38 protein-coding genes, 2 pseudogenes and 2 riboswitches are annotated in these 42,543 nt (G+C 43.2%); of the genes and pseudogenes, 1 reads left to right on the forward strand and 39 read right to left on the reverse strand.

Features of this window, described 5'->3' with window-relative positions:
* Window positions 1-342: 342 nt before the first annotated feature.
* The 23 genes and pseudogenes from OCV70_RS17095 to OCV70_RS17205 all read right to left on the reverse strand — a co-directional run bounded on the left by OCV70_RS17095 (window position 343) and on the right by OCV70_RS17205 (window position 29,974).
* Window positions 343-1,158 (reverse strand): HAD-IIB family hydrolase, encoded by an 816-nt coding sequence (locus OCV70_RS17095; protein WP_021925419.1) that lies wholly within the window; start codon window positions 1,156-1,158, stop codon window positions 343-345.
* The gene (locus OCV70_RS17100) at window positions 1,151-2,413 is read right to left on the reverse strand and encodes a M18 family aminopeptidase (RefSeq protein WP_021925418.1); all 1,263 of its coding nucleotides are present in this window, start codon (window positions 2,411-2,413) and stop codon (window positions 1,151-1,153) included. Before OCV70_RS17100 ends, OCV70_RS17095 begins: the two co-directional genes overlap by 8 nt.
* Window positions 2,414-2,447: 34 nt before the next feature.
* On the reverse strand, window positions 2,448-2,777 hold the full coding sequence (locus OCV70_RS17105; protein ID WP_021925417.1) for a cupin domain-containing protein: 330 nt from the start codon (window positions 2,775-2,777) through the stop codon (window positions 2,448-2,450).
* A gap of 265 nt (window positions 2,778-3,042) precedes the next feature.
* Window positions 3,043-4,257: an LL-diaminopimelate aminotransferase gene (locus tag OCV70_RS17110; RefSeq protein WP_021925416.1), complete on the reverse strand. Its 1,215-nt coding sequence runs from the start codon at window positions 4,255-4,257 to the stop codon at window positions 3,043-3,045.
* A gap of 140 nt (window positions 4,258-4,397) precedes the next feature.
* Window positions 4,398-5,837: an Asp-tRNA(Asn)/Glu-tRNA(Gln) amidotransferase subunit GatB gene (gene gatB / locus OCV70_RS17115; protein WP_021925415.1), complete on the reverse strand. Its 1,440-nt coding sequence runs from the start codon at window positions 5,835-5,837 to the stop codon at window positions 4,398-4,400.
* On the reverse strand, window positions 5,834-7,306 hold the full coding sequence (gene gatA, locus OCV70_RS17120; protein ID WP_021925414.1) for an Asp-tRNA(Asn)/Glu-tRNA(Gln) amidotransferase subunit GatA: 1,473 nt from the start codon (window positions 7,304-7,306) through the stop codon (window positions 5,834-5,836). Before gatA ends, gatB begins: the two co-directional genes overlap by 4 nt.
* A gap of 11 nt (window positions 7,307-7,317) precedes the next feature.
* Window positions 7,318-7,611 carry an Asp-tRNA(Asn)/Glu-tRNA(Gln) amidotransferase subunit GatC gene (gene gatC / locus OCV70_RS17125; RefSeq protein ID WP_021925413.1) on the reverse strand — a complete coding sequence of 98 codons (294 nt, stop codon included), beginning with the start codon at window positions 7,609-7,611 and terminating at the stop codon, window positions 7,318-7,320.
* 24 nt (window positions 7,612-7,635) lie between these two features.
* Window positions 7,636-8,967 carry an aspartate--tRNA(Asn) ligase gene (aspS, locus tag OCV70_RS17130; RefSeq protein ID WP_021925412.1) on the reverse strand — a complete coding sequence of 444 codons (1,332 nt, stop codon included), beginning with the start codon at window positions 8,965-8,967 and terminating at the stop codon, window positions 7,636-7,638.
* Between the two features lie 28 nt (window positions 8,968-8,995).
* Window positions 8,996-9,550 (reverse strand): ANTAR domain-containing response regulator, encoded by a 555-nt coding sequence (locus OCV70_RS17135; RefSeq protein WP_021925411.1) that lies wholly within the window; start codon window positions 9,548-9,550, stop codon window positions 8,996-8,998.
* Between the two features lie 21 nt (window positions 9,551-9,571).
* Complete coding sequence (gene glnA, locus OCV70_RS17140) at window positions 9,572-10,894, reverse strand: type I glutamate--ammonia ligase (RefSeq protein ID WP_021925410.1); 1,323 nt, start codon at window positions 10,892-10,894, stop codon at window positions 9,572-9,574.
* 444 nt (window positions 10,895-11,338) lie between these two features.
* Window positions 11,339-11,812: pseudogene (locus tag OCV70_RS19965) on the reverse strand (AAA family ATPase); the annotation flags it as partial.
* Between the two features lie 462 nt (window positions 11,813-12,274).
* Window positions 12,275-12,505: a hypothetical protein gene (locus tag OCV70_RS17150; protein ID WP_021925408.1), complete on the reverse strand. Its 231-nt coding sequence runs from the start codon at window positions 12,503-12,505 to the stop codon at window positions 12,275-12,277.
* Between the two features lie 4 nt (window positions 12,506-12,509).
* Entirely contained in the window at window positions 12,510-12,830 is a 321-nt protein-coding gene (locus tag OCV70_RS17155; protein WP_021925407.1) for a DUF6508 domain-containing protein, read from the reverse strand.
* Window positions 12,831-13,005: 175 nt separating this feature from the next.
* The gene (locus tag OCV70_RS17160) at window positions 13,006-16,029 is read right to left on the reverse strand and encodes a response regulator (protein WP_262579922.1); all 3,024 of its coding nucleotides are present in this window, start codon (window positions 16,027-16,029) and stop codon (window positions 13,006-13,008) included.
* A 148-nt stretch (window positions 16,030-16,177) separates the two neighbouring features.
* Window positions 16,178-19,003, reverse strand: a complete 2,826-nt coding sequence (locus OCV70_RS17165) for a transporter substrate-binding domain-containing protein (protein WP_195588259.1) — start codon at window positions 19,001-19,003, stop codon at window positions 16,178-16,180.
* Window positions 19,004-19,096: 93 nt separating this feature from the next.
* Window positions 19,097-21,259, reverse strand: coding sequence for an ATP-binding protein (locus OCV70_RS17170; protein WP_195588258.1), 2,163 nt, complete (start codon window positions 21,257-21,259; stop codon window positions 19,097-19,099).
* A 146-nt stretch (window positions 21,260-21,405) separates the two neighbouring features.
* Window positions 21,406-23,250, reverse strand: a complete 1,845-nt coding sequence (locus OCV70_RS17175; protein WP_117855149.1) for an ABC transporter substrate-binding protein — start codon at window positions 23,248-23,250, stop codon at window positions 21,406-21,408.
* 99 nt (window positions 23,251-23,349) lie between these two features.
* Window positions 23,350-23,425: riboswitch (cyclic di-GMP riboswitch) on the reverse strand.
* Between the two features lie 142 nt (window positions 23,426-23,567).
* Complete coding sequence (locus OCV70_RS17180) at window positions 23,568-23,885, reverse strand: helix-turn-helix domain-containing protein (protein WP_117855110.1); 318 nt, start codon at window positions 23,883-23,885, stop codon at window positions 23,568-23,570.
* Between the two features lie 279 nt (window positions 23,886-24,164).
* Window positions 24,165-25,448 (reverse strand): glucosaminidase domain-containing protein, encoded by a 1,284-nt coding sequence (locus OCV70_RS17185; protein ID WP_178105398.1) that lies wholly within the window; start codon window positions 25,446-25,448, stop codon window positions 24,165-24,167.
* The gene (locus OCV70_RS17190; RefSeq protein ID WP_195588257.1) at window positions 25,445-25,783 is read right to left on the reverse strand and encodes a phage holin family protein; all 339 of its coding nucleotides are present in this window, start codon (window positions 25,781-25,783) and stop codon (window positions 25,445-25,447) included. The genes OCV70_RS17185 and OCV70_RS17190 overlap by 4 nt, the downstream gene beginning before the upstream one ends.
* A gap of 92 nt (window positions 25,784-25,875) precedes the next feature.
* On the reverse strand, window positions 25,876-27,276 hold the full coding sequence (locus OCV70_RS17195) for a hypothetical protein (protein ID WP_195588256.1): 1,401 nt from the start codon (window positions 27,274-27,276) through the stop codon (window positions 25,876-25,878).
* Window positions 27,276-29,273, reverse strand: coding sequence for a hypothetical protein (locus OCV70_RS17200; RefSeq protein ID WP_195588255.1), 1,998 nt, complete (start codon window positions 29,271-29,273; stop codon window positions 27,276-27,278). Before OCV70_RS17200 ends, OCV70_RS17195 begins: the two co-directional genes overlap by 1 nt.
* Window positions 29,274-29,371: 98 nt before the next feature.
* Entirely contained in the window at window positions 29,372-29,974 is a 603-nt protein-coding gene (locus OCV70_RS17205; RefSeq protein WP_177283873.1) for a Type 1 glutamine amidotransferase-like domain-containing protein, read from the reverse strand.
* Window positions 29,975-30,286: 312 nt separating this feature from the next.
* Between OCV70_RS17205 and OCV70_RS17210 the strand changes: the two genes are divergently transcribed.
* Complete coding sequence (locus OCV70_RS17210; RefSeq protein ID WP_055057071.1) at window positions 30,287-30,523, forward strand: DUF6061 family protein; 237 nt, start codon at window positions 30,287-30,289, stop codon at window positions 30,521-30,523.
* 203 nt (window positions 30,524-30,726) lie between these two features.
* On the opposite strand, the gene OCV70_RS17215 is transcribed toward OCV70_RS17210, so the two are convergent.
* From OCV70_RS17215 to OCV70_RS17295, 16 genes and pseudogenes are all read right to left on the reverse strand, one after another.
* On the reverse strand, window positions 30,727-31,503 hold the full coding sequence (locus OCV70_RS17215; protein ID WP_195588254.1) for a protein-ADP-ribose hydrolase: 777 nt from the start codon (window positions 31,501-31,503) through the stop codon (window positions 30,727-30,729).
* A complete protein-coding gene (locus OCV70_RS17220; protein WP_195588253.1) occupies window positions 31,500-32,444 on the reverse strand; it encodes an SIR2 family NAD-dependent protein deacylase in 945 nt (314 codons plus the stop codon). The genes OCV70_RS17215 and OCV70_RS17220 overlap by 4 nt, the downstream gene beginning before the upstream one ends.
* Window positions 32,441-33,055 (reverse strand): 4Fe-4S binding protein, encoded by a 615-nt coding sequence (locus tag OCV70_RS17225; RefSeq protein ID WP_195588252.1) that lies wholly within the window; start codon window positions 33,053-33,055, stop codon window positions 32,441-32,443. Before OCV70_RS17225 ends, OCV70_RS17220 begins: the two co-directional genes overlap by 4 nt.
* On the reverse strand, window positions 33,052-33,342 hold the full coding sequence (locus tag OCV70_RS17230) for a hypothetical protein (protein ID WP_195588251.1): 291 nt from the start codon (window positions 33,340-33,342) through the stop codon (window positions 33,052-33,054). The genes OCV70_RS17225 and OCV70_RS17230 overlap by 4 nt, the downstream gene beginning before the upstream one ends.
* A 74-nt stretch (window positions 33,343-33,416) precedes the next feature.
* A riboswitch (FMN riboswitch) is annotated at window positions 33,417-33,528 on the reverse strand.
* Window positions 33,529-33,548: 20 nt separating this feature from the next.
* A complete protein-coding gene (locus OCV70_RS17235) occupies window positions 33,549-33,944 on the reverse strand; it encodes a pyridoxamine 5'-phosphate oxidase family protein (RefSeq protein WP_004844992.1) in 396 nt (131 codons plus the stop codon).
* 211 nt (window positions 33,945-34,155) lie between these two features.
* Entirely contained in the window at window positions 34,156-34,590 is a 435-nt protein-coding gene (locus OCV70_RS17240) for an Rrf2 family transcriptional regulator (protein ID WP_009243644.1), read from the reverse strand.
* Between the two features lie 154 nt (window positions 34,591-34,744).
* Complete coding sequence (locus OCV70_RS17245) at window positions 34,745-35,713, reverse strand: DUF6040 family protein (protein ID WP_243280850.1); 969 nt, start codon at window positions 35,711-35,713, stop codon at window positions 34,745-34,747.
* A gap of 166 nt (window positions 35,714-35,879) precedes the next feature.
* Window positions 35,880-36,247, reverse strand: a pseudogene (locus OCV70_RS17255) (ACT domain-containing protein).
* Between the two features lie 4 nt (window positions 36,248-36,251).
* Window positions 36,252-36,614, reverse strand: a complete 363-nt coding sequence (locus tag OCV70_RS17260) for a winged helix-turn-helix transcriptional regulator (protein ID WP_021924325.1) — start codon at window positions 36,612-36,614, stop codon at window positions 36,252-36,254.
* An 11-nt stretch (window positions 36,615-36,625) separates the two neighbouring features.
* On the reverse strand, window positions 36,626-37,027 hold the full coding sequence (locus tag OCV70_RS17265; protein ID WP_021924324.1) for a pyridoxamine 5'-phosphate oxidase family protein: 402 nt from the start codon (window positions 37,025-37,027) through the stop codon (window positions 36,626-36,628).
* Window positions 37,028-37,180: 153 nt separating this feature from the next.
* Window positions 37,181-37,711 (reverse strand): flavodoxin family protein, encoded by a 531-nt coding sequence (locus OCV70_RS17270; protein ID WP_021924323.1) that lies wholly within the window; start codon window positions 37,709-37,711, stop codon window positions 37,181-37,183.
* 31 nt (window positions 37,712-37,742) lie between these two features.
* The gene (locus OCV70_RS17275) at window positions 37,743-39,236 is read right to left on the reverse strand and encodes a flavodoxin (RefSeq protein ID WP_195588250.1); all 1,494 of its coding nucleotides are present in this window, start codon (window positions 39,234-39,236) and stop codon (window positions 37,743-37,745) included.
* 32 nt (window positions 39,237-39,268) lie between these two features.
* Window positions 39,269-39,844: a flavodoxin family protein gene (locus OCV70_RS17280; protein ID WP_021924321.1), complete on the reverse strand. Its 576-nt coding sequence runs from the start codon at window positions 39,842-39,844 to the stop codon at window positions 39,269-39,271.
* On the reverse strand, window positions 39,825-40,412 hold the full coding sequence (locus OCV70_RS17285) for an acyltransferase (protein WP_021924320.1): 588 nt from the start codon (window positions 40,410-40,412) through the stop codon (window positions 39,825-39,827). The genes OCV70_RS17280 and OCV70_RS17285 overlap by 20 nt, the downstream gene beginning before the upstream one ends.
* 20 nt (window positions 40,413-40,432) lie before the next feature.
* Window positions 40,433-42,202 (reverse strand): 1-deoxy-D-xylulose-5-phosphate synthase, encoded by a 1,770-nt coding sequence (locus OCV70_RS17290; protein ID WP_005426036.1) that lies wholly within the window; start codon window positions 42,200-42,202, stop codon window positions 40,433-40,435.
* A gap of 11 nt (window positions 42,203-42,213) precedes the next feature.
* Window positions 42,214-42,543, reverse strand: a 330-nt coding sequence (locus OCV70_RS17295; RefSeq protein ID WP_262579924.1) for a hypothetical protein, incomplete at its 5' end; no start/stop codon positions are given.

Here is a 42,543-nt window from a genome sequence, read left to right on the forward strand (position 1 = left end):
TGATGAGCCTGGACGATAGAGGCATCAATTGATAGTTCCGTTAATTCAGCTTCTAAGCTCAAGACACGAAAAATATTATCAAGGGAGCAACACGATTCCATTCATCATCGGTTAATTCGTATCGGCGCAACATAATCAACACCCCTTTTTCTTTATTTTAATATGAAAAAGGGTAAACGAATATATGTTTTGTGCAACTTTTATTTTTCAAACACGCTCTAGCTTCACAATACACCCAAAATCATGCAAATCATAATTTCACGTCAAGCTTCTTGGGTTTTCTGTGAACTTTGTCCACTTAAAAACACCTCGCAAAATCTCATCATTAAACCTAATATTTTCTCAAATTAATTCCAAATGCTCTAACCCATTTCGGATTCCGTAGTGGAAAATATCGCTGGTCACATAATCTGCCAGTTCCTTGATCCCTGGCGCTGCATTTCCCATGGCAATCTTGGTCTGGGCAAATTCGAACATGGAAAGATCGTTGTTGCTGTCCCCGAACACGATGGTGTCCTCATGGGCAATGTCAAAAATCCGGCATACAGCAGCAATTCCCACTGCCTTGGAAAATCCCTTTGGAATCATCTCAATGGTATCTCCCGCCAGTCCTTCTCCCACATGTCCGATAAACTCATAGTAATCTGCCAGTTCTTCACATGCCTTCTCCGGGCTGCTTCCCGGAAGGATCTTGGAGCTGACCTTGTTGATATGAAGATCCTGCTCAAAGCCTTTGATAGGGCGCCATTTATTTCCAAGTGCTTTCGTGATCAGATCCGCATACCAGTTAACTCCTGTGTGATACTCGTCCTTATCATAGTACATAAAATCCGCGCCTTCCATCACCGGAACCATGCCGTATCTGCGCAGCACCTCCACAGAATGCCATGCCTGCTGCGGAGTCATCTCCTTGTTGAAAAGGCGCTCCCCGTTTTTCTCGATGGTGCAGCCGCATGCCGTGATCATCCCGGTAAAGGGGATTTTCTCCAGGTAATCCGGCACAAAGGAACGGCTTCTTCCTGTGCACAGCCATGCCTCATGTCCGTTGTTTACCAGCTTTGTAATGGCTTCCACCGCACTTGCGGGAGTCCCTTTCTCAATGTCGCAGATGGTTCCGTCTGCATCGAAGAAAACTGCTTTTTTATGAAAATCAGGCATAAAACACCTCCGCAAGCTTCACGAAATCACAGGTATCCTTCACACCTGCAGTCTCATAAGGAGAGTGCATAGCCAGCTGGGGAAGCCCGATATCCACGGTATTTAAGGCAACCTGCGTATTGGAAATATTTCCGAGGGTAGAGCCTCCTGCCACATCGGAACGGTTCACATAAACCTGGCACGCAACTCCCGCTTCCTTACAAAGATCCTTAAACATTGCTGCAGAAATTCCATCTGTACAGTACTTCTGATTTGCATTGTACTTCACCGCAATTCCTCCATTGATATGAGGACGGTTCACAGGATCTGCCTTCTCCGGATAATTAGGATGGATGGCATGTGCATTGTCCGCAGAGATCATAAAGCTCTTTGCCAGGGAAATCAGATAATCCTCATAGCTTCTGCCAAGTCCCAGATTAATGCGAAGCAGCGTATCCCGAAGGAAAGTAGAGGCAGCTCCCTGCTTGGTACCGCTTCCCACTTCCTCATTGTCCATTACCATATGTACGCAGATGCTCTTCTCATTTTTTCCTGCGATCAGGCCTTCCATAGAGGAAAAAGCACACTGCAGGTCATCCAGTCTGGGAGCAGAAACAAATTCCTCCTCGCCGCCCCAGATGGTACCAGGCATACGGTTGTAAAGGAACAGATCATGTCCCAGAATCTCCTCTTCTGCAACGCCAGCAGCTTCTGCCACAGTTTTAAAGAAGGTTCCCTTTGCGCTCTCCAGTCCGTAAAGAGGCAGCAGATCCTTCTGCACATTGTACTTGTATCCGCTGTTCGCCTCACGGTTCATATGAATGGCCAGATTGGGGATCATCAGCATATCCTTGTCCACTGTCACCAGCTTCTCGCAGATCTGTCCGTTCTCCTTCACGATCACACGTCCAGCCACAGAAAGGGGTCTGTCAAACCAGGGTGCCAGAAGGGCACCTCCATAAAGCTCCACATTCAGCTTCACATACCCGTTCTCCACCATCTCCGGATTCTCCTTGATCTTAAGGGACGGAGAATCGCTGTGGCTTGCAATAATGTGAAATACATCGCTGGAAGCCTCCGGCACCGTAAACGCAATGACAGCAGAATGATTCCGGGTCACAAAATACTTCCCGCCATTTACCAGCTCCCAGTGCTCATCCTCCTTCAGCTCTGTAAATCCATTTTCCCCAAATCTTTTCTTCATCATCTCCACTGCCTGAAACGCAGTAGGACTCTCTTTAATAAATGTAAGTAGTTTCTCAGCTGTACTGTTCATTTCCAAACTCCAATTCCTTCATTTCTATCTTATTTCAGTCTTTGATAATCAGTGCCATAAACACCAGATCGGTGTTTCCAGTATTTGCAAGGCCGTGGCCTCTTCCGTCTGGGGTAAAGGTAATGTCTCCAGCCTTCACATGTCTCCAGGAAGTGCCGTTGTCATTATACTCGCCCTCTCCGGTAAGAATATAGTAAGTCTCGCTCTCCCCATAATGCATATGGAATCCCAGAGAACATCCCGGCTCCAGAGTCACCTCCGCATAAAGCCCGCACTTTCCATTCAGCTGCTTCTCATCCAGCAGTTCCTTAATAATCACATGTCCGTTACCCTCACACATATGCTCAATCCGACTGATCTTCATAACCAAAATCCTCCTTTATCTTTCGCAAAGCCCCCGACAAGAAAGAATCCTGCTTTGCAGGATTCTCCGCCTGCGGCGGGTCGCCTCAAGCGACATCTACCTTTCCGCTGCAGTGCGATCCTGCCCGGTAGGGCTTTTATGTAATAGGAGATTCCAACGGAATTTCCTATTACATAAAAAGCGTACCCCCAGCCCCGGAACAGCGATCACATCCAATCCACTGTCCCAGCCAGAGATACGCCCTGTCAGCTTTCTTCAATTATAATTACAAACTCTTGATCCTGTCAATGGCTTTCCGTGTATTCTCATAAGTGCCAAAGGCAGTCAGACGGAAAAAGCCCTCTCCGTGAGCGCCAAAGCCGGAGCCTGGAGTGCCAACCACATTTGCCTCCTTCAGAAGATAGTCAAAAAACTGCCAGGAGGTCATTTTGTCCGGAGTTTCCAGCCAGATATACGGCGCATTCACACCCCCTGAAACAGAAAATCCTGCCTTTTCCAGTTCATCGTGGATCAGCTTTGCATTTCGCATATAATAGCCAACCTGCTCCTTCAGCTGTGCCTTTCCAGCCTCAGAATAAACGGCTTCCCCTGCCTTTTGCACAATGTAAGGAGCTCCGTTAAATTTGGTGCCGTGACGTCTTGCCCAGAGACTGTGAAGGGAAACACCATCTCTTACAAGCTCATCCGGAATCACGGTAAAGCCAAGACGAACTCCTGTAAAGCCTGCATTCTTGGAAAAGCTGCGAAGCTCAATGGCACAGGTTCTTGCACCCTCACACTCATAAATGCTGTGCGGCACATTGTCCTGGGAAATATACGCCTCGTAAGCAGCATCATAGATGATCACGCAGCCGTTTTTGTTTGCATAATCCACCCATTTCTGCAGCTCATCCCTTGTGATGGCAGAGCCTGTAGGATTGTTCGGGAAGCAAAGATAGATCAGATCCGGCACTTCCTTTGGAAGCTCCGGTAAAAATCCGTTTTCCTTGCTGCAGGGCATGTAAATCACGCCGTCAAAATTCTCACGGGCAGTATTATACTCTCCTGTGCGCCCAGCCATTACATTTGTATCCACATACACCGGGTAAACAGGATCACACACAGCCACTTTATTGTCTGTTCCGAAAATTTCCTGAATGTTCCCGGAATCACTTTTGGCACCATCAGAAACAAAAATCTCATCAGCCTTAATGTCACAGCCTCTGTCCTGATAATCGTTTTTTGCAATGGCATTTCTCAGAAATTCATAGCCAAGATCCGGAGCGTAGCCGTGGAAAGTCTCCGCATGGGCCATCTCCTCCACCGCATTGTGAAGCGCCTCGATAATCGCCGGAACCAGCGGCTGGGTTACATCTCCAATTCCAAGGCTGATCACTTCTTTATCCGGATTTAATTCTTTATATGCACGCACCTTTTTTCCAATGGTAGAAAAAAGATAGCTTCCCGGTAATCTCAGGTAATTATGATTTACGGTAACCATTTCATTATCCTCCTCGTATAGTTCGTCTTAACTAATTATTGTATATACTTTTTTCTTAATGTCAATCCCAAAACGCTTATAAGCCCCGGCGCGAAACCATGCCATTGCATGATTTCATTGCATCCGAAGCATAAGCATCTTTATTTTCTCTTTTCAACCTCTGCCAGCAGCGCCTCTCTCACGCTTGCCGGGTTGGCCTTGCCCTTCATTTCCTTCATGATCTGGCCTACGAAGAAGCCCATAACCTTCTCCTTGCCGCCAAGAAGTTCAGACAGCGGTCCCGGGTTCTCATCCAGGATCCGGCTGATGGTGCTGGTAAGAAGTCCGGTATCCTCCACGATCTTCAGACCATGCTCTTCGATATAGGCAACGGCATCAATATCTTCGTCAAATACTTTTTCAAATATTTTCTTCGCATTCTGAGGGCTGACCTGTTTCTTGTCCACCATTTCCAGAAGGTCTGCAAGGTGCTGCGGGGCAAATCTTACCTTCTCAGCTTCCACTCCTTTGTCCTTCATCAGGCGAAGCACTTCCACCATAAACCAGTTTGCCGCCTTCTTCGGATTGCCGCAAAGACCGGCAACCTCCTCAAACAAAGCAGCCAGATGTCTGGACTCTGTAAGGATTCTGGAATCATATTCCGGAAGGCCGAATTCCTCCTGGTAACGGGCTGCTTTTTCCTCGCGGAACTCCGGCAGCTCTTCCCTGATCTTCTGAATCCACTCATCAGAAATATGGATCGGCGGAAGATCCGGGTCCGGGAAATAACGGTAATCCTTGGCATCCTCCTTGGAACGCATTGCGTGAGAGGATTCCTTATTGTCATCCCATCTTCTGGTTTCCTGAACAACGCTTCTGCCCATTTCCAGAAGCTCGATCTGGCGCTCTCGTTCTCCCTCAATGGCATGTGCAATGGCCTTGAAGGAGTTCAGATTCTTCATCTCTGTTCTGGTTCCAAGCGTATCACTTCCTGCCACACGGACAGAAAGGTTGACATCGGCACGCATGGAGCCCTCCTGAAGCTTACAGTCAGAAACGCCCAGATACTGCATGGTGCAGCGAAGCTTTTCCAGATAAGCAATTACTTCATCTGCGCTTCTCATATCCGGCTCAGAAACGATCTCGATCAGCGGAACGCCGCTTCGGTTGTAATCCACCAGGGAGCAGTCCTCCCACTCATCATGAATCAGCTTACCTGCGTCCTCCTCCATATGCATCTCATGGATCCGCACCTTTTTCTTTCCTGCTTCTGTCTCAATTTCTACAAAGCCATCATGGCAGATTGGCAGATACAGCTGGGAAATCTGATAGTTCTGCGGGTTGTCCGGGTAAAAATAGTTTTTACGATCAAACTTGCAGTACTGGTTGATGCTGCAGTTTGTGGCAAGTCCTGCGCGAAGGGCAAACTCTACCACCTTTTTATTTAATACAGGAAGGGAGCCTGGCATACCGGTGCACACCGGACAGGTGTGGGTATTGGGTGCTCCTCCAAACGCAGTGGAACAGCCGCAGAAAATCTTGGTTCTGGTGGCAAGCTCTACATGGACTTCCAGTCCGATTATGGTCTCATACTGTTTCATGCTTCCCTGCCTCCTTCTTCTGGTGTTCCGAAATCTCCTCTTGCTTTTTCATAAGCGTGGGCTGCGCGGAGAATCTTTTTCTCCATAAAGCAGTCACCGATCATCTGGATTCCGATTGGAAGACCGATTTTATCTTTTCCGCAGGGAACGGTAATTCCCGGAAGGCCGCACAGGTTTACGGCAACGGTGTAAATATCGCCAAGATACATTGCCATAGGATCCTTTAAGCTTTCCCCAAGCTTCGGTGCTGTATACGGAGCAGCCGGCGCAAGAAGAACGTCATATTTCTCAAATGCCTCATCAAATTCTTTCTTGATCAGGGCTTTTGTGCGCAGTGCTTTCAGATAATAGGCATCATAGTAGCCGGAGCTTAAAACAAAGGAACCAAGCATGATACGGCGCTTTACCTCTTCACCGAAGCCCTCTGTCCTGGTGCGCTTGTACATGTCGTGAAGGCCGTCATACTCAGCAGCACGATAGCCGTATTTCACGCCGTCAAAACGCTCTAAGTTGGAGCTTGCTTCCGCACTGGCAATGATATAATAAGCAGGAATCATATACTCCATAGTCTTTACGGAGAAAAATTCCACAATAGCACCCATCTGGGTAAGCACCTTCAACGTCTCCATAAAAGCATCCTTTACATCCGGGGAAAGTCCCTCTGCCAGATATTCCTTGGGCACGCCGAATTTCATTCCTGCGATCTTGTCTGTCATTTCTTTTCCAAAGTCAAGATCATGTCTGTCTATGGAAGTACTGTCTTTTGGATCATGGCCTGCAATCACTTCCAGAAGCGCTGCACAGTCTGCCACATCCTTTCCCACAGGACCGATCTGATCTAAGGAGGAGGCGTAGGCAACCAGGCCGTAACGGGAAACGGTACCGTAGGTTGGCTTCAGGCCGGTAACGCCGCAGTAGGAGCTTGGCTGGCGGATAGAGCCGCCTGTATCAGAGCCAAGGGCCAGATAGGCCTCCCCTGCTGCCACAGCCGCGCAGGAGCCACCTGAGGAACCGCCTGGAACATGCTCTGTGTTCCACGGGTTTCTGGTGACACCGTAGGCGGAGGTTTCTGTGGTGCTTCCCATGGCAAACTCGTCCATATTTGTTTTTCCGATGATAATCAGACCCTCTTTTTCAAGGCGGTCGATTACCTCTGCCTGATACTGGGGAACGAAGCCCTCCAGAATCTTAGACGCGCAGGTGGTTGGCTTTCCCTGTACGCAGATGTTGTCCTTTACCGCAATGGGAACGCCGGCAAGAGGGCCTGTGTAGATTCCCTCGTCAATGCCTTTCTGCACCTCTTTTGCACGGGCATAGGCTTCTTTTTTGTAGGTGTCCAGGTAGGCGTGGATCTGTCCGTCCTTTTCCTCAATCTGGGAAAAGACCTCTTTTACCCCGTCCAGGACACTGATCTCATGTTTTTTTATTTTATCAGCCAGCTGCAAGGCTGTTAATTTCGATAATTCCATGTGAATGTCTCCTATCCTATGGTCTTTGGAACCTGATACTGTCCTTCTTTGGCTTTCGGCGCGTTTGCAAGCATCTCCTTACTGTTGTCGCCGTTTGTAACCACATCCTCACGGAATACGTTCTGATCCCCGAAAATATGGGACATGGGCTCTACGCCAGAGGTGTCCAGTTCATCCAGTTTATCTACATAATCCAGCATTTCCTGCATGTCCTTTTTGGCCTTTTCTTTCTCCTCTTCTGTCAGGGAAAGCTTTGCAAGAATGCAGACATTTTCCATGGTTTCGTCATCTATCTGTTTTGCCATTTCCTCATCCTCCTGAAATATTTGTTACGGCTCCAGACGGTTCAGATCTCTTGGGAACAGGCATGCTTCGCGGACATTTTCCTCACCAAGAAGCTGCATGGTGAGACGCTCCAGGCCGATTCCAAGACCGCCATGAGGCGGCATACCGTATTTGAAGGTATCCAGATACTGTTCCATTCCTTCTGTCTCCATGCCTCTGTCCTCGATCTTTTTCAGAAGGGCGTTGTAATCGTGGATTCGCTGTCCTCCTGTGGTGATCTCAAGGCCGTGGAAGAGAAGGTCAAAGCTTAAGGTAAATCTGGTGTCTTCCGGATCGTCCATTGCGTAGAAAGGACGCTTCTTGGAAGGATAATGGGTAACAAATACGAAGTCTGCGTCATACTCTTCCTTGAAGTACTGACCGATCAGGGCTTCCTCTTCCGGCTCTAAATCAAATGGGTTGCGGATCTGGCGGTTGTATTTCTTTGCCACCAGCTCCTTGGCCACATCAAAGCGGACTGCCGGGATTTTGGATGCATCGGGAAGCTGTACCTTCAGGATTTCCAGCTCCTTCCCATAGTTTTCCTTCAGAAGCTTCATGGCATACTGTAAAAATCCGGTTTCCATTGCCATGATCTCCTCGAAACTGTCAATATAGCCCATCTCGAAGTCAAGGCTTGTGTATTCGTTTAAGTGTCTCTTTGTGTTGTGCTTCTCTGCGCGGAAAACAGGTCCGGTCTCAAATACCCGGTCAAAAACACCCACCATCATCTGTTTGTAGAACTGGGGGCTCTGAGCCAGTACCGCCGGCTTGTGGAAATAGCTTAATTTAAACAGGTTTGCGCCGCCCTCTGCGCCTCTGGCACCGATCTTCGGGGTATGGATCTCGGTAAAGCCATTCTCATAGAGATAGTCGCGGAACGCTCTTGTCAGGGCTTCCTGGATCTTGAATCTGGCGCGCTCCTGAATATTTCGGAGGGAAAGGGAACGGTAATTTAATTTGGCTTCCAGGGAAGTATTTAATTTCCATTTGTCAATGGCAAGAGGAAGAGGCTCTGCAGGTGCGGATAACACCTGGATTTCACGGATGCGGAGTTCTCTGCCATGAGGGGCTCTTTCTTCTTCATTTACAATTCCTTTTACTTTTACGGTCATGCCTTCCTTCAGGTCGTGAATGGAGAAATTTACTTCTTCATTTACAAATACTGTCTGGAACAGACCTTCTCTTTTTCTGATGATCACAAACGCAACATCACCCATGTTGCGGATACTGTGAATGGCACCTTCCAGGATGGCTTCCTGATTCAGAAGTTCCTCTCTCATCAGTGCATCCCAGCTGCTCACTTCTTTTTTCCAGCTTCCATCCAAAAACTCCATTTCCTCATCCTCCATTTCAAAATTCTTTCTATACTTCGTCATACAACAGCATCAGAACCATCTGTGCTGTCTCTGCCATATTGGTACCGGAATCCATACTGCATTTCTGAATATACCGATGCGCATCCTCTTCGCTTAAATGGTTTCGTTCCATGAGAAGAAGCTTCGCATTGGAAATATAATTCTGTTCCTTCCAGGAGCGGGCTTTGGGCTTCTTTTTCTCCCTGCGCAGCCGCCGTTCGATCTGGGAAAGCATCATGTCCACTGTGTTTACCAGATCACTTGCCTTCATAGGCATTTCCACAGTCAAAACGGAGGTTGGTGCTTCTGCGATCACCCTTCCGGATGCCAGCAGAAGCATTTCAAAGCAGGGAGGAAGATCGTCCAGCACATCCCGGTAATACCGATCCGGCAGCTTGTATCCGCAGATCAGGATACCGCTGTCCAGCTCACTCATGCTGGCAAGTGCTGTTGAAGCAGTTGAACATACCGCAGCTACCGGAAAACCGTGCCGATTCAATATGGTACGTATTTTCTTTGCGTCATCTATTTTCGGTAATGCAATTACAATGCTGCTGTTCATATGAGTGCCACTCTCTTCATCTTAAATCTTGTACAGGTATTCGCTGATTTCCCATTCACTTACCTGTCGCATATAATTCAGCCATTCTTCTTTCTTGGCTGCTGCATATTCTTCGCAGAACTTCTTTCCAAGAATGGACTGGATCCAGGTGCTGTTTTCAAAATGCACAAGTGCATCGTACAGGTTCTCCGGAAGATTTCCAATATTCATTGCCTTCTGATCGGACTCGGAAAAAGAACGGTCAGATGCTTTGGTTGGGTACAGCTTATGATGGATTCCATCCAGTCCTGCTGCCACGCACACTGCAAAAACAAGGTATGGATTTGCAGCTGCATCCGGGCTTCTCAGCTCAATGGCAAGGCTGTCTTTTCTTAAATTGGAAATACGGATCAGGGAGTTCTGGTTGTTCTTTGTCCAGGTCAGCTCCGTCGGCGCATCGTAGCCAGGTACCAGTCTCTTATAGGAATTTACAAGAGGATTGGTGATGGCTGCCATCTCCTGGCTGTGTGCCAGAAGTCCGCCGATAAAATGATAAGCATCCTCGCTGAGTCCGTTTACATCGGAAGGATCTGCAAAAATATTTTTGCCGTCTTTATATAAAGCGAAATGAATGTGCATACCGGAACCATTTACCTCTGCACGGGGCTTTGGCATAAAGGTTGCATGAAGACCGTGGCGCTTTGCGATGGTACGCACTGCCATCTTGAAGGTCATGACACAATCTGCCATCTCGTTTGCTCCTGTGAATTTGAAATCGATCTCATGCTGCGCCGGAGCAGTCTCATGATGGGAAGACTCTACCTCATATCCCATATCCTCCAGAGTCAGAACCATATCACGTCTTGCATTTTCTCCAAGATCAAGTGGGCTGATATCCAGATATCCGGCTTTTTCGTGTGTCAGTGTGGTCGGCACTCCGTTGTCATCTGTGTGGAACAGGAAAAACTCACATTCCGGGTCTACCTCGCAGATATAGCCTTCCTCTGCGGCCATATCAACCACCTGCTTCAGAATGTATCTCGGGCTTTTCTCAAGAGGGGTTCCGTCACAGCGGTAGATATCGCAGATCAGTCTGGCTACTTTTCCCTGCTGCGGACGCCACGGAAGAATGGTGAAGGTATCGTAGTCCGGATGCAGATACATATCCTGCTCCTTTTCTCCGGCGATTCCTGCAATGTAGGAGCTGTCTACCACATACTCATTGTCAAGTGCCCGGGGGAGCTCCCTCGCGGTAATCGCAATATTTTTTAAGGTACCGAACATGTCGGTAAACTGAAGGCGAATGAACTCTACATCTTCGTCTTCTGCCATCTGTAACACTTCGTCTCTGGTGTAATTCCCCATAATGTGCTCTCTCCTTTTCATTTTATTTCCTCATCCTGATTGAACATTGGGAAGATCTGTCCGGTAGGACAAATCCCTATAAAAACAAAAAAGGCGCACTTCAGAAAGATACCCTTCTGAAGAACGCCCTTGTTCATGCAGGTTATTATAGCAATCTGGGTTAGGTTTGTCAACTGGTTTTTTAACGCTTTACCATGGTTAAGTGAATATTATTGTCTTTTGCGGTCTGATTCGTGGCAGGCTTTGCTGTTGGCTCATAGGGAGGCAACTGCTTCATGGCTTAATTTGTTTAAATATTGCTTTGAGCCACTGTACGTCTTCTTTTGTTACTTCACGGAAACCGTAGCTGGCATTTAATATCAGGGCCTGCAGGTGGCTGATGGCCTCGTCTGGCACAGACGGACAATTTTTCTGCAGATAATCTGCCATGCTGTCGTCTGCATTGGAAGGGTAACCCATCTGAATACAGATGAGAAAACGGTCCAGCTGGGGCTCCGGGAGCATCTGGGTTCCGGCAGAGCCAATAGGGTTCTCAGTGGCAATGACCACGAAGGGATCCAGCACCTGGCGGGTGACGCCGTCTACGGTTACCGTGCCCTCTTCCATGACTTCCAGAAAGGCGGACTGGGTCTTGGCGGAGGTACGGTTGATCTCATCGGCAAGGAACAGGTTGCACATAACTGCACCGGGCTGGTATACGAAGGTATCCTTTTCTTTTATGTACATGGAAATACCTGTGATGTCGGATGGGAGAACGTCCGGGGTGAACTGGACACGGTTCTGGGTCAGGTTCATGGCACGGGCAAAGGCAAGAGCCATGGAGGTTTTGCCTACGCCGGGGATGTCCTCGATGAGGACGTGTCCGCCTGCCATCATAAACAGGAACCAGGGCCATACATCTACCAGTCTTCTGGCCATTGCAGCAGGCTGAAGCTGGGAAACGGTTTTGGACTTTTCTTCTCCTGTGTATTCCACTCTGCGGCCGCGCACCAGAAGCCTGTGGGTGTTCACCGCGTAAGGGGTGCAGGTCACAAGGGTCACATAGTCCTGCCATCTTCCCTTTCTTCACCTCATTTCGGTTGCCCATCGTCATACGGTTGCCGTACATAAAATATATCGGAATCATCAGTCTGCGCCAACTCGCAGAACGACCAAAAAAACTGCCCCAAAATCCACCTTCCCCTATGCGGTTTCCATAGCACAAAAAGACCGGCAGCCCCAAAAGACCACCGGCACACTCGATCACTTCCCCTGCCCAAGGAGTCCTGGTCTCTGATTTTTTGACTTTCCGGACAAAAAAATAGACCTGCTGTCATCTGCAGATCTCTCCACAGACAGCAACAGGTTTCCCCTAATGCATTTATTTACTTTACCATCCGTTCAGTACCATCGGTCATACGGATTCCCTCGCACCTTCTTTGTCTCTGGTGCTTTCTCAATACTCTTCTCAGCCTCTTCCCTCGTTGCAAACAGCCTGTGAACCTTCACCTGTATTCCGCCGCCCGTATCTGTAAAACGTACCAGGAACATCCCGCCGGAACACCTGCGGATCTCCACTTCTCTCACATACCTGTTTGATTCCACAATATATGCAGTATCCCCGACTTTCATAAAATCACACTCCTGCACTCAAAACATCCTTCATCCTCACCAGAACAGGAAGCACCTGCCCGTCAGCAAATCTCCGTTCAAAAGAACCATTGGAAAAATGATCTTCTCTCAGCAGCATTGTCAGCAATGCTGTACAAAGCTCATAATCCGCACCCGAAATTCGTTCCAATTCTTCATCACAGTCAATCGGCTCCGTAATCATATAATCCCCATAATTTGTTTTCAGATCTCCCATTGTCTTCAACAGATCCACATACAGATCTCCACGGGAATCCTTCAATTCCAGTATTCCCTGAATCTTTCTTATCTTCTCTGCTTTTGTCAATGCTATGCACCGCCTTCCATCAATCGTCCAAGAATCGAATATATGTTCTTTTATTTTAACATACCTTATATAATTATTCCAGTCCCCAAAAAACATAAGGATTTTCACAGCCTGCTTCTTCTAAGGAATAAAAAAACAGACCATATAACAACTCTATATGCTCTGTTTTCTATTCCTACAAATCTTCGTGCAGTTTTACATCGCTATTATCTGCCATGCATTTTTTTAAAGCAACAATCATTTTTTCCGCATCCAATGGCTTTGCAAGATGTGCGTTCATTCCTGCTTCCATACACCTTTCGGCATCTTCCCTAAATGCATTTGCAGTCATAGCAATGATAGGGATTGTTTTTGCATCCTGCCGTTCCAGGGATCTTATTGTTTTTGTGGCAGTAAGCCCATCCATAACCGGCATCATGACATCCATTAAAATAACATCGTATGTTCCCGGTTCGGAAGCTTCAAAATGCTGAACAGCTTCTAACCCATTTTTTACTGTTTCTACTTTAGCCCCATTTTCCGTCAGCATAAATTCTGCTATTTCCGCATTCAGCTCATTATCTTCAACCAATAATATCCGGACACCTGATATATCTGCATTGAAATCTTCTTTTTCTTCCGGCCGTGCATTCGTATCAATTTTAAATGGAAGTATTACAGTAAAACAGCTTCCTTCACCAAGCTTGCTTTCAACTGTTATGGTTCCGCCCATCTTTTCTACAAGTTGTTTCACAATAGGCATTCCCAGACCTGTCCCATTATAATCAGAACGTGGGGAATTGTCTGCCTGTACAAATGGAGTAAACAATTCATTTTTTATAAATTCTTCTGACATTCCAATTCCATTATCTTTTATTTTAAATTCACATGTCATGCGATCTTCTGATCTTTCAATCGTTCTCATACTCATGTAAATAAAACCATTCACCTTATTGTACTTCATACTGTTTGTAAACAAATTCATCAATATTTTTTTCAGATGAACTGCATTGCTCCAAACATATATACCACTGTAATCATCATGTTCTCCTATAACATGAAGTCCTTTTTCTTCTGCCTGAAAAGATAGTGACTCCGTGATTTCCTGACATACCTGATCCAGATTGATGGATTCATCACCAAAAACCACTGTATCTGATTCTAACTTTGCCATATCTAAAACATCATTTATCAATGATAGTAGCAGTTTCGATGACTCATGTATTTTATTCATGCAATCCTTTGCCCGCTCAGCATCATTTCCGCTTTTCTCAAGAATCGTAAGCATGCCCATAATGCCATTGATCGGTGTCCTGATGTCATGAGACATGTTGTTTAAAAAGGAAGTCTTAGCCTTATTGGCACTCTGTGCTTCTACAAGTGCATTTTGTAATTCCTGCTGTTTTTCTTCAAGCTCCTGATTCAGCTTCAATGCTTGCTCAGCAGACTTCTTGGATTTTTCTTCTGCACGTTTTGATTTTTTCAAAGAATCAAGAATTATACACAGGACAACCAAAATAGAGATTCCAACTATGAGTGAGACAGCCAGTAAATTGTCCTGAATAAAATCCTTCGCCGTAACTTTTCGTGAAGAAGCATTATACGAAACTACCGCACCTGAAAATTGAGTTGTAGGCATAGATGTCAGTGTTTTATTCAGAATGGACAAAAGAACCGGTTCTCCCTGCTGAACAGCAAATGAAACATCGGCTTCTTTTGTCAGGAAAACACTATGAAGCTTATTATTTTTCAAATAGTCAGAAACAGTACCTGAATTGCTTACAATACAATCTGCCTCCCCTTTCTGCATTGCTTTTACTGCTGCATCTGATGTCTCATATTCCATAACCTCCCATTGTGGATAATTGTATGAAAGATATGCTTTCAATACAAAATTATCTTTTTCAACGGCAACTATATTCTCTTTATTTTCATCAAAAGAATCCTTTGCCGTAATTGCTGCCATATTGAGAGTCAATAGCGTATCCGACAAAGCAAATCCATTTGTTTCTGCAAAGTATGGATTCTGGTTTGCATGAAAAATCAGGTCTATTTTTCCATCCTGCAATGCCTGAAGCAGTTCACTTCTTGTATCATATCCATTTAATTCAAATTCCAGAGTCTGACCTTGCAGACAATTTTCTGCAAGATCCACATAATCTGTAATAACACCTGTCAGTTTACCTGTTGATGGATCTACACTGCTGATACCTCCATCCTGATTCAGATACCCTATCCGGATTGCACCATGCTGCCCGATCCACTCACTTTCTTCTTTTGAAAGAAACGAACTGCTCTGTGCAGAAAGATAACGCCTGTAGAGATCATCTGTGTAAAATGGGTTGTCATCCTTGATTCTGCGCATAGCACTATCCAGTGCTTCTTTGATATCCGGACGTTCTGGATTTATAGCGAAATAGATTTCTGTCTCTCCAATACTTGTAAGCGGTGAAATATCCGATTCTTCCCAACGGGATTCTTCTACCGAAACGAAGCAGTCAATTTCATGTTTCGACAGTTTGTCCATAACTTCTGCGGTATTAGAAACATTGACATGCTGCATATGCAGACCATACTTTAACTCCCATTCGTTAAGCACATCCTCCGTTATATTATCTTTAAACACACCAATATTTTTTCCCTCAAAAGAATCCAGATTTCCTGCTGTAAGATCTATATTGGATGCATCCGTATAGATGTAATATTTCTCTTCCCCCATAGGCATATCGGAAAAAAGCATATTTTCAGCACGTTCGTCTGTATAGGAAATGCCACCAAGAATATCAATCTCTCCATTTTCCAACTGTGTAAAGCAGTTTTTCCAATCACTTGTTATGTATTTATATGTCCATCCTGCATAACCTGCAATATCTTGAAGATACTCATAACCATAGCCGCTTCTTTCTCCCTTTTCATTGACTACATTATAAGTTTCCTCAAAAGATCCTACCCGGATAACATGATCAGAATTTTCTTGAGCAGATGTGGAAACAGGAAAAACAACCAAACATATCATTGTGCAAAATATAAAATAACAAAATTTGAAATTTCTTATATTCTGTACTAATTTGCACTTCTTCATCTTTCTCCCACCCTCCAAGCTACAGTCGCTTGCTTGCTTGCTTGCTTGCTTGCTTGCTTGCTTGCTTGCTTGCTTGCTTGCTTGCTTGCTTGCTTGCTTGCTTGCTTGCTTGCTTCCAGATTTTAATTTTGCATTCATTAATGTTCAATACCCCCACAACATTTTTATAAATATCTTTGCGACAGCTTCTGCTGTACTTTTACTCTTTATTATATAATCCAATTTTATCTGTTTTTGTCTTTTATCCATTATGATCCCTTCCTCTTATACCTCCATCGATGTAGTTTTAATGAACATATCTTAAAATCGTTTTTATCACTTTCTCAATCACAATCGGCTTTGACAGATGTGCATTCATTCCTGCATCCAGTGATGCCTGAACATCTTCAGCAAATGAATTGGCTGTCATTGCTATAATAGGAATGTTTTTTCCATCCGGTCTGTCATTCATCGCCCTGATTGCTTTTGCCGCTTCATAACCGTTCATTTCAGGCATCATGATATCCATCAGGATTACATCAAATGTGCCTTCCGGATGATTTCTGAAAATCTCAACAGCATTCTTTCCATCTACAGCTCTTTCTACATTCATTCCAAACTCTTCCAGCTGCACGGTCGTAATTTCTGCATTCAGCTCATTATCCTCTGCAAGAAGGACTTTCACACCTGTAAGATTTACCTTTTCAGAAAAACCTGTGTCTGACTTATTACATTCCTTATCTGTAATTTCCAGAGGAATATCCACAGTAAAAGTGGTTCCCTCATGCTTTTTGCTTTGCACGGAAATGGTTCCACCCATCATATCTACATACTTCTTTACGATAGCCATCCCCAGTCCAACTCCATGGTACTGCGTTCTCACATCGGAATCTTCCTGTGCAAATTCCTCAAAAACTTCTTTTGTAAATTCCTCACTCATGCCAATACCAGTATCCGAAATGCGGTAATGCATATTTATATATCCATCCCCGCCCTTTTCCTGACACCGGGCTTCAAATGTAATCGTCCCTCCATCCGGAGTGAACTTCACGGCATTGCTCAGAATATTAACCAGCACATCTCGCAGACGTACAGGATCCACAAGTACATTTGGGATCTTTGCTTCTTCACGCTGGATCTTAAAGCTGATATCCCTGTTCGTAAGAAAGCCTTTTGTAATATCCAGTGCAGAATCTGTGATACTTTTCAAATCTGCCAGTACCGGATTGTATTTCACTTTTCCACTTTCCACGCGAGTCAGATCTAATACATCATTGATCAGCGACAGTAAATACTCTGAACTTTCATCAATCTTTTCCAGACAATTTTTCACTTCGTCTGAAGGATTTTTTTTCATTGCAATACCGGTAAATCCCATGATTGCATTCATCGGTGTTCTCATATCATGGGACATATGTGACAGAAATGCTGTTTTTGCCTTGTTTGCAGCCTGCGCATGCTCTGCCAGTTCCGCCATTTCCTCAGCCGTCTCCTGGGCTGCCTTCTGAGCTTTTTCTCTTGCACTGAGACGCATTGCTATCACAGCCATAGTAGTCAGCAGCCATCCGAAAATAAGAAGAACCCAAACAGTAACAACAGGATGCAGACGGATCCAGTCAACAAATGTCAGATCTGCTGCTTTGTATGTGGTATACCGGGCTGCAAGATCTTCGACAAGATTTTTTGGCATGGCATACATTGCTTTCGTCAGGATGCCAGCCAGTGCATGGTTCTCTGTTGATGAGATTACCATGCGGTAGGTGTATGTAGGCTGTTCCAGCAAAGTATATGCCATGGTGCCTGTGGTGTCACTATTCACAAACGCCTGTGCCATATAATAGTAGACGAAGGCAGCATCGGCTTTTCCCTTACGGACAGCCTCCATCATTTCCTGTCGGGTACTGCACATCAGTTTTTCTGCACCGGGTGCCATTGCATCTTCAATGGAATTTGATGCTGTCTGGTCAACAGTAGTAACAACATTAATTTTTCCATCAAAGTCACGCCGTGTCACCCTTGCCAGCTGCATCGTAATGAAAGGTGCAGTAATCCCCCATTTTTTCGTCTCAGCATAGTTATCTGTTTCCAGGCGTGCATCGATGCTCATATCTGTGGTTTCCGTATTTTTCTGATAAGCAATATACTCATCTCTGGTGGCAGGTGTAAGAAACTCATAGGAAATCCCGGCATAGTCTGCAATTTTCCGGAAGTAATCCGGGATAATACCCTTCATCTCACCATTTTCATTATAAGAATATGGATAACGGGTCGGATCACACAGAACATGAAGCGGGTTGTCCTTGGAATACTGTGAAATAATACTTTTTTCTTTCTCCGTATATTCCAGATTCTTAGTTTCTATGCTTTCATAATTTTTATTGTAAAGCGTCGTTTTCCAGTCACCCTCAACCGCATTCATCTGATCGATCGCATAATTGATCTCATTCAGTAATTCTGTATTGCCCTTTTTAACAATGACATAGAAATCGCTGCTGCCAAATTTATCCACGATTCGCTCATTGTTTGTTTTTCTCAGAGAACTGGTAACAATCGCATCAACTTTTTCGCTCTGAAGGGCTTCCTCCATCTCTGCGGTCGTATCAAAATAAGATGGAACATATGTAAATCCTTTGTTGTCTGCAAAATCCGCAAACTCTTCATTCCGGGTGTTTCCGTTCAAAAGCGCCACACGCATACCGTTGTAAGTGCTGTAATCGCCGTCCACAATCGTGCTGTTGTCACTGCGGACGGTCAGCATCCCATAATTGGTTCCGATCGGACGTGAAAAATCAAACTTTTCTTCTCTGTCCGGTGTTTTGCGGGCAGATGTTACCATGTCAATCTCGCCATCTTCAAGCATCTGCTGCATATCATCCCAGCTCTGATCGTATCCGACATATTCGTAATCTACATCCCAATAACGGGCCATCAACCGAAGAAAATCATAGCCATACCCACTGCGGTTGCCTTCTTCATCCATCACATGATAACCATCCATGGCAAAGAAACCGACTTTGACAGTTTCATGCTGCGAACTGTCCTCGGCCGCATATGCAGTCAGGGGAGAAAATATCATACACACGCATACAAAAACCAGTAACACTGCCACATATTTCTTTGCTCTCGAAATCATATTAAATCTCCTGTTCGTCTGTCTGTCTGTCAAATATATTTCTCTATACATCTCTTTGTCAACCTTCTGATTTAATAAAATTACACTACTGTATCAAAACCATTTGTCACTGTTCAATGCCCTGCGGTTCGGTGCCCCCCCGCCGGATTTTATGCTTCTGATCGTCTTCTCCAGTACCGTCATCTCAACCGGTTTTGAAACATGTGCATTCATACCGGCTGCCAGAGAATGCTGGATATCCTCTGAAAATGCATTGGCGGTCATGGCAATGATCGGAATCTTCTTTGCCAGTTCATGGGAGCTTCTGCGGATTGCCTTTGTTGCCTCATAACCATTCATAACAGGCATCTGCACATCCATCAGGATCATGTCATAATCCCCCGGAGCAGACTGTTCAAATGCTTTCAAAACCTCTTCACCATTTTCACAGATGGTACATTCTGCACCTTCAATCTTTAACAGTTCCGTCAGGATCTCAGCATTCAGCTCATTATCCTCTGCACACAGGAACCTCATTCCCTGCAGAATATTACCATCCTGCTCATCTGTTTCTTCCTGTACCGCCAGAGCAACCGTTCTATCCTCTGCAATTTTCAGATCCATGAGAACCTCAAAACAGCTTCCCTGCCCCAGTTCACTCTCCACATCAATGGTGCCTCCCATTGCTTCAACCAGATTTCTGGTAATCGCCATTCCAAGTCCGGTTCCCTGTATCTTATTCGTCACAGAATTTTCAGCGCGGGTAAACGGATCAAAGATTATCTCTTTGAAATCTGCCGATATTCCCAAGCCATTATCGCTAACTAAGAAACGGTACTTTGCATAGACAGATGAATTTGTCTCACATTCTTCTACCAGAAGCTGAATTTTTCCACCTTCCTGCGTATATTTTATGGCATTAGACAGCAGATTACTGAAAATCTGCATCAAATGAACCTGATCCCCATTCACCCACTCATGCTGAATATTTTCTTTTATGATTGTAAGCGTCTGCTTCTTTTCATATATTTGAGAATGAAACATAGTGTCAAGCTCCTGTACAAAATCCAGAATAGAAAAGTCAGAATACTTGAAGACTGTTTTTCCTGCCTCAATCTTGCTCATATCCAGAACGTCATTGATAATTCCCAACAGATGCTGTGATGAAATATCTATTTTATCTGCATACTCTATAACTTTTGCTTTATTACCTGCATCATGTCTGATCAAAGATGTGATACCAATGATTGCATTCATAGGAGTACGAATATCATGTGACATATTAGACAGGAAATCCGTTTTCGCCTTATTTGCATTTTCAGCTGTCTGTAAAGCCTCTGTTGCAACGTTCTTTGCCTTTTTCAGTTTTTGATTGACTACTTCCATTTCCTTCATTGTTTGTAAATGAAGTTCATTATTTCTTTTTTCATATTCTGCTTTCTGATCTGCAAGACTAAGTCTGGAAATACTGTAGAATAATCCGGCAAAAAGTAAAAGTATAAAACCTGCCATGAGTATTGTTGTAAACAGCACCGTTTTCTGGTAATCCATCAGCACATTGTCAATAACTCCCTTTGCCACAATACATACCAAAATGGTGTTGTTGCTTTCGATCGGGCAATACCCCAGATAATAGGGGTCCTGTTTTCCCAAAAGTGCAACTCCGGATTCTCCGTTATCAAACTTCTTTTTGAACAAATCAGCCTCTTCTTCTGTAATAGCCTGTTCCCCTTTTAAATGTTTTAACAAAGAATAATTACGCTGGTATTTATCACCACTCAGGTTCGTATACGTAATATTTCCGTCATGATCCAGCATGAACAAATATGCTTTCCCATCATAACCTTTCAGTTTTAACATGGAATCCAGTTTCGAATAATCATACACAGTTCCAATTGCCGTATAAGTTTCCCCATTGATCGTGTATTCCTGACATGGGATCGCAACCAGATAACCGTCTTTTTTCTTCTGATCATAATCAAGACGCACCAGTTTTCCAATATTGTATCCATTCTTTAAGTCCAGCAGAAATTTACTTGGCATATCAATCCGCATTTTTGTTCCATCTGCTGATATTGCCTGACCATTTTCCTGAAGGAATATAAGTGTACTTTCCGATTCTTTTTCCCATGCTTCAAAGAAACTTTTGTTCACATCCGTTTCAAGAGACAGCTCTCTCTCATGAAGTAAAAATTCCTCAACCAACTGCAGCTGGCTGTAGTACCCACTCACTTGAAGATCATAGGTCTGCTGTATCTGTTCAACAACAGCTCCCATACTGCTTTTTCCATTTTCGCTGATATACTTATTAGACTTACTTATAAGATACTTTATAAAAACTAAGCTTAAAAGAATAATAAGTAGTATAAGCAACAGCCTTGTTATTTTTTTTCTTTTATTTACCGCTTGTTCTATCTCCACTTTTACTGTTCAACCTCTATATAGTCTTCCGGTGCTGACGGCTGCTGTCCTTTTGACATTGCTTCGGTCCATGCACTTGATAATGTTGTATCTTTAAGCTGCTCAATCTCACATTTCGGATTTATTTTTGTCAAAACAGACATTGTGGTGTCTGTAAGAAGAATAGAGTATTCCTTTTCTTTGTCTATTTTCTTATCATTAACTGTTAAGTCCTTTAACGAAAATCCACTTTCCTCTTGACTGACGATAATTTTCATACCGGATGCAATTGGTAATTCGTATTTATTGGTTACATAAAAATTCTCATCAGCATCAGCAAAATAATTTTCCACGAGTTCATAAACCTGTTTACCATTAATTTTTGTAACATATAATGCTGTATCTGAACTCTTCGCTGTCATCATGCCAACCCGGCTGCTGGTGCATTCTCCTTTATACATAGAGGAAGTGAAATAATAATATGGTGCCAGAGCCAGCTGTGCATCATTTTCTTCTCTGATCGTAGTTAAAATGGAAGATGCTGCATCACGGCCATTTCTATCGTTCAGTGAAATGGAATATTCATTTTCAAAATTCACCGTTGCTTTTTCTTCTGGATCTTTACGATTCATTACACTGCGCAAAGTATCATAAGCCTGTGTTTCATCCATTTCCCCTGACAGTAATCCGTGAACAGCCTCAAGACTTGCATCAAATGATTTTTGAGCGGAATATCGGATATAAACAGCATTATTGTTAATTTCCTCTTCCAGTCCAGGCACATCCTGCATCATGGTTGGAACATCTGTATTCAATGAAATAACACCGCTTCCATCCGCAATCAGTTTTTGCCCCTCTTCTGAAATCATACAATCCAGCACATCCAGTGCAGTATCCAGTTTCTCCCGGTCTTTTTCCAGGTTTTTGTTAAATGCAATGTTTAAGGACGGAGTCATGTACACATAGGATTCATCCGATGTCTGTGAAAAATAAGGAATGCGGGTCAGCTCCGCATCCATCTGTTTCTGCAGCTGCTGCATAACCGTCGGATGTCCATGAAACATTGCTGATTTTCCCTCGACAAACATCTGGATTCCTGTATCGACGTCAATATTGATATCTTCTTTACCAAAGTGCGAGTCTTTCAGAAACTGGCTGGTTTCTGAAAAAATACGTTTCCATAATGCATCATCAAACTTTACTTCATCCGATGCAGTCTCTGCACCGTTTCGCCATTCAATACCATCCAGGCTTGTGAACTCACCGATTGCCGCCGCCTGGATGATCTCATTATTAGACCAGTCTTCACCAAGATCCATGGAATACGGTTTTATGCCATTATCATAAAACTGCTGACAGGCCTGTACATATTCCTCATAATTTTCTGGAATCTTTACGCCATACTGATCAAACAGTGTTTTGTTGGCAATGATCGTCTGCGGAATACCACAGATTGGCAGCCACTGGATTTCATCCTCCTCATTCTTATAATATTGCACCGCATAAGAATAGTACTTGGAAACAACATCATAAGAAGCAAAATCCATAAGATAAGGCTGTAAGTCCTGTGCATCTGTTCCAGAGAATCGACGTACTGTTATGATATCCGGTAATTCATCATGTTCTTTAAAATAACTGTATAAATCGGTATCATTGTTACCAATAATAAATTCAATATCCTGATCAGGAAACTGTTCATGGATATAGGGTGCAATATTTTTCATCAAACGATTTTCCCACAGATAAACGGTAAGATGATCATCATTTTTAGATACTTCTTTCTTTGACTGTCCACATCCAGACAAGACAGCAGATGCTACAAGTACACCTGACACCACTGCAATCAGACAACGTTTTGCCTTTTTCATACTTTTATTTTCCTCATTCTTTCCTGATAAAATCATTACTGTTACGCCTATGAAATAACACCGTAAAAAAGCACCGTCAGACAGACAGTGCACCTCATTTTATGCAACTGGCTGCCATTTTACAGGCCCTGTAGCTTTGCGTCCCAGACTTTCATCTGGTTTGCCGATTTCCTTATTATAGATATAGCTTTTAAACTTATGCAAAAAAACTAATTTTATTATACTTTAACGTTCTACTATGCACAAGAAAAACATTACCGTTTTAACGCCTAAAAACAAAAAAAAGAACAGCCGATACATATACTCGAACTGTTCTTCTACTTCCGAAGACCACGCAGCATTGACATCACTGTTTCCTGCTCATTTGTACTCAGATTGTTCCATATCCTTAAAACTTCTTTCTGTTTTTCTGTCAGATTCTCTGAATTACCTTCCTGAAAAAACTGCGATAATGTCACGCCCAAAGCTGTACATATTTTTTCAAGTGTAATCAGCGACGGCAGGTTTTCCTGCGCCATGATTCTTCCCAGTGATGACTGGGAAATTCCCGACAGCTGCGATAATCTATATTTACTGATATCACGCTTTTCACACAAAGATGTTATTTTATCCGCAATATACTTCTCTATCTGCAAGTAACTATACCTCATTTCCGCTATTACATGTTCTTATTGTACCTGTAATAATGAAAAAATATTAGTAATCAACTTTGCAAGTATTCATTCCCATTATAGGAAGTATACGGATAAAAAAATATAAAGATACTTTCGTTTCCGAAAAAGTCATTTTCGCTTATATCGTTTTTATAATAGCACAGACAGTTATATTTGTCACATAAAAGTTTGAAACCTCAAACAAAAAAATAAGCCTGCCATCATCCGCAGATTTCTCCACAGATAACAGCAGGCTTCCTACTATCTCATCAACTCATTCACTTTTCTCTGCACTGCTCCATAATCATATCCCGCAGCCTGCAGTTTCTTCTTCCTATCCTCACCATTTCCCCACTTTCCGGCAATAACTTCCTTTGCCACAGCTTCCACACTCTTTTTCCCACTGCCTTTCACCAGCTCATTCACCTTCGCCTGCACTGCCCCATAATCACATCCCGCAGCCTGCAGTCTCTTCTTTCTGTCCTCGCCGTTCCCCCACTTTCCGGCAAGCACTTCCTTCACCACAGTTTCTACACTCTTCTTTCCGGTACCAGGCTTCCCTCCGGTTCCGTTCACAGCCTTCTCATACCGCGGAGCTGCATATCCACGGATATATCCCCATCCCAGGGGAATCACCCTTCTGTCAACCTTTTCACCCCGGTTACCTTCAATAGCAGTTACCTTTCCGCCGGAAACCTTCTCCACAAAACCAATATGATCACTGTACCCATCATTCGGCTGTGCTGCCTTATCCCAGTTATAGACAATCACGTACCCCGGCTCCGGCGTGATGGTACCATCCTCAATCCAGATCCCCAGCTTTTTAAAAATCTTCACATGCTCCTCAACGCCGCACTCCCTGCCGATCAGCTCACTGCATCCCGCCTTGATCCCTGCGGCAGACACACAGGTATCACACCATTCATCTGAATACTGCACTGCATATCCTCTGGGAAGCGGCTTCACACTGTTATACAAGTCAATAATCTCCTTAAACTTTCCATTGGCCTCACTGAACCCCAGCCAGCCCCTCATCACATCCAGAACACTCTCAGCAGTCTTTGCCATAGTCTCACATCCTCCTTCATCAAATCTTGTCAGTTCATACTGACGGATCACCTTCATGCAGTTCTCTACATAGGAAAAAGAAGTGGCATACCCGTCAGCACGGATGGTTTCCAGATATTCCTGCGGATCCCGGATCCCCTGCAGGTTCCGGTACCGTTCCAGCTGGATAAACTCAAAATAGCCCTTCACGCCCTCTTCCATGGAATCAAACACCCGGAAATTATCACGGATGGAAGCCAGCGTCCCTTCCCTGTATTCTTCCTGTGTACGCATATTTACAGACCTGCCAGTCCATCTGGTGCCGCATTTCAGTCCGAAATAATTATGGTACTGACTGGCCAGCCTGCTCTCACCCCATCCGGATTCCAGCACTGCCTGTGCGATCACAGGCGAGAACACCAGAATCCCATACAGTCCTGCATACTTCTTCACATATCCCGCAATATCTGCGATAAATTTCTCCCTTGCAATTCTCATTCCCCTTCGCTCCCTTCTCCTCTGTCATGCAGCTGTTCCAGCACATCTTTCATTTTCTGCGGAATCGGAAGCCCCAGATGCCCTGCATTCTCCAGCAAACTCACACCCTCATTGGAAATATAGAAAAAGATCAGCACTTTTCTGCAGATTCCCCGGAATCCCACCTCACTGGAAAGCGTATGGTCCGCAAAAGCACACATCACCCCGGTCAGGTAATCGATCACCACAAAAGCGATCAGGGCATACAGAAGCCCGTCACAGCCTCCCATAAACCAGCCCAGCCATCCGCCTACAGCCATAAAAACCATCTGAATAAAGTTCCAAAATTCCTTCATGCCAGAATCCTCCTCCCATGAAAAAAGCAGCCCCCATTTCTGAGAACTGCCGTAAATAAGTTTTCTATCTTCATGCCTTGCGGCAGAAAGACCTATATTGTTTCCTCCGTCAGCGTATACGTGATCTTCATGGTCTTGTCCGTATTCTTCACCACTGCTGATGAAAGATTATTAATACTTGCCAGATAAGGCGTCAGAAGATAAGCACACCTGTGCTCCTTTCCGTAACTGCCGCCCCACATAAACACAAAGTTCTTATACTGGAACAAAGGCGTTGCCATGGCTTCAAACCTTGCGCTCCCCTGCGTCTTGATCACCCTGTCATCCGCCGTGATCTGGAAATCCCCTGCCACGATCATGTCCCCGAGAAGTGTCATATACACCTCACAGGAACCGGCCTCGCCTAAGGATTTCAGCTTGGAAGTAAAGCCCAGCGGGATCAGTGTCACATCCGCTGAATTTGCAGTATTGATCTTATAAACTCCCTTCTTATCATAAGAAGGCACATACAGATACCCCTTCCTCACACAGCATTTTACATTCCGTTCCGGATAGGAACCGTCCTTTGCCCTTGTGCCCACTTCCGAAAGCTTCGCCTTGGACAGTGTCCAGCTTCCCTCCGTAAAGGAATAATCCTTTTTGGAGATCCGGATCCACACCATCTTCGCATCCCCGGAAGAATTCGGCTCATTGGAAAATCCATACCAGTATCCGTCATGCCCGTCCATAAATTCCCCGTACTTCGTATAATCCCCCATGAACGTGAAACTTTCCGTTGTCAGTGTCTGCTCCTCCAGCACGGTATAAGTGGTATCATCCAGCTTCTCATTCAGCCCGATGTTAAACACCGGGATCCGGATCTTCGTAATGGTCACACTGGAAGTCCCAAAGGTGATGGAATACAGCAGGTTCTTTTCAAAATCCAGCTCCACTGCCTCAAACAGTGTCATCTGCTTCGCCTTCGGGATATCCCCAATATCCACCTTTTTTAGGAGCAGGAACGTGCTTGCATCCCCTGCCGCACTGCCAAAAGCATTCTGCCCTCCCAGGGCACTGGTCAGTGCCACCGCCGCAATATTTCCATTCCCCTGGCTGGGAGTAAACTCCCACACAAACTTATATCCATTGTCCAGTTTCTTGCTCTCCGTCTGGTTCAGGCTTCCCCTTGCCACATTGGAACCGGAATTAACATTGTTGGAAGCATAAGCCACAGGAAGGTTCTTCCCCTGCTCGTAAATATGATCCGCCTTTTCTTCCAGCACTGCCGGAAACAGCAGGATCCCGCCGATCATGTTCGGGCAGATGGGAAGCAGCGTCCCGTTCCACAGAACAGAATTGTCATACTCCCCGCTGGCTTTCAGATAAATCCCCATGGGATTCAGCCCCAGAATATTATTCACCGCCTCCGTGATCATGTTCGTCTCCCGCACGGTTTCCACCGCACCCGTATTCGTATCGGTCAGTTCAATGACCATCTCACCTTTTAATCTCATCACACGCCCTCCATTTCTACCGGCCTGCAGAAACCGCTGATTCCCACTCTCTCAGCGAAATACACCTCAAAGCCTCTGTTCACTGTCTCCTTCATCTGCATGGACAGCGAATCCCGGAAAACATTCACATTCAGTCCTCCGCCAATGGCAAATCTCCTGGTATAATCTTCCACCTCAAGCTTTCCGTCCCATGCGTCCCCAGCCGCCATTGCCTGTCCGCTGACAGAAGCAATGCAGTCCCCCACATCAACCGTACCGCTGCCATTCTCCATCCAGAGATACACATTAAACGTATTCGTATAATTGGCAACGATCTTTTCAATAGGATAATACAGCGACAAAATATGTTTCCCGGAATGCCAGGTCTCAACCGGACAATGCTCCACAATCTCCTCATTATTAAATTCAAAGACCACATGGCAGACTGCCTGTCCGTCTTCCTGCCACTTCACCGGCAGGCTCACATCCACAGAAACCTCCGAACCACTCCCGGTTCCGGTTTCAGAATCCGAGCCACCAGCGACATCATCCGTACTCCCTGTATTCTCATTCCCAGAAGTATTTCCAACTTCATTCCCTGCCGCATCATTTTCAGAACTTCCTGCATCCGATGTCTCCCCGGTTCCATCAGAACCACCCGTACCACTTCCAGTTCCACTGCCGCTTCCGCCCGGAAATGGAATCACCACAGTCCCGGAAGCCTCCGCAGACCGTTCCACCGGATCCGCAGCCACATCCACAACAACCTGCGCAAAAAACTGCATGTGGTTTTCCTCAGAAGAAGCAAACTGGATACTGATCAGCTTCACCCTGGTCTGCCCGATCTCATGCGCGGAAGCATTGGTAAACGTATGAATCCCGATCTTCCCAGTCTTCGCGTTGTCTTCAATCTGGTTCAGCAGCCCCGAAATATTCTTGTCGTTCCTTGACTTCGCCTGAGCCAGCCTTGGGTTCTTCCCCACACATTTCAGGCTCTGCTTTCCCCCGATTTTCTGCCTGATGGAAGTGATACAGGTGATCTGTCCCTCATCCGCCTGTCCTCCTGCAAACGTCAGCACATCCCCCGGATCCAGGGCAGGGTTCCCGATGGTATCCGAATCAAACGGCACATACCGGATCACGGACAGATCTGTCAGGATATTCCTGCACAGCATTTCCCTGGTCTCTGCCAGTCCAAACTGCAAAAGCGGATTCACTCCCAAGTTCATGGTCAGCCCATTATCCGGGTCCAGAGCATAATACTCTGCAATCTGCGTCTGCTTATTAGTAGAACTCACCGCCGTATACCTGGTGATAAAATCCGAAAAACTGGAAGAAAACCGGTGTCTCTGCTCCACCTTCATCACAGGATCCTTCCCGTACTTTCTCAGTTCCAGCTTCCCCTCCCTGTTAATAATAAAGAAACCTCCCAGAACCTGTGCCACATAAAACAGCACGTCCCGGCAGGTCTCAATATCATTTTCAGTATAAACAGAAAGCGTCACCCCGCCATTCGGCATGGCATCAATCTCCGCCCTCTTATTCGCAAACTCCACTTTACACCGCTTACAGCACAAAGCAATAAAATCATAAGCAGTCCCCACAGTCTCAAACCCGTTGAAACTCTTATCAAACCGCAGCATAAAATCATAGGCTTTCAGTTCCAGACACTTTGCCAGACGGTTCGCCTCACTGACCTCAAAAACTCCCATCGGCACATCTTCCACCGAACCATCCGCCAGCACCAGATGAAACACCAGCGTCACAAGCGTATCCTCCAGCGTGTACCTGTCAATATCACTCAGAAGCGTGATCCCCATCTCTGCCGCATACACCGTCCCCAGTTCAATCTCCGTACTTCCGCAGCACTGCCTGGAAATATATCCGGAACCCTTCACAATCTCCTTCGACCCGAACTCATACGTCATTCCGCCTCTGGTAACGATCGTACCCGTCCAGTAATATTTTCTTGTATTGCTCTTCACAGCTCTCAGAAACCCATCCGATACCGGATACATCCCGCCACCTCCATTTCCCCACGAAAAAAGCACCAGCCAACTCAATGACTGATGCTGTGTTATGTTATTGTTTTTCACTACAACCTGGAATTTTCAAATTAGTCTTTGCAAATAACCTTTGAACCTTCACCATCGATTACAATTCCCTGACGGTTGTTAATTGGGCATAAATTCAAATCCGAAAATTCAGTCATTATTTTCTCAGTAACTTTCTTAAATGGTGCTGTAAGATAATGCGGAAGAACATAGAAATCAATCAAATCAAGCCCTGCATCATCTTCTTGTGAGTAGTCCTCCGGCTTTTCATCCATTTGTTCAATATATTGGATAGTTGGAGCGCATATAATCGCACCTGCCGATTCACCGATCATCAGTTTTCCCTTTTCCAATTCCTTCTTCAATAGCTCATCCGTTCCCGTTTTACGGAGCTGGTCCATAAGGAAGAAAGAATTTCCACCAGTAAAATATATCACATCCGCATCTTCAAAAACAGACTGTATCGTTAAATAAGCCTCCGTTGAAATATCAATTTCAGTTACGGCTGCTCCCAGTTTATTGAATAGCTTTCGAGCCGAGCCGACATAACCGGTATAGCCTTCACGCAGCGAAGCTGTGGGAATAAATGCGACTTTCTTGTTATCAATTTCTTCTTTTATCAAACTTCCTACACTTGAAAAGTGCGAACATAAAAACAGTTTCATCCATATCCTCCTTAATAAATTCCGATTGAGATTTCACCTGTTTTAAGAGATTTAATAACTGTTATATTTTGTTATTAAATTCTCTGTAAACCCTTGAAAACACTGGATTTGTCGCAGGTGAGCTTTCCCTTATTGTTTCCCTTGTGTTATATCGTCCCGCCAGTGTTTACAAACTCTGATAAGGGAAAATACAAGGGCAAGAAAATCATATAAAACAGTATAACACAAAATAAAAGTGACATGGTGAACTGATTGAAATGCTTCTGATTTTTGTAACTGATGATTTATTGATCGATAAGGAGATAAGATACGATGAGAACAATATTTGCAGAATATAATCCACAATGCAACAGTATTGATGTTTATACCAGTGCCGGCTATATGCTTCGCATTGACTGCTGGGAAGCTGAGAAGGACTTAAAAACCACGCCTGGATCAGACTGTGCATTAAATACACTTGCTATTGACGAACCACTGGAATATGCAAGATTATATCTTGATGGAAATTTACAGATGTGGGTTGATGCAGAAGATTCACTTGAACTTTAATATTTCCTGTTAAAAATTGAGTAGGAGGCAGTGACTAACCGCCGTCCTCTCAGTGGACAGCCCCCAATTGGTGAACTGTCCACTTTTTTTAATAATATTCTCGTTCTTCCCACCAGTCGTTCACTTAACATCGGATTCCAATATAAATCACATTCTCAGGCAGTAACAGTACAATAAGATTTATCGGATATTTCAACAAACGCTTATAACAATCCACTGTATATTTTTAAATCTTCATCCTTAAACACATTAAAGATTACCTTTTTTATTCTGCTGTCTTTGTTAAGATACTGCTTTACAGTGTTCGTTGCAATCTCGGCAGCTCGTTGCTGTGGAAAACGGAATACACCTGTAGACAAACAACAGAATGCAATAGATTCCACACCAGTATCAGCTGCAAGCTTTAGGCACTCTGTATAGCAGCTTGCCAACAGGTCTTCATCTTTTTTTGTGACTTTCCATTGTATAATCGGTCCTACCGTATGAAGAATATATTTTGCCGGAAGATTGTAGCCCGATGTTATCTTTGCTTTGCCGGTCTCTTCTTCATGTCCCTGCTCTGTCATAATCTCATGCATTTTCAGACGCAGCTCAATTCCTGCATAAGTATGAATAAAATTATCAATACAGGCATGCATCGGCGAAAAGCATCCAAGCATCTGTGAGTTGCAAGCATTTACGATTGCATCACATTTCAGTGTCGTAATATCACCCTGCCAGATATATAATCTCGAATCGGATCTGACAGGTGCAAGCGCGGCAGCATCTGTGATTCCACGCTCTATATTTCTTTCTGCAAGATACTCATCCTGTATTTTCAAAAAATCATTACTGATTGGTCTTGGCGGTCTGACATTCATAAGTGAGCGAAGCAGATTTTCCTGCCCCTGCTTATCCGTAGGAATGTTCTGGCTGCCAACTCGTATTTCTTCTTTTAAAAGATACTGAATCAGATATTCTCTTCGCTCATCCTGTGTCATAATACTAGCCCCCTTATATCAGTAATTGCCTTTGCCATATCACCGCCAATACCAATTGCACGTTCCCCGAAGCTTTCCGGCACAACTGCTTCGTCCATATTCAGGCGTATCAAACTATAAGACGAGTTCTCCCTCACCATCTTTTCAAAAGGGAAACGTATAATAATCGGCGTATTAAATCCAACTCCAAGTTCCAAAAGAACAACCTTTTTATCTTTATGCTGTTCCAGAAACCCCGCATACCTGTCGGCTGCCTCATGCCACGCTTCATCTTCCACAAAATAATTATCACAACGGAGATTCATAGCCATATTGCCGCCACACACCGGACATTTTGGTACAAGTTCTGATGGAATCAGGCAGTCTCTTCTTGCTTTATCCATTTTACGAAACAGGTCTTTTGCATCGTAAGTCTTTGGATGACAGGCTTTCTGGCACTGGATTTTCCCATAATCTCCCTGTGTTGCAAATATTCTTTTTTCATCGAATCCCGCTTTATAAAACTGATGATCCACATTGGTTGTAAGTACAAAATATTCTTTGTTCTTTACAATATCATAAAGTTCTGTATAAAGCGGCAATGCCGGAGGATCAAAACGGTTCATCAATGCATGTTTTGACCAGTATCCCCACTTTGCCTCCTCAGACGGATATGGATAAAATCCGGCTGCATACATATCTGTCATGTAGTACTCACCGTATTTTTTTATAAATTCTGCAAAATTGTCTGTAAACCTTTTACCACCATATTGGATTCCCGCAGCTGTCGATGCCCCGGCTCCTGCCCCGATTATAACACAGTCTGTATTTCTTATATTCTTTGCTGCCCTGTCAATCTGGTCTTCATATGCATACTTTTGGAATACATAATCCCTTGCCGGAGTACTACATAAAAAGTTTCTCCAGTCAGCATGCCCTTTTCTGATTTTCTTAAAAATCATAATGAACCTCTTTTCTCAATACACTGCTTCGGACAAATTTCTGCACATCTTCCGCAATGCAGACAATGATTCTGGTTGATAGTAACCGGAACTGAAGATATATCAATGCATTTTTGCGGACATACAGAGTAACACAGTTTGCATCCAATACATTCTTTTCCAATAAAATACCCTGTCTGAACTGCCTCGTTTTTTCCAATTGTTATAGTATCCCTCACAATATTTGATGGATTGCTGATATCAAAATACTCTCCCTGTGCCTCATACAGCCGAAACACTTCGATTGCGTCTTTCGTATCTCCCGGATAGATTTTCTTCATATATGGATTTTTTTCAAACATAATATCAAGATTCTTTTTTCCGATGTTCTTTATTTTTCCACGCAGAGACACCGCAATTTTGTCTTTTGTTGCGGATATTGCCACATACTGCTGCTCCATTAACTGGTCATAAAATGTTTTTCCCGTTGCTGTAAGGAAATACACACCTTCTTCATCATAGTACATCATATCTATGATTCTTGTCTGAGGATGTCCATCTGAACCTATCGTTGCAACTGTTGTTGAATGAATTTCATCCACCAGAAGTTCAAGATAATCCATTTTTGTCATTTCCAAGTCTCTCCTTTCAGTATCGGTGTAAGTTTTTTATATATCATCATGGTAATTGCTCCAATTACCATGCCTTTTAAGATATTAAACGGCAATGCATTGAATAGCACAATGTCCAGCTTAGTCTTAATAAATGGCAGAAATTCGCCAAATGATGGACTCAAAGGAACCGGAAACTCTAAAAATGCCAACACATATGATATAGCTGCCAGTAGAGCTGTCATTGTTATCGTCCTTGTAGAAACTAAATTTTTTCTTGTTTTAATAGTTGCTGTATTGTTACTCATAAATCTCCTTTTTGTGAGATATGCCTGAATTTAAAACAGCCCGCAGGACGGGATTTCCTGCGGGACTTGTTTTATCATATCTTCTCTCATCCGGACTTTACCGTCGGTTATGGAATTGCACCATATCAGCTTTTGCTCGCAGACTATACTGCCGGTCAGGAATTACACCTTGCCCCGAAGACTGTAATTTTTTCTGTTAATTATCTTTAAAATTCATAAGGTGGATTTCCAGAGAAATCTGCGATTAAACCATGCGGATTTTCAAGATAGAATACCTCAAAAATAGGATTATCTGCTGTCTGGTACTGTCCCTTAACGATAGGATTGTTCATGCATCCTTCCTTTACACTCTTGTTGTCCTCAAATACTGCTTTGCCATGAAGGCGAATCCATGCGTATTCAGGGGAAGATACTGATACTTCTACTTCAGGATTTGCTAACATATCCTTGTAAACATCCTTTGTGTTGTTAGTACAGAACCAAAGCTTTCCGTCCTGCTCAAAACAGAACATGAATGGACGGCATTTTGCCTTTCCATCTCTTCCGACGGTTGCTAAATACTGAACCGGGTTTTTCTGTAAAAATTCTACTACTTTCTGCATTTTAAATTACCTCCTTGATATGTTGTAACAACGATTATTACATCTTGTAGCTATACAATATCATCCGTTTAATGTAATGTCAATAGTTACATCAAACTTTTTGTAACTTTTTCTGTTACAACTCCTTTTGAAGATTTTACATTGATTATGAAAAACGAAAAGGCTCCGGAAATTGTGATGATATAATCACTCATCCGAAGCCTTCTGTAGGCTACTCTTCCTCTGTATACACTGCAATATCTTTTTTCACATCAGCAAGTGTCATTTCTGAAAGTTTTTCCTCCATTGCCTTCTGTACTTCTAACAGTCTCTTATCAAGAACATGGTGAATATTCTTTCCTACCGGACATTTCTGATTGGGATTCTCATGAAAATGAAACAGTTCTTCATCTGGTGCACATTCCACTGCTTTATACACATCAAGGAATGTAATCTGCTCCAATGGTCTGGTAATTGTCACACCGCCTGTCCCTCTTGCAACTTCAATAAGACCAGCAGCCTTTAATTGTTGCAATATTTTACGAACAATCACCGGATTAGTTCCAATGCTTGCTGCCATAAAATCACTAGTCATCTTCTGATCCGAAAATGTATCTATACAGGCAAACATATGGATTGCCATTGTAAATCTGCTTGAAATCTGCATTATAAACACCTCTCTTTGACAGTAATCATATCAAAAAACAGATGTAATTTCAATGGTTACATTGTTGTTGAAAACTTAATATAAATACAATCAATAGTCTGCTTTAGAAAAAACAGGAAGATACTTTACAAAATCTTCCTGTTTTCTTTTTGTTTTAGTAATATCCTCGTTCCTCCCGCCAGTCTTTCACATAACATCGGATTCCAATATAGACCACATGCACCAGCAGTAACAATACAATGAGGTTTATCGACATGACAGATTTTATCCGTTCACCAAAGTAGATTGCGATAGCTGTACTCATTATTGCCACCATAATGCTGAGTATATCCCAACAATATTTCCGGTAGATTTTTCCAACCTGATATCCAATCCAAACTATAATCAATCCTGTTATTATGAATAAAATTCCTATAACAATAGTTGCAATCAGCCAGTACACAATCCCGGAAATGATGCTGTTTGAAATTACATTACTTAACTGTCCGAAAGAATCTGCACCTATGACAAACTCCCGAAACAAGCTTCCTATTCCTTTTCCTAACGCACCGAAAAAGGTGCTACAGTCGTTAAGGAAAACTGGCGAAAGAATAGCGGTAAACAGCGTTGTCGTTATGCTGTACCATGCCAGCAGAAACAAGATACTTTCATAACCAATCGTCATATTTTTATATTTCTTTTCTAACTGGCTTTTACGGTTATCGCATTTTTCTTTTGCTTTCTGGTAAGCAATACGGTCACATTTTTCACATTTCTCATAAGGCACTTTTTTCTCAACAGCTACCTCTACCGTCTTTTGGTGTGTCTGTGTATAAAGTTTTTCCTGCTCTGCTTTTTCATACTTAAATTTCCATGCCACGACTTCTGCGTCGGCTCTTTTCCTTCTGTTTGTCTCGTTGGTCAATCGCTCCTCTGTTTGCCTTAATCTTGTCCGCAATGCTTCGATATTCTCGGCTCTGTTTTCACTGTTCAATTTCTCGTTCAAGGTCAGCGATTCGCTTAGCTGCCTGTTCAGTTCCTGGATTGTCTGGTCTTTCTGATCCAGTTCGTCCTGCATCTGTTCTGTCATCAGCAAAAGTTCTTCCACCTGCCCGACGTTCTCTGAGTTTCTGCATCCGTTCATCAATTTCCCTCTTAAAATTTAAGTGCTGGTATTATGAAACAGCAATGAAAGATGGTAATGAAGATACGATAAATGCCATGTTACCTGATAAACTTCCAAAAAATATACAGAAACTATATGACAAAGGACATGAATGATTTTTGTTTCTTCTTCAAGCTGGAATCTGTTAATCGGTAATCTTATATCCTGTAGTCTGAAGAACTTCCAATGCTTTTTGATAGTTTTCTTTTTTATCAATACATAGTCTGTGTTGTAGGTCGATACTGCAAAAATTGAAATCCCATTATCAGCTAATATAGTAGCAATTTTAGCCAGTATTCCAATTAAGGAAAAATCCAGTACTCCCTGAATACGAAAAGCTTTCCAACCATCATCACGTTGAATCGTATTTTTGGGAACTTCACTTGTAATGCACACTAACGATTTTTCTTCATCTGTTTTTTCAATAAAGCTATATTCAGAATCTAAATTTACAAGTGAATAATCTTTTACCTGACACACTGTAAAGTCTTGCTCAATCCTTTTTATTTCCATAAACTTATTCATTATCCTTTTTCATGAATTCAATATATTCCTGCCCCCAATTATGCATCGCTTCTATTACCGGATGAAATTTTTTCCCAATTTCTGTCAGCGAATATTCTACCTTAGGCGGAATCGACTCATATTGTTTTCGCTCCACCAGACCATTTTCCACCAATGTCTTTAATTGAACAGATAAAGTCGCATGTGTCATCTTTGGCATAAGACGCAAAAGATCATTGAAACGGATGGGACCATCTTCCAGATAATGCATAATTAAGACAGCCCATTTTCCTGAAATCAAACTCTGTGCTGTCGCATAAGGACATTTCCCAAAACGATCTTCCATTGTCGAATCCGTTTCAAATAATCTTTTCATATCATTACCTCTTATACATCAAATTCATCTTTTAAATCCATCATTCCACGAATCTCTGCATGACCATTCTCAATATAGAACATTCCCATCTCCCAGCCATTTTTATCATACAGATTCATAATCTCTGGCATTGCTGTACGCACCTTTTCCAAAAGAGCCTCATCTTTCACAATCTTTACAGTTCCATCATAACGCATGAATTCATTACCATTAAGAGCTAACACTTCAACATGCGAATTTTTCGTTAACTGTGAGAAAACATTTTTGAATGTGCCACATCCAAAATATAATTTACCATCGTCTAACATATGGAATCCAAATGGACGTCCCTTGGGTTTATCTCCATATGTAGTCAAAAAATAAAATATTTTTGCCTCATCTAAAAATTGGTTTACTTTTTCAATATTTGTCATATTGGTATCCTCCTTGTTTGTGTGGTCATATTTTTGAACTGGTTTAATTATATGACCGATAAAATAATACATCAAGTACGATTATTTTTGATACTTGGTATCTTTGAGAATACCTAAAAATTTGCTTTATTTCCCATACAAACATCGATTTATCTACCTCAGCGATGCCCCGAACTCCCTTAGTTCTTCTCTCTTCTTCTCGCTCTTGTTTTCAGACCCATATGCTTTAAACACACCCATGTTTTCAAGTCCAAGATAATCCAGAAAGTCTCCTTTGAACGAGAAAAGAGCACCCTCATACATATTAGCATCTCCGGAGCTAAGTATCATAGCAGCCTTTTTCAAATTCTTCGGTCCTCTCGGATATGCCGCAGAATAAAATCTGTCGATTACACATTTTAGCTGACCGGATATACCGTGATAATAAATGGGCGATGCAATGACAAGCATTTCTGCTTCTTTCAAAAGATTATATACATCCTGCATATCATCCTTCTGAATACACTCACCGTGCCCTTTGCCATGACAGTATTCACATGCCAAACATCCGCCTATCTTCTTTTTGCATACATCCACCACATCAACGGTATGTCCTGCACTCTCAGCACCTTTCTTAAATGTATTTACCATATCCTTGGTACTGCCCTGTGGACGTGGACTTCCGTTCAATACTAATATCTTCATTTTCATCACCTTTGCTTTTTAAACTTCAATTTTAATACCAGTCATGCTTCTCATTTTTTTCCAAGGCGTCAATCTGTTCCATCTCTTCATCAGTCAATTCAAAATCATACAACTGCGTGTTCTCCATGATGTGATCAGGATTGCTTGAACCCGGAATAACAACTACGTCATTCTGCAAATCCCATCTGAGAATAATCTGTGCAGATGACTTCTCATGCACCTGTGCAATTTTAGAAATCACTTCATTACCAAGCAAATCTGCTGTATATCCTCTACCGCCCAGAGGATACCAAGCCTGCACAACAATACCAAGACTTTGTATATACTCAACGTCTTCTCGTTCCTGATAATAGGGATGAATTTCATTCTGTACCAATGCAGGTGTAATGCTGACCTGCGGAAGAAAATCCTCCAGTTCTTCTATATACCAGTTGGATAATCCAATAGAATGTATCTTTCCGTCAGCCACTGCCTGCTCCATTGCCTTATATGCTTTCACGTCATTATCTCCGGGATGATGCAGCAGCATCATGTCAATATATCCGATATCCAGCTTTTCAAGTGCGTCTTCTATGGCTCTTTCGGGGTTTTCATACTGTTCACCTGGATATAACTTTGTGATAACAAAAATATCCTCTCGCTGAATTCCTAGTTCCTCCATGGACTCACGAATTGCCTGACCGACTTCCACTTCATTCTTGTACATATAGGCGGTATCAATCAGCCGCACACCATCTTTTAATGCCGTTTTTACAGACTCTACACATGTATCGTCCAGCAAGCTGTAAGTACCTAATCCATTGATTGGCATTGAATATCCGCTGTTCAGTAATACGGTTTTACTTTCGAAATTAAATACTCCCACCTCGTCTGCCTCCTTTTGTTTTGGATCATACGGCTTGATGTCAATGCTATCAAGCCAGTTTTCAATTTCACTTTCTGTTGTCTGTGAATCGAATCGTTTTCCCTCTTTCCACTCGGCTGAATCAGCACACAATTTTTCCAAATCAGTGGCACTGCTTCCAATACCGCTGGAATGAGAGGTACAGAATGGTACGATTGTCTTATTTTGAAAATCGTAGCTTTCCAAAAATGTAGAAATAATGCGTGGAGCCTGCCCATGCCAGATAGGATATGCGATCACAACTATCTGATACTTTGCCATATCCTCTACCTGACCGTTTATCTTCGGCCTTGCATCAGGGTCATTCTGCTCCTGATCCGCACGTCCATTTGTATAATAGGCTAAATCCTCATCGGTATATGGTTCTGCCGGCTGAATTTCATATAAATCTGCATTCAGATAGTCTGCCGCATATTTCGCCAGCTTTTCTGTAGTCCCCGTACAGGAAAAATAGGCAACCAAAATCTCTGTAACTGTATTCGAATCATTAGCTGATTCTGACGAACCATCTGTTTCCTGCGACTCTGTATTTTTAGCAGATGAATTTTGTGTTTCCGTTGCACAGGCTACTACTGTAAACAACAACAAAATAGATATCATTACACATAGTACTTGCTTCATTTTCTCACGCTCCTTAGTATGAGATACCCACATCATTCGCAACTTTTCAGTGTATTCAAAAGATACGACATATTCTGACCGAGATTTCGCATATTCGCAAGTCCTTCCTCATCTTTTTGCACGTCTCCCGGCATCTGCCCGTATCCCATATTCCAATATGTAGAACCTACCACTATCATTTCATGATTCAGGAAAAAGTGATTCATGGTATCAACTGCCTGCATTGCACCGCCTCTGCGAACTGCCGCAACCGCAGCTCCACCCTTATGTGTGAAAAGCCCTGGGTTCATATCAGCGACTACTGCCGCACGTTCCAGTAAAGCCTGCATGTTGGCAGATACATTTGCCGAATAGACCGGGGAACCCAGCAAGATGCCGTCCGCTTCCTTCATCTTCTCAAATACCTCTCGAAAGCTGTCCTTGCGGTGAACACAGTTTCCCTGACCACCGCAAGCCCAGCAAGCCTTACATGGTTCAATGACATTGCCTGCCAGTTGGATCATTTCCGTTTCAATCCCAGCTTTATTCAATTCCTCCAATACTGTATTGATGAGGATTGCGGTATTTCCATCCTTTCTTGCACTGCTGTTAATTGCTAAAACTTTCATTCTCTGTCTCCTCTACTTTCTTTATGATTTTCGCCGGAACTCCACCTACCACCGTATAAGGTGGTACGTCTTTCGTGACTACTGCTCCGGCTGCAACAACTGCCCATTCTCCAATGGTAACACCGGATAACACTGTAGCATTCGAGCCAATCCATACATGATTTCCAATTTTAATTGGGGCATAATGGTTCTTCCTGTTATTCTGTGGCAGAAGATCATGGTTGATCGTAGCAAGCACTACATTATGTCCAATCAATACACCATCCCCGATTTCAATTCCCCCCTGATCCTGAAAATGACATCCGGAATTGATAAATACATCTTTTCCGAATATAATATTCTTTCCAAAATCTGTATAAAACGGCGGAAAAAGACGGAAACTTTTATCTACAGCCTTACCGGTTAATTTACCCATGAGTTTCAACAGTTCTTCCGGTGTATGATAAGTCTGATTTATCTCCATACCGATTTTTATTGCTTCCTGAAACAAGGTATTTGCATACTCTTTTTCCTCACTCGTATGCTCTACTCCCTCACAGAATCCTCTGATAACATCTTCTGGTGTCACTGCTTTCAGCCTCCCAATTCTTATTTTAGCTGATTGCAAATATCCGCAATAATCTGAGCCGGTGTCATACCAACCTCTTTCAGTAATTCATTTGGGTCATATCGGTCATAAAATTTCTTCTCAAGTCCGTAATTTTTCACTTTCATATCAGAACTACCATAGAAGGAAGCTATTTTCTCGCCAAAACCGCCGCTTAAAATACCGTCTTCCATGGTAATGACCATCTGATGTCTTTCGGAAAGACTTTCCAGTAATTCTTTGTCAATACCAGAAGCAAAACGAGGATTGATCAGTGTCGGCGTAAAGCCAAGTTCTGCTTTTATTTTTGCACTGAGCTGTTCACCACGCTGATAAAAATCACCAAGTGCCAGAATTGCAACCTTTTCACCAGCTTCTTCCACTTTAAAATGATTCAGTCTGTCAAAATCCTTATCTGCTTCACGATAGGTTACCTGATTTCCGGGGATGAGAATCATAACAGGATGTTCCCTTTGATCAACTGACCAATCAAGCATAGAAAGGTATTCATCTTTTGAGGTAGGTGCAAGCACTACCAGATTCGGAACATTCGTGTATGCCGCCAGTCCAAAAATTCCAAGATGCGTAACATCTGTCAAACTATCAAAAGAATTGTAGTTTAAGAGAATCGTGACAGAACTATTGTTAATACATACATCATGGGAAATCTGGTCATACGCTCTTTGAATAAAGGTTGTGTTTGTAACCACAAGCGGCTTCGCACCGTTTTTTGCAGCACCAGATGCCATGGCAACCGCCTGTTCTTCCGCAATCCCTACATCCACATACTGCAATCCAAGCTCCTTTCGCTGTTCCTGATTTAAGCCTGCACTGCCCGGCATAGCAGGAGTAATCACAAGAAGCTCAGAATCACTTTTTGCTTTTCGCATAATATACTCAGCAGTGATAGATGTATAATCTTCTCCATCGCCAAAAGAGATTGTTGGTTTGCCTGTTTCACGGTCAAATGGCATACACCAATGCCATCCCTCTTTGTCTTTTTCAGCAATCTCATATCCCTTTCCTTTTTGTGTATGGATATGGACTACGATTGGATGATCCGTATCTTTCACCTTGCGGAATAAGGAAATCAGTGATGCTATGTCATTGCCGTTTTCCTCATATATATAATCTAATCCAAACGCTTTGAAGAGATTATTGGAAGCAGTTCCGCCTGTCTCTCTTAATTCGGCAAGATTTTTATACATTCCGCCATGTACTTCGGCAATCGACTGCTCATTATCATTTACTATAATAATTAAATTGGAGTTAATCTCTGATCCAGCTACATTCAATCCCTCTAGTGCTTCACCGCCTGAGAGGGAGCCATCACCAATAATTGCAATAATATTTTCTTTATCTCCTTTTATATCTCTCGCCTTAGCCAGACCCGTAGCTAAAGAAACTGAGGTCGAAGTGTGACCTACATTGAAGAAGTCATGTTCACTTTCTTCCGGATTTGTATAACCGGAATCCTCTGAAAAGTGCTCATCGGAAATATATCCATTCTTTCTTCCGGTCAAAATCTTATGAGGATAGCTCTGATGAGATACATCAAATATAAACTTATCCTTAGGCGAAGAGAAAACATAATGCATGGCAATCTCTGCCTCCACCATACCGAAATTTGGACCAAAGTGACCGCCGATTTTAGTCAACCGGTTAAACAATGCCTCTCTGATTTCCGAAGCAAGTTCCTCCAGCTGCTCCATAGACAATTTTTTTACATCTTCCGGTCCGTTAATTGTTTGAATAATTTTATAATCTGTCATTTACATTCTCCTTATCTATTTTCATTAGATTTCTTTAACGAGTAGATCAAATAATCCAGGCAATCTATGTTATCCTGATAAATATGTGTCTGTTCCATTAAATGTTTTCTATACACACATAACTGTGATAACAGCGCTTCTACATTGTTTTCTTGTGCCAGTTTCATGCAACACTGGATTGTTTTCTGATTACAGCCTGCGTCCACAAGATTCTGATAAATTATTCCATATTTGTCATTTGCTTCTGCCATCTGTCTGCGTCGAGTAGACTTTGTCTCGACTTTTTCACATCCTTTCATCATATATTGTTTTGCGATGAGAGGTTCAAGTCTCAAAAGCCC

This window comes from Blautia acetigignens, from assembly GCF_025566865.1.
Taxonomy (GTDB): Bacteria; Bacillota; Clostridia; order Lachnospirales; family Lachnospiraceae; genus Blautia_A; species Blautia_A acetigignens.

Coding starts and splice junctions, on each gene's coding strand:
- OCV70_RS17205 (WP_177283873.1), bottom strand. CDS start 29,974: ATGAAACTGTTTTTATGTTCGCACTTTTCAAGTGTAGGAAGTTTGATA.
- OCV70_RS17220 (WP_195588253.1), bottom strand. CDS start 32,444: ATGATTTTTAAGAAAATCAGAAAAGGGCATGCTGACTGGAGAAACTTT.
- OCV70_RS17290 (WP_005426036.1), bottom strand. CDS start 42,202: ATGACAGATTATAAAATTATTCAAACAATTAACGGACCGGAAGATGTA.
- OCV70_RS17225 (WP_195588252.1), bottom strand. CDS start 33,055: ATGACAAAAATGGATTATCTTGAACTTCTGGTGGATGAAATTCATTCA.
- gatC (WP_021925413.1), bottom strand. CDS start 7,611: ATGGCAAAACAGATAGATGACGAAACCATGGAAAATGTCTGCATTCTT.
- OCV70_RS17215 (WP_195588254.1), bottom strand. CDS start 31,503: ATGACACAGGATGAGCGAAGAGAATATCTGATTCAGTATCTTTTAAAA.
- OCV70_RS17270 (WP_021924323.1), bottom strand. CDS start 37,711: ATGAAGATATTAGTATTGAACGGAAGTCCACGTCCACAGGGCAGTACC.
- OCV70_RS17230 (WP_195588251.1), bottom strand. CDS start 33,342: ATGAGTAACAATACAGCAACTATTAAAACAAGAAAAAATTTAGTTTCT.
- OCV70_RS17095 (WP_021925419.1), bottom strand. CDS start 1,158: ATGCCTGATTTTCATAAAAAAGCAGTTTTCTTCGATGCAGACGGAACC.
- OCV70_RS17110 (WP_021925416.1), bottom strand. CDS start 4,257: ATGGTTACCGTAAATCATAATTACCTGAGATTACCGGGAAGCTATCTT.
- OCV70_RS17150 (WP_021925408.1), bottom strand. CDS start 12,505: ATGAAAGTCGGGGATACTGCATATATTGTGGAATCAAACAGGTATGTG.
- OCV70_RS17200 (WP_195588255.1), bottom strand. CDS start 29,273: ATGTATCCGGTATCGGATGGGTTTCTGAGAGCTGTGAAGAGCAATACA.
- OCV70_RS17105 (WP_021925417.1), bottom strand. CDS start 2,777: ATGAAGATCAGTCGGATTGAGCATATGTGTGAGGGTAACGGACATGTG.
- OCV70_RS17235 (WP_004844992.1), bottom strand. CDS start 33,944: ATGCAGAAAGTAGTAGAATTTTTACAGAAAAACCCGGTTCAGTATTTA.
- gatB (WP_021925415.1), bottom strand. CDS start 5,837: ATGAAACAGTATGAGACCATAATCGGACTGGAAGTCCATGTAGAGCTT.
- OCV70_RS17275 (WP_195588250.1), bottom strand. CDS start 39,236: ATGAAGCAAGTACTATGTGTAATGATATCTATTTTGTTGTTGTTTACA.
- OCV70_RS17160 (WP_262579922.1), bottom strand. CDS start 16,029: ATGAATGCAAAATTAAAATCTGGAAGCAAGCAAGCAAGCAAGCAAGCA.
- aspS (WP_021925412.1), bottom strand. CDS start 8,967: ATGGAGTTTTTGGATGGAAGCTGGAAAAAAGAAGTGAGCAGCTGGGAT.
- OCV70_RS17190 (WP_195588257.1), bottom strand. CDS start 25,783: ATGAAGGAATTTTGGAACTTTATTCAGATGGTTTTTATGGCTGTAGGC.
- OCV70_RS17170 (WP_195588258.1), bottom strand. CDS start 21,259: ATGGGAGCTGTTGTTGAACAGATACAGCAGACCTATGATCTTCAAGTG.
- OCV70_RS17210 (WP_055057071.1), top strand. CDS start 30,287: ATGAGAACAATATTTGCAGAATATAATCCACAATGCAACAGTATTGAT.
- OCV70_RS17100 (WP_021925418.1), bottom strand. CDS start 2,413: ATGAACAGTACAGCTGAGAAACTACTTACATTTATTAAAGAGAGTCCT.
- OCV70_RS17135 (WP_021925411.1), bottom strand. CDS start 9,550: ATGAACAGCAGCATTGTAATTGCATTACCGAAAATAGATGACGCAAAG.
- OCV70_RS17280 (WP_021924321.1), bottom strand. CDS start 39,844: ATGAAAGTTTTAGCAATTAACAGCAGTGCAAGAAAGGATGGAAATACC.
- OCV70_RS17260 (WP_021924325.1), bottom strand. CDS start 36,614: ATGAAAAGATTATTTGAAACGGATTCGACAATGGAAGATCGTTTTGGG.
- gatA (WP_021925414.1), bottom strand. CDS start 7,306: ATGGAATTATCGAAATTAACAGCCTTGCAGCTGGCTGATAAAATAAAA.
- OCV70_RS17165 (WP_195588259.1), bottom strand. CDS start 19,003: ATGATTTCGAGAGCAAAGAAATATGTGGCAGTGTTACTGGTTTTTGTA.
- glnA (WP_021925410.1), bottom strand. CDS start 10,894: ATGGGGAATTACACCAGAGACGAAGTGTTACAGATGGCAGAAGACGAA.
- OCV70_RS17175 (WP_117855149.1), bottom strand. CDS start 23,250: ATGAAAAAGGCAAAACGTTGTCTGATTGCAGTGGTGTCAGGTGTACTT.
- OCV70_RS17240 (WP_009243644.1), bottom strand. CDS start 34,590: ATGCAGATTTCAAGCAGATTTACAATGGCAATCCATATGTTTGCCTGT.
- OCV70_RS17265 (WP_021924324.1), bottom strand. CDS start 37,027: ATGACAAATATTGAAAAAGTAAACCAATTTTTAGATGAGGCAAAAATA.
- OCV70_RS17185 (WP_178105398.1), bottom strand. CDS start 25,448: ATGAGAATTGCAAGGGAGAAATTTATCGCAGATATTGCGGGATATGTG.
- OCV70_RS17195 (WP_195588256.1), bottom strand. CDS start 27,276: ATGAGATTAAAAGGTGAGATGGTCATTGAACTGACCGATACGAATACG.
- OCV70_RS17245 (WP_243280850.1), bottom strand. CDS start 35,713: ATGAACGGATGCAGAAACTCAGAGAACGTCGGGCAGGTGGAAGAACTT.